The sequence below is a fragment of the Bifidobacterium sp. MSTE12 genome, assembly GCF_000513015.1.
Lineage (GTDB): Bacteria > Actinomycetota > Actinomycetes > Actinomycetales > Bifidobacteriaceae > Bifidobacterium > Bifidobacterium dentium.
On record NZ_AZYA01000007.1, the window covers coordinates 115,344 to 170,973 of the forward strand.

Genomic DNA, 55,630 nt, shown 5'->3' on the forward strand with positions numbered 1-55,630 from the left:
GATGACGGCTCCGCCCGAACGCATTTCGAGATACACGCATACGGCATCGGTGAGCGAATGGTCAAACCACAGTTCGGCCATGGCCGCGGCATCGGAATCGTGGATCATGATGCATGGAAACTTCACGTTTTGCGCGATGACGTCAAGCCGAAGTCCGGTATTGCCCATGATATTGCCGAAGGTGATGGTCTGTCCGTCCGCGGAGACGATGCCTTGGATGCTGAAAGCCACACCGAGAACGTTGTCGTCGTTCCTCTCGACGCCTGCGGCGAAAGCGTTGATGATGACGCCCATCTGTTGGTAGTAGATGTCGGTGTTGTGGTAGGGCAGGAGCTTGAACTTGCGCGAGATGACGTTGCCGCCAAGGTCGACCGCGCACAGAGTCAACCCGTTGGCACGCATGGTCACGCCGATTGCGATCTTCGCCCTGCAGACGAAGGCGAAGGTCTGTGCCTTGCGTCCGCCGGTGGATTCGAGTTGCTCGCCTTTACGGATGAGGCCTTCGACTTCCAGCGTGCGTAGATTCTGTGTGATGGTGGGCAAACTCAGGTTCAGTTCGCGTTCCAGCATCTGCTTTGTGGCAGGGCCTTTGGAATACAGGTACGCCGTGATGGCGCGTTTGTTGAGTTCCTTGACGGATGCGGGAGGCGTCGTCTTCATCATTGAGCTCCATTCGTATTCCATGATGCAAAGTCTGGGAATTATTCTACTTTAGAAAAGTGTTTTCAAGAAGTTGTGGTGTTTTGTATAAAAAAATAAATAGCTTTTCAAAAAGTTACTTGGAAAAACATTGTTCGCGTGTGTGTAATAGATGGATATTCCGAACAAAACATAACAAAATAGTTGATTTTAACGTTGGTATGTGCATTTCAAGCGACAAAATAAACATAGATAGCAAAGAATTGAACATTAAGCGCACGACACGACGCGTACTATACAAGCGCGGATAACTTAGGTAGATTGTGACTCAGGTCACAACGGTGCCCGGTAATATCCATCCGATGCGGATGGATGAGGAATAAACGAATACCGCTTTGCAAACCCAAGAATCGAGGAGGACTTCAAGTGGCAGACGCAAAGAAGAAGGAAGAGCCGACCAAGCCGACTCCGGAGGAGAAGCTCGCCGCAGCTCAGGCCGAGGTCGATGAGCTGGTGAATAAGGGCCTGAAGGCGCTCGACGAATTCGAGAAACTCGATCAGAAGCAGGTCGACCGCATCGTCGCCAAGGCCTCCGTCGCCGCCTTGAACAAGCATCTGGTGCTCGCCAAGATGGCCGTTGAGGAAACCGGCCGTGGCCTGGTCGAAGACAAGGCCACCAAGAACATCTTCGCGTGCGAGCATGTCACCAACTATCTGGCTGGCCAGCGCACCGTCGGCATCATCCGCGAAGACGACGTGATGGGCATCGACGAGATCGCCGAACCGGTCGGCGTCGTCGCCGGCGTGACTCCGGTCACCAATCCGACCTCCACCGCCATCTTCAAGTCCCTGATCGCGCTCAAGACCCGTTGTCCGATTGTCTTCGGCTTCCACCCGGGCGCGCAGAACTGCTCCGTGGCCGCCGCGAAGATCGTGCGCGACGCCGCCATCGAGGCTGGTGCTCCGGAGAACTGTATCCAGTGGATCGAGCATCCGTCCATCGAGGCCACCGGCGCCCTGATGAAGCATGACGGCATCGCAACCATCCTCGCCACCGGCGGTCCGGGCATGGTCAAGGCCGCTTATTCCTCCGGCAAGCCGGCCCTTGGCGTCGGTGCCGGCAACGCTCCGGCCTACATCGACAGGAACGTGGACGTGGTGCGTGCCGCCAACGACCTGATTCTGTCCAAGCATTTCGACTATGGCATGATCTGCGCCACCGAGCAGGCCATCATCGCCGACAAGGAGATCTACGCTCCGCTCATCAAGGAGATGAAGCGTCGCAAGGCCTACTTCGTGAACGATGAGGAGAAGGCCAAGCTCGAGCAGTACATGTTCGGCTGCACCTCCTATTCCGGCCAGACCCCGAAGCTCAACTCCGTGGTACCGGGCAAGTCTCCGCAGTACATCGCCAAGGCCGCAGGCTTCGACATTCCGGAAGACGTCACCATCCTCGCCGCCGAGTGCAAGGAGGTCGGCGAGAACGAACCGCTCACCATGGAGAAGCTCGCTCCGGTGCAGGCGGTGCTGAAGTCCGAAAACAAGGAACAGGGCTTCGAGATGTGCGAAGCCATGCTCAAGCATGGCGCAGGCCACACCGCGGCCATCCACACCAACGATCAGGCCCTGGTACGCGAATACGGCCAGCGCATGCACGCATGCCGCATCATCTGGAACTCCCCGAGCTCCCTTGGCGGCGTGGGCGACATCTACAACGCCATCGCACCGTCCCTGACCTTGGGTTGCGGCTCCTACGGCGGCAACTCCGTGTCCGGCAACGTTCAGGCAGTCAATCTTCTCAACATCAAGCGCATCGCTCGGAGGAACAACAACATGCAGTGGTTCAAGATTCCGGCCAAGACCTACTTCGAGCCGAACGCCATCAAGTATCTGCGCGACATGTACGGCATCGAAAAGGCCGTCATCGTGTGCGACAAGGTCATGGAGCAGCTTGGCGTGGTCGACAAGATCATCGACCAGCTGCGCGCACGTTCCAACCGCGTGACCTTCCGCATCATCGATTACGTCGAGCCGGAGCCGAGCGTCGAAACCGTCGAACGCGGTGCCGCCATGATGCGCGAGGAGTTCGAACCGGACACCATCATCGCCGTCGGCGGTGGTTCCCCGATGGACGCCTCCAAGATCATGTGGCTGCTGTACGAGCACCCGGAGATCTCCTTCTCCGACGTGCGCGAGAAGTTCTTCGACATCCGTAAGCGCGCCTTCAAGATTCCGCCGCTGGGCAAGAAGGCCAAGCTCGTGTGCATCCCGACCTCGTCCGGCACCGGTTCCGAAGTCACGCCGTTCGCCGTGATTACCGACCACAAGACCGGCTACAAGTACCCGATCACCGATTATGCGCTGACCCCGTCCGTTGCCATCGTCGATCCGGTGCTGGCCCGCACCCAGCCGCGCAAGCTGGCTTCCGACGCTGGCTTCGACGCGCTGACCCACTCCTTCGAGGCCTTCGTGTCCGTCTATGCCAACGATTTCACTGATGGCATGGCACTGCATGCAGCCAAGCTGATCTGGGACAATCTGGCCGAATCCGTCAACGGCGAGCCGGGCGAAGACAAGATCAAGGCTCAGGAGAAGATGCACAACGCCGCCACCATGGCGGGCATGGCCTTCGGCTCCGCCTTCCTCGGCATGTGCCATGGCATGGCCCACACCATCGGCGCCCTGTGCCACGTGGCCCACGGCCGTACCAACTCCATCCTCCTGCCGTATGTGATCCGTTACAACGGTTCCATTCCGGAGGAGCCGACCAGCTGGCCGAAGTACAACAAGTACATCGCTCCGGAACGCTACCAGGAAATCGCCAAGAACCTTGGTATCAATCCGGGCAAGACCCCGGCCGAAGGTGTCGAGAACCTGGCCAAGGCCGTCGAGGACTACCGCGACAACAAGCTCGGTATGAACAAGAGCTTCCAGGAATGCGGCGTGGACGAGGATTACTTCTGGTCCGTTCTCGATCAGATCGGCATGCGCGCCTACGAAGACCAGTGCGCTCCGGCGAACCCGCGTATCCCGCAGATCGAGGATATGAAGGACATCGCCATCGCCGCCTACTACGGCGTCAGCCAGGAGGAGGGCCACAAGCTGCGCGTCCAGCGTCAGGGCGAGGCTGCCACGGAGGAAGCCTCCGAGCGCGTGTGAGGTCCGCGTGAAGCGCACCGTATATATGGACCACAGCACGTCCATGCATATATAAGGAGTAATCCGTAAGGAGCCCGGTCGGGAACGGTCCCGCCGGGCTCCTTGGCATTGCCACGGTCTTCCGTGATGATGGGTATCCGCCGACAGCATGGATTCCCGGCGAGAGTGATATGGCGTGGCTTTGAGCGTAATGGGGCTGGATTTCACTGTTGTTTTTTCGTAGCGTAGTGGAATGACCGATATTTCGAATCAACGACCTGCGCAATCACGAAGACGCGGAGGATTGCGCTTATGGCTCCCCGGGCAGCCGGGTGCGCTCATGATGGTGCTTTCCCCGGCCGTTGCGGGAATCGTGGCCGCATGGGCGTACCGTGGATTCGCGTGGACGCCTTGGTGGTTGCTCATCTGCTGGCTGTTGTGCTACTGCGTGCAGTTTTCCGCCGCGCGTTGGTTCAAATCGCATGGTGCCCACCGCTGGATGCTGCAGCCATTGGTGTACTGCATCGTGCTTTGCGCGGTCGGTCTGCCGTTTGTGGTGCTGCATCCGGGGATTCTCGCTTGGGCTCCGCCGTTTGCGGTGCTTGCCGCGATTTCGTTCCGTGCCTCGTGGGTGCGCAAGGAGCGTTCGCTATGGTCGAACGCCGCGGCGGTGTCGGCCTCCTGCCTGATGCCGATGCTGACGTTCTGCTATGGCGTCGATACGCCTGACATTCCGTATCTCAGCATACCCGGGATATCGTTGTTCCTTACGTTTTTCATGGTGCAGTTCGGCTCGGTGCTGTTTGTCAAGACGATGATTCGCGAGCGGGGGAGAAGGTCGTACATCGTGGCCTCCTGGATTTGGCATGCCGTCATGCTGGCATGGTGGACCTTCGTCGGTAACGGATATCTGATTGCATTGGCGGCGATGCTGCTCATACGGGCCGTCGCCCTGCCGATGATTGCACGTCGGCGTACGGTCAGGCCGTTGGCCGTCGGCATCACCGAATTCGTGACGAGCACGGCCTCGCTGATACTCAACATCTGCGCATTGCTTTGATGGCATTCGGCGACACGCCAGAATTTCTTAAGGCCACCCCTGATGCTTAAATAAAGAAGTTGCCTGATTTTAGGGCTCGCAAATTGGAATTAAAAAAGCGAGCGTGGCACAGAGATTCACGTAAGTGAGCATCTGCATGGCTACGCACTGATGTGGTATGACCACGGGGCTGTATGGCTCTGTGGGTCTTCTGCGCCGGTGCCCTTTGAGAAGCAGGCTGGTAAACAGTAACTAACGAATCGCTAGAAAGGGCGGAAGGCAATGGCGGGACAGAAAATCCGCATCAGGCTTAAGTCCTATGACCATGAGGTCATCGACCAATCGGCGAAGAAGATCGTCGAAACGGTGACGAACGCGGGCGCAACTGTGGTTGGCCCGGTTCCGCTCCCGACCGAGAAGAACGTGTTCGTCGTTATCCGTTCTCCTCACAAGTACAAGGATTCTCGCGAGCACTTCGAGATGCGCACTCATAAGCGTCTCATCGACATTGTGGACCCGACCCCGAAGGCCGTGGACTCCCTTATGCACATTGATCTGCCCGCAGATGTGAACATCGAGATCAAGCTGTAAGGGAGGAGGAAACCATTATGTCTAATCGCACTGCACTGCTGGGTAAGAAGCTCGGTATGTCTCAGGTATGGGACGAGAACGGTTTCTTCGTTCCCGTGACCCTCGTTGACGTGTCCACCAACGTGGTGACCGCCGTCAAGTCCGAGGAATCCGATGGCTACAAGGCCGTTCAGCTTGGCTACGGCCAGGTTGATCCGACCAAGGTGACCAAGCCGCTCGCCGGCCACTTCGCCAAGGCCGGTGTCACCCCGCGTCGTCACCTCGCCGAGGTCCGCACCGATAACGCCGAAGAGTTCGAGCCGGGTCAGGAGCTGACCGCCGAGCTGTTCCCGGAGGGTGCTCTGGTCGACGTGACCGGTACCACCAAGGGCAAGGGCTTCGCCGGCACCATCAAGCGTTGGGGCTTCAAGTCCTATCGTCGTACCCACGGCTCTCACAAGAACGAGCGTCGTCCTGGTTCGGTCGGCGCATGCGCCACTCCGAGCCGTATCCTCAAGGGCAAGCGTATGGCCGGTCGCATGGGTCATGTGACCAACACCGCGCAGAACCTCACCATCGTCTCGTCGGATGTTGAGAACGGCGTTCTCGCCATCAAGGGCGCCATTCCGGGCCCGAAGGGTGGCATCGTTCTCGTCCGTTCGGCAGTGAAGGGAGCCTGATAAATCATGGCAAACGTTACTCTGAACGTCACCGATAAGCAGGGCAAGGCCGCCGGCACCGTTGAGGCACCGGCCGAAATCTTCGGCTTCTCCGCCGAAGAGGTCCAGTCCCGCATTCCGCTGATCCACCAGGTCGTCGTGGCTCAGCTCGCCGCCGCCCGTCAGGGCACCCACGCCACCAAGACTCGTGGCATGGTTTCCGGCGGTGGCCGCAAGCCGTGGAAGCAGAAGGGCACCGGTCGTGCTCGTCAGGGCTCCATCCGTGCACCGCAGTGGTACCACGGCGGCACCGTGTTCGGTCCGCAGCCGCGCGACTACTCCCAGCGCACCCCCAAGAAGATGAAGGCCGCTGCTCTCAAGTACGTGCTTTCCGATCGTGCCAATGCAGGTCACGTGGCAGTCGTGGATTTCGGTGTCGCCGAAGCCCCGTCCACCAAGGCCGCCATTGCCGCTCTTACCCCGGTGACCGAGAACAAGTTCACCACCGTGGTGCTCTCTCGCGAGAATGTGAACGAATGGCTCTCCGTTCGTAACATCCCGACCGTTCACCCGATCTTCGCCGATCAGCTCAATACGTACGATGTGGTCACCGCTCAGTACGTTGTCTTCAGCAAGGAAGGCTTCGACGCCTTCATTGCCGCGAAGACCGAGCCGGCTGCAAAGGAGGCCTGATTTTCATGGTCGCTATTCACAAGCCCGCACACGACATCATCCTCAAGCCTGTCGTTTCCGAGAAGAGCTATGCTCTGTCCGATCGCGGTCAGTACACCTTCGTGGTGGCTCCGAACGCGAACAAGGTGCAGATCAAGCAGGCAATCGAAGAGATCTTCAATGTCAAGGTGACGAACGTCAACACCCTCAACCGCGCCGGCAAGCGTCAGCGCACCCGCAACGGTTTCGGCCAGCGCGTCAATCAGAAGCGCGCCATCGTGACCGTCGCCGAGGGCCAGACCATCGACATCTTTGGTAACTGAAGGCTAGCCGAGAAAAGTTAAAGGAAGAACTAGATTATGGCTATCCGCGTTTATAAGCCGACGTCTGCAGGCCGCCGTAACGCGTCCGTCTCGGATTTCTCCGAGCTCACGCGTTCCACGCCTGAGAAGTCGCTGGTTCGCAAGCTCAGCAAGACCGGCGGTCGTAACTCTTACGGCCGTATGACCTCCCGTCATCGTGGCGGCGGTCACAAGCGCCAGTACCGTCTCATCGACTTCAAGCGTTGGGACAAGGACGGCGTGCCGGCAAAGGTCGCTCACATCGAGTACGACCCGAACCGTTCCGCCCGCATCGCACTGCTGCACTATGCAGATGGTGAGAAGCGCTACATCATTGCTCCGGAAGGCATCAAGCAGGGCGACGTCATCGAGACCGGCGCCCAGGCCGACATCAAGCCGGGCAACAACCTGCCGCTGCGCAACATCCCGACCGGTACCGTGGTGCACGCCATTGAGCTCCGCCCGCTGGGTGGCGCCAAGATCGCCCGCTCCGCAGGTGCCGCGGTGCAGCTCGTCGCCAAGGATGGCGCTTACGCCCAGCTGCGTATGCCGTCCGGCGAAATCCGCAACGTGGACGCTCGCTGCCGCGCCACCGTTGGTGAGGTCGGCAACTCCGACCACGCCAACATCCAGCTCGGTAAGGCCGGTCGTGCACGTTGGATGGGCAAGCGCCCGATCACCCGTGGTGAGTCCATGAACCCTGTCGATCACCCGCACGGCGGTCGTACCCGCGGTGGTAAGCCGCCGGTCTCTCCGTGGGGCAAGGGCGAGGTTCGTACCCGCCGTCCGAAGAAGGCTTCGAACAAGATGATTGTTCGTCGTCGCCCGAATGGTAAGAACCGTAAGTAAGGGAGTGTCGAGTAGATGACTCGTAGCATCAAGAAGGGCCCCTTCGTCGACGCCCACCTGCAGAAGAAAGTCGACGAGCAGAACGAGAAGGGCACGCACAACGTCATCAAGACGTGGTCCCGCCGTTCGATGATCACCCCTGATTTCATCGGACATACCTTCGCCGTTCACGATGGTCGCAAGCATGTTCCGGTGTTCGTCACCGAATCCATGGTTGGCCACAAGCTCGGTGAGTTCGCCCCGACCAAGACCTTCAAGGGTCATGTGAAGGACGACAAGAAGGCACGCCGCTAAAGGAGAGTAAGGACACATGGAAGCTAAAGCAATCGCTCGTCACGTCCGCGTGACGCCGCGCAAGGCTCGCCGTATGGTCGACCTCATCCGAGGCAAGAAGGCGACCGAAGCCATCACCATTCTGAAGTTCGCTCCGCAGGACGCATCTCTTCCGGTGCGTAAGGTCCTGGAGAGCGCCATCGCGAACGCTCGCGTGAAGGCCGATAAGGCCGGCGAGCCGTTCCGTGAGAACGACCTGGTCGTGAAGGAGACCTATGTGGACGAAGGCGTGACGCTCAAGCGTTTCCGCGCTCGTGCACAGGGCCGTGCCGCTCGTATCAACAAGCGCACCAGCCACATCACGGTCGTCGTCGCTAGCAAGGAAGGAAACCGCTAAAGATGGGTCAGAAGATCAATCCATTTGGCTATCGCCTGGGCATCACTGAGAACCATCGTTCCAAGTGGTTCTCCGATTCCAACAAGGCCGGCGAACGCTACCGCGACTTCGTTCTCGAAGATGACGCCATCCGCAAGGCCATGAGCAAGGATCTCGAGCGTGCGGGCGTGTCCCGTATCGTCATCGAGCGTACCCGTGACCGCGTGCGTGTGGACATCCACACCGCTCGTCCGGGCATCGTCATCGGCCGCCGTGGCGCCGAGGCTGAGCGCGTTCGCGCCAAGCTCGAGAAGCTCACCGGCAAGCAGGTCCAGCTCAACATCTTCGAAGTGAAGAACGCCGCACTGGACGCCCAGCTCGTCGCTCAGGGCATCGCCGAGCAGCTGACCAACCGCGTGACCTTCCGTCGCGCGATGCGTAAGGCTCAGCAGGATGCCATGCGCGCAGGCGCCAAGGGTATCCGCATCAAGCTCTCCGGTCGTCTTGGTGGCGCCGAAATGAGCCGTTCCGAGTTCTATCGCGAGGGTCGCGTTCCGCTGCAGACCCTGCGCGCCCTGATTGATTACGGCTTCTTCGAGGCCAAGACCACCTACGGCCGCATCGGCGTGAAGGTGTGGATCTACAAGGGCGATATGACCGAGCGTGAGTTCGAAGAGCAGCAGGCACAGCAGGGCAACAACCGCCCGGGCCGTCGCGGCGATCGCCGTCCGCGTCGTGGCCAGCGCAATGCCGCCCCGCAGCAGAACGCCGCAGCCGAGGCTCCGGCCGCCGCTGAGGCTCCTGCCGCAACGGAAACGAAGGAGTGAGCTGAGAAATGCTTATCCCAAAGAGAACCAAGTATCGTAAGCAGCACCGTCCGGTCCGCCGTGGCATGTCCAAGGGCGGCAACGAAATCGCTTTCGGCGATTTCGGTATCCAGGCTCTGGCTCCGGCTTATGTGACCAACCGCCAGATCGAGGCCGCTCGTATCGCCATGACCCGCTACATCAAGCGTGGTGGCCGCGTGTGGATCACGATCTTCCCGGATCGTCCGCTGACCAAGAAGCCGCTGGGCACCCGAATGGGTTCCGGTAAGGGTACTCCGGAATTCTGGATCGCCAACGTCCGCCCGGGTCGCGTTATGTTCGAAATCGGCGGCGTGTCCGAGGAAGTCGCTCGCGAGGCTCTGCGCCGCGCAATCGACAAGCTCCCCATGAAGTGCCGTGTTATTGCTCGTGAAGGCGGTGACATCTGATGGCAGTCGGAACTGCAGACTACACCATGAAGAATCTGAACGAGAAGACCAACGAGGAGATTGAGGGCTTCCTCAAGAAGTCCAAGGAAGAGCTGTTCAACCTGCGCTTCCAGTCCGCCACTGGTCAGCTCGAAAACACCGCCCGCCTCAAGGCGGTCAAGCACGACATCGCCAGGATGTACACCATCCTGCGCGAACGTGAGCTCGGCATCAGCCAGGCCCCCGAGGCGACCGAAACGAAAGCTGAGGAGAAGTAATGGCTGAAGAGCGTAACTTCCGCAAGGTTCGTCGCGGTTACGTCGTGTCCGATAAGATGGACAAGACGATTTCCGTCGAGCTCGAGCAGCGTTCGACCCACCCGCTGTATGGCAAGGTCGTTCGTTCTACTCGTACGGTCAAGGTCCATGATGAACACAACGACGCGCATATTGGCGACCTCGTGAGTATTATGGAGACTCGGCCCCTGAGCAAGACCAAGCGTTGGCGTCTCGAGAGCATTATCGAGCGCGCTAAGTAAATAAGTTCGGCAAGGCTCCGTGAGTCACCCCGCCTGCTTCAAGCAGGCAGGCGGGGTGCTTGGGGAGAACCAGCTCGGCTAAGGAGAATCAATGATTCAGCAGGAAACGCGGCTTCATGTCGCCGACAACACGGGTGCGAAGGAAATCCTCGCCATCCGAGTGCTCGGCGGATCGAAGCGACGCTATGCCGGCATCGGCGACGTGATCGTCGCCTCCGTCAAGGACGCCATTCCTGGCGGGTCGGTCAAGAAGGGCGACGTCGTCAAGGCTGTCGTCGTCCGTACTGTCAAGGAGCACCGTCGTGTGGACGGCTCCTACATCAAGTTCGACGAGAACGCCGCCGTCATTCTCGGCTCCGGCCGTGAACCGAAGGGCACTCGTATCTTCGGACCGGTCGGTCGTGAACTGCGCGACAAGCGCTTCATGAAGATCGTGTCCCTCGCCCCGGAGGTGATCTGACATGGTAGCCAAGATCAAGAGCGGCGACCTGGTCAAGGTCATCCGCGGCAAGGACCGCGGCAAGGAAGGCACCGTCAAGCAGGTGCTCAAGGACGACCGTCTGATCGTCGAAGGCGTGCAGATCGTCAAGAAGCACGTGCGCGCCACGCAGCAGGGCCAGCAGGCCGGCATCGTGGCTGTCGAGGCTCCGATTCATCGCTCCAATGTGATGGTCATCGATCCGGAGACCAAGCAGCCGACCCGCGTGGGCGTCATCGTGAAGGAAGAGGCTCGTGACGGCAAGGTGAAGACCGTGCGCGTGCGTGTCGCCAAGAAGTCCGGAAAGGAGCTGGCATGACCGATACCACTGTCGAAGCGCCGGCAACTCCGCGCTTGAAGCAGAAGTACATCGAGCAGATCGTGCCGGAGCTGGAGAAGGAATTCAACTACTCCAACCCGATGCAGGTTGCTCGTGTCCAGAAGGTCGTCGTCTCCATGGGCGTCGGTGCCGCGGCTCGCGACTCCAAGCTCATCGAAGGCGCCGTCAAGGATCTCACCCTGATCACCGGCCAGAAGCCGAAGATCACCAAGGCCAAGAAGTCCGTCGCACAGTTCCACCTGCGCGAAGGCCAGGCCATCGGCGCCTATGTCACCCTGCGTGGCGAGCGCATGTGGGAGTTCCTGGATCGCCTGCTGACCCTCGCTCTGCCGCGTATCCGCGATTTCCGTGGCATCAACGGCAACCAGTTCGATGGTCAGGGCAACTACAACTTTGGCCTCACCGAGCAGTCCATGTTCCATGAGATCGATCCGGATTCGATCGACCACCAGCGTGGCATGGACATCACCGTGGTGACCAGCACCAAGGACGACAAGGAAGCAAGCGCGCTGCTCAAGCACCTCGGCTTCCCCTTCAAGGAGAACTGATATGGCAAAAACCGCTCTTAAGAACAAGGCGGCCGCTAAGCCGAAGTTCAAGGTGCGCGCGTACACGCGCTGCCAGGTCTGCGGTCGTCCCCACTCCGTCTACCGCAAGTTCGGCCTGTGCCGCATCTGCCTTCGTGAGAAGGCCCACCGCGGCGAGCTGCCCGGCGTTACGAAGTCCAGTTGGTAAATATCGACGCTGAAGGTCCGCGGCCCGATCGCCATTAAGGCGTGAGGGCGGCGGAAACCATGGCGAGAAAGGGCGTTAGCCCAAATGACAATGACAGATCCGATCGCAGACATGCTTACGCGTCTGCGTAATGCGAGCGCGGCAAAGCACGAGACCGTGGATATGCCGTACTCCAAGTTCAAGGCGAACATCGCCGAGATCCTGAAGCGTGAAGGCTACATCAAGGACTTCACCGCCAAGGAAGCCAAGGTCGGCCAGACTCTCGAGGTCACCCTCAAGTATGGCCCGAACGGCGAGCGTTCCATTCAGGGCATCAAGCGTATCTCCAAGCCGGGCCTGCGTCGTTACGCAAAGTCCGATGCTCTGCCGATGCCGCTCGGTGGCCTTGGCATCGCAATCATCTCGACTAGCTCGGGACTGCTGACCCAGAAGGAATGCCTCGACCGAGGCATCGGCGGCGAAATCGTCGCTTTCGTTTGGTGAGAAAGGAGAGCTGAAACATGGCATCGCATATTGGTAAGCTCCCCGTCGCCATTCCTGCTGGCGTGGAAGTCAAGATTGACGGTCAGTCCTTCAGCGCCAAGGGCGCCAAGGGCTCCGATTCCTACGAGATTCCGGAAGGCATCACCGCGAACGTCGAAGGCAACGAGATTGTTCTCGTCCCGGTCGACGATCTGCGTCCGACCCGTGCAAAGCACGGTCTGGCCCGCTCCATCATCGCGAGCATGGTCAAGGGCGTGCACGAAGGCTATGCCAAGACTCTGGAAATCGTCGGTACCGGTTACCGTGCCCAGATGAAGGGCAAGGGCATCGAGTTCTCCCTCGGTTATTCCCACACCATCACTGTCGAGCCGCCGGCCGGCATCGAGTTCGAACTGCCGAACCCGAACCAGGTGATCGTCAAGGGCATCGACAAGCAGGCTGTCGGCCAGTGCGCCGCAAACATCCGCAAGCTTCGCGCTCCGGAACCGTACAAGGGCAAGGGCATCAAGTACTCGGATGAACACATCCTGCGCAAGGCTGGAAAGGCTGGTAAGTGATATGAGCGTCCAGATTTTCGGTAAGGGCAAGAAGGTCGCACTCCAGCGTCGTCACGCTCGTCTGCGCAAGCGCATCAGCGGTACCCCGGAGCGTCCGCGCCTGGTGGTCTCCCGTTCCAACCGTCACATGGTTGCCCAGATCATCGATGACACCAAGGGTGTCACTCTGGTGAGCGAATCCACTCTGATGAGCGACTTCGCTGGTTTCCAGGGCACCAAGACCGAAGCCGCCAAGAAGGTCGGCGAACTGATTGCCAAGAAGGCTCAGGACGCTGGCATCACCGCAGTGGTGTTCGACCGTGGTGGCAACAAGTATCATGGCCGCGTCGCAGCTGTCGCTGAAGGCGCCCGCGAGGGAGGTCTGGCACTGTGAGCGACAACGAAAAGGAAACCCAAGTGGCTGAAGAAACTCAGAACACTCAGGCTGCTGCCGAGACCAACAACGAGGACCGCAAGTCCCGTCGTGGTCAGCGCGGTGAGGGTCGTCGTGGCGAGCGTCGCAATCGTCGTGAGGAATCTCACGAGAACGAGATGCTCGATCGCGTGGTGACCATCAACCGTGTGTCCAAGACCCATAAGGGTGGCCGTACGTTCAGCTTCGCCGCCCTCGTGGTGGTCGGCGACGGCAACGGCACCGTGGGCGTCGGTTATGGCAAGTCCCGCGAGGTCCCGGCTGCAATCGCCAAGGGCCAGCTGGATGCCAAGAAGCACATGTTCACCGTTCCGCGCGTCAAGGGCACCGTCACCCATCCGGTGATCGGCCACGATGCCGCCGGTACCGTGCTGCTGCGCCCGGCTGCTCCGGGTACCGGCGTTATCGCCGGTGGCGCTGTCCGTGCAGTCATGGAATGCGCTGGCATCACCGACGTCCTCACCAAGTCGATGGGTTCCGCCACCGCCGTTAACGTGGTGCGTGCTACCGTCGATGCTCTCAAGAAGCTTGAAGAGCCGGAAGAGATCGCAGCCCGTCGTGGCATGTCCCTCGAAGAGGTGGCTCCGGACGCTCTGCTGCGTGCTCGCGCCGAAGGCATCGCCGAGGCTCGCAAGGCTCGCGAAGAGGCACAGGCCAAGGCCGCTGCCGCTCAGAAGGACGGTGAGTGATGACTAACCTGAACATCAAGCTGCACCACGGTCTGGTGAACTCCACTCCGAAGCAGCGTGCTGCGGCTCAGACTCTGGGCCTGAACAAGATTGGCAAGACCGTGACCCGCGAGGATACTCCGGCCCTTCGTGGCCAGCTGCTCGTGTTGCGTCACCTGATCACCGTTGAGGAGGCTGACTGATTATGGCAGATATTCTACAGATGCATGACCTGAAGCCGGCTCCGGGCGCCAAGAGGGATCGCATTCGCGTCGGCCGTGGTGAAGGCTCCAAGGGTAAGACCTCGGGCCGTGGCGACAAGGGCACCAAGAAGCGTTACCAGGTTCGCCCTGGCTTCGAAGGTGGCCAGCTGCCGCTGTACATGCGCCTTCCGAAGCTGCGTGGCTTCAAGAGCCCGTTCAAGAAGGAATATCAGGTCGTCAACGTTGCGGCTCTCGCGGAACTGTTCCCGCAGGGCGGCGAAATCACCGTTGCCGATCTGGTCGCCAAGGGTGCTGTCCGTAAGGGCCAGCCGGTCAAGGTCCTGGGCGATGGCGAGATTTCGGTTGCGTTCACCATCAAGGGTGTCAAGGCTTCCGCTTCCGCCAAGGCCAAGATCGAGGCCGCAGGCGGCTCCATTTCCGAGGACTGATTCCACGGAGTGAAGCTGACTTAGGTTTACATGAGTGAGGCTTCTCCCACATGATTGTGGGAGAAGCCTCACTCATTTCGTGGGCCGGTTCCGGGCCACGAAAAAAATAAAAAACAGACAAAGGGTGGAAAAATCCACATATCGGTAGACGCCGTACGCTAGACTCGTGCGGTAGAGTCTGTTTTGCATGGGTGCGCGGGCGCGCACGTCGTTGGAAGGAATCCCAGTTGAGGACGTTAATCCAGGCCTTCAAGACCAAGGAGTTGAGGAATAAGATCCTCTTCACCCTTGGCATCATCATCATCTATCGTGTTGGTTCATTCGTCCCGACCCCTGGTGTCGACTATACGGTCGTGCAGCAGTGCGTCGGCAAGATGAGCAGCACGTCCGAAAACTTCATCGGCCTGGTGAACCTCTTCTCCGGCGGTGCAATGTTGCAGCTGTCCATTTTCGCGCTGGGCGTCATGCCGTACATCACCGCATCCATCGTCATCCAGTTGCTGCGTGTGGTGATTCCCCGCTTCGAGGCCCTGCACAAGGAAGGTCAGTCCGGTGAGGCCAAGCTGACCCAGTACACCCGTTACCTGACCATCGGTCTGGCGGTGCTGCAGTCCACCACCATTCTGGTGACCGCACGCTCCGGCGCGTTGTTCAACTACCAGTGCTCCCAGGTCGTGCCCGACGGTTCCGTGTGGAACCTTCTGGTCATGGTGCTCATCATGACCGGCGGTACCGGTCTAATCATGTGGATGGCCGAGTTGATCACCGACAAGGGTCTTGGACAGGGCATGTCCATCCTTATCTTCATGTCCATCTGCTCCGGCTTCCTGCCGCAGCTATGGGAGATCGGCTGGGGCACCAAGGGCACCGACGGCAACTGGGGCAAGTTCGCCACCGTCGTAGGTGTGCTGCTCGTCATCATGATTCTTGTCGTGTACGTGGAACTTTCCCAGCGCCGTATCCCGGTGCAGTACACCCGCCGCATGATCGGACGTAAGATGTACGGTGGCTCCTCCACCTACCTGCCGCTGAAAATCAATATGTCCGGCGTCATTCCGCCGATTTTCGCATCCTCCATCCTGGCCATCCCGACCCTGATCGCGCAGTTCGGCAATTCGGACCAGTCCTGGGTCAAGTGGATCAACTCCAATCTGGCCAACACCACCTCCGTGTGGTACATCGCCTTGTACGCGCTGATGATCGTGTTCTTCTGCTTCTTCTATACGGAGATCACGTTCAATCCCGATGAGACCGCTGACAACATGAAGCAGTACGGTGGCTTCATCCCGGGCATCCGCGCCGGCAGTGCCACCAGCCGCTACCTCAACTACGTGATGAACCGACTGAATACCGTCGGCGCCGTCTACCTGCTGTTCGTGGCACTCATCCCGACGGTTCTCATCATGGCGCTGAATCTCAATACCAAGCTGCCGTTTGGCGGCACCACCATCCTAATCATCGCGGGTGTCGGCCTCGATACCCTGCGTCAGGCCAAGGCCCAGACCGAGCAGTTCCAGTATGCGGGCTTCCTGTTCGAGGGCACTGACCACCAAGAGGGCAAGTAAAGAAAGGGAATATCAACGATTATGCGACTGCTGATCATGGGCCCCCAGGGCGTCGGCAAGGGCACTCAGGCCGCACTGCTGAGCGAACACTATGGCATTCCGGCAATTTCCACGGGTGACATCTTCCGCTACAACATCAAGAACAAGACCGAGCTTGGTGTGGAAGCTCTGACGTATATCAACAAGGGCGAGCTGGTTCCGGACGAACTGACCAACAAGATCGTCAAGGATCGCCTGGCCATGGATGACGCCAAGAACGGCTGGATTCTTGACGGCTACCCGCGCAATGCCTCTCAGGTCGAAGCTCTTGACGCCATTCTCGCCGATCTGGGCACCCCGCTTGACGCCGTGGTCGCCCTTGACGCCGACCATGACGTGCTCATGGAACGCATGAAGAAGCGTGCCGAAATCGAAGGCCGTTCCGACGACACTCCGGAAGCCATCGCCAAGCGTCTCGACGTCTACGCCAAGGAGACCGCTCCGCTGCTGTCCACCTACGGCGAGCGTGGTCTACTCAAGACCTTCAACGGCGTCGGTTCCGTTGAAGACATCCAGGCCACCATCGTGGCCGAACTGGGCTGATACGGGCAGTACGGCAGTACCACATTCACAAGGAAACGGGGATTACGACACGCCGTGTGTGTCGTAATCCCCGTTTCCGTGTATTCTTGTAAGTTGGTGTGTCTTCGGGCACGCGTAGTAATCGCCAAGGAACGGAACGAGGCTCATGGCTAAAGACGGTGTGATTGAAGTCGAAGGACAGGTGGTGGAAGCACTGCCGAACGCGATGTTTCGTGTTGAACTCGAAAACAAGCATATCGTGCTCGCAACCATCTCCGGCAAGATGAGGAAGAACTACATCCGTATTCTGCCGCAGGATCGCGTTGTGCTGGAAATGAGTCCGTACGATCTGAACCGCGGTCGTATTACGTACCGTTACAAGTAAGGTACAAAAGCAAAGGAAAACCATGAAGGTCAGCCCTAGTGTGAAGAGGATCTGCGAGAACTGCCGCGTGATCCGTCGTCACGGCCGCGTCATGGTGATCTGCATCAACCCGCGCCACAAGCAGCGCCAGGGCTGAGAGTAGATCCAGCGGCACAATAAGTACAGGCGCTGAGTCACAGTTCGCGTCAGCGAGCTGAGCCCCGGGTACGCAGGCCCGGGCCGGGAAACCGGACGACTTGGTGCAAGACCTGCGGAACACAGAAGGAATCGCAATGGCACGTCTTGCCGGAGTCGACATCCCCAATGAGAAGCGCATCGAGATCGCCCTCACCTATATCTTTGGTGTAGGTCGCACTCGTGCCAAGGAAACGCTTGCCGCGACCGGTATCAACCCGGACATTCGCGTCAAGGATCTGACGGATGAGCAGCTGATCACGCTGCGTGACTACCTCGAGGGTAACTACAAGATCGAGGGCGATCTGCGTCGTGAAATCGATGCGGATATCCGTCGTAAGATCCAGATCAACTGCTATCAAGGCCAGCGTCACCGCAAGGGACTTCCTGTGCGCGGTCAGCGCACCAAGACCAACGCCCGTACCCGCAAGGGCCCGAAGCGTACGGTCGCCGGAAAGAAGAAGGCCACCAAGTAATTCGGTGGCGGTGAGTCTAAGCCACGAGACATACCGTCTCATCGCATAGACATCAAAGCAAATTCGTTATTAGGAAACGAGGGTCAATGGCAGCTCAAAAGCAAGCCGCGCGCAAGCCGCGTCGCCGCGACCGCAAGTCGGTCCCGGTTGGGCAGGCGCACATCAAGTCCACTTTCAACAACACCATTATTTCGATCACCGACCCGTCCGGCGCAGTCGTGTCCTGGGCGTCCGGTGGCGATGTCGGTTTCAAGGGCTCCCGTAAGTCCACGCCGTACGCCGCTGGTATGGCCGCCGAATCCGCAGCCCGCAAGGCTATGGAACACGGCGTCAAGAAGGTCGACGTGTTCGTGAAGGGCCCGGGTTCCGGTCGTGAAACCGCTATCCGTTCCCTGCAGTCCGCCGGACTCGAAGTCGGCTCCATCACCGACGTCACCCCGCAGGCACACAACGGCGTTCGTCCTCCGAAGCGCCGCCGCGTCTGAGCACTAGAAGAAATCATCGATCCAAAGCCGCTTATGGCCGGTGAGTGCACCACCGGTCCGAAGCTGAAAGGATAACCACAGTGCTTATCGCACAGCGTCCGACACTTACCGAGGAATCTCTCAACCCTCAGCGTTCCCGCTTCACCATCGAGCCTCTCGAGCCTGGTTTCGGCTACACGCTTGGCAACTCGCTGCGCCGTACCCTCCTGAGCTCCATTCCTGGAGCGGCTGTGACTTCGGTGCGTATCTCCGGCGTCCCGCATGAGTTCACCACTCTGCCGGGTGTTGAAGAGGACGTTACCGAGATCCTGCTGAACATCAAGGGCATCGTGCTCACCAGCGAATACGATGAGCCGGTTGTCATGTATCTGCGCAAGAGCGGCAAGGGCGAAGCCACCGCGGGTGATATCACCCCGCCGGCCGGCGTCACCATCGCCAACCCGGATATGCATATCGCGTCCCTCGCCGATGATGGCGAACTCGAGATCGAGTTCACCGTCGAGCGTGGCCGCGGTTACGTTCCCGCTCAGATGAACAAGCAGGACAACGCCGAGATCGGCCGTATCCCGGTTGATTCGATTTACTCCCCGGTGCTCAAGGTGAGCTATCGCGTGGAAGCCACCCGCGTTGAACAGCGCACTGACTTCGACAAGCTCATCCTGGACGTGGAGACCAAGCCGGCAATCTCCCCGCGTGATGCAGTCGCATCCGCTGGTTCCACCTTGGTGGAGCTCTTCGGCCTGTGCCGTGAGCTCAACACCCAGGCTGAAGGCGTCGAGGTCGGCCCTGCCCCGGTGGCAGAGGAGACCAACCCGGAGATGGCCGTTCCGATCGAGGACCTCAACCTCACTCAGCGTAGCTACAACTGCCTGAAGCGCGAGGGCATCCACACGATCGGTGAGCTGGTCGCCCACACCGAGCAGGATCTGCTCGACATCCGCAATTTCGGCATGAAATCCATCGACGAAGTCAAGGAAAAGTTGCAGGCTCTTGGCCTGGCTCTCAAAGCTTCGCCGCTCGGTTTCGATGCCAACAACCTCGAAGGCGGCACCTTCTTCTCGCCGGAAGACGAGTGATTTACCGCTTTTGACCTAACCGCTTCGTCGAATTCGGATGTTCGGGCGATTGCCCACCTGAATTCGACGGGGCTTTTCAAGGAGAAACAATGCCTACACCAAAGAAGGGTCCGCGTCTGGCCTCCAGCCCGGCTCATGAGCGCCTGATGCTCGCGAACATGGCCACCAGCCTGTTCCAGCATGGTCGCATCACCACCACCCTGCCGAAGGCCAAGCGCCTTCGTCCGCTGGCCGAGCGCCTGATCACCCTGGCCAAGCGTGGTGACCTGCACAACCGTCGTCGCGTGATGCGCGTCATCCGCAACAAGTCCGTTGTGCACAAGCTGTTCACCGAAATCGCCGAGCAGATGGAGCAGCGCGAAGGCGGCTACACCCGCATCGTGAAGATCGCCCCGCGTCGTGGCGATGCCGCTCCGGCAGCCATCATCGAGCTCGTCACCGAGCCGGTGAGCCCGAAGCAGGCTGTGGTGAAGGAAGCTGAAGCCGCGACCAAGGTTGCCGCTGAAGAGGCTCCGGTTGCTGAGGCACCGGTCGCCGAGGCTCCGGAAGCCGCCGTTGAGGAAGCTCCGGCCGAGAACGCCGAGTGATTGCTTTCCAGCTGATCGTAAGGGCCGGGAATCGAAAGGTTCCCGGCCCTTTGCTATGCCCGCCCTTTGATAAGCTCAATGCGTGAGATTACGAATCGACTTGGCATACGATGGTGGCGGCTTCTTCGGTTGGGCGAAGCAGCCTGATCGGCGTACCGTGCAGGGGGAGATCGAGCGCATACTGCACACCGTGTTGCGCGTGCCCGTCGATGATGCGGGGGAACCTCTCCGTCTGACCGTTGCGGGACGTACCGATACCGGTGTGCACGCCTCGCATCAGGTATGCCATCTGGACATCTCTGAAACCATACTCGCCCGTTGCGTTGGGCACATGAATGTGCCGCCAGTGGTCGCGTTGACGCGCCGGTTGCAGCGTATGCTGCCGAACGACATCACGATTCATGGGATCAACGAGGCTCCCCAAGGCTTTGATGCCCGTTTTTCCGCGCTGGAACGCACCTACGTATACCGCATTGCCGATCGGAGCAGCGAAATTGATCCGAGGATGCGCGGTTTCGTCCTGCACGTCGACGACGATCTGGATCTGGAAACCATGAACCAGGCCGCGGCCATGACCATCGGCCTGCATGACTTCGGTTCGTTCGCCACGCCAAACCCCGGCGGCACCACCATACGTGAGGTCAAAACCGCCTACTGGAGGCGCATACCGCAACGTCCACTCATTGACGGCGAGATGACGATGGGGGAGCGTTACCGTACGCCGTCAATGGAATCCGGTCTCGCCTGCTTCACCATCGTGGCCGACGCATTCGCCCGCAACATGGTGCGATCGCTGGTCAACGGCTGCGTACAGGTCGGCATCGGCAAACGATCCCTCGATTGGTTTGCGGACAAGATGGCCACACCGCTGCGCGAAGGCTCGACGGGACCGATCGCACCGCAGGGGCTGACATTGGAGCATATCGAATATCCCGATGACGATCAGTTGGCGATTCGTGCCGAAACGATTCGCGCGAAACGTACCTTATGACGAAGGAGCCGTTCCGGCCGATGGATAGGGGGTCGTTGTGACGATTGTGTTACGGGGATTTAACCTGTCCGTTGCTGAGATGTGGATGTAACAATTCCTCGTGGTTTTCGGTAACCGACAGCCGTTACCGTCGCTTCTACTACGGCATGGTCCTGAAGATTGGCATGCGTTATTAGGGGTATGAAGGAGCGTGGAAAGATGATCGAATCGGCTGCACGTAAATTGGCGACGGAACTGGTCAATCGCAGGGAATCCATCAATCGCGAGCTGAGCCGTAACGGCGTACGCTTCGGCATCTATAAAAACGGTGAATACCACGACCGGCTGTTCCCGTACGATCCGGTGCCGCGCATCATCGAATCCGACGAATTCGACGAAATGGAAGCGGGGCTCAAGCAGCGCGTCAACGCGCTCAACGCCTACCTGCGTGACATCTATTCCGACAAACATGCCATCAAGGACGGCGTCGTGCCGGAGGAATACGTCTACACCTCAGCGGGCTATTTTCCGCAGGTCAATGGCGTGACCCCTCCCGGCGGTGTGTTCGCGCATATCGCCGGCGAGGATCTGGTGCAGGGGCAGGACGGCAAATGGTGGGTGCTCGAAGACAATCTGCGCATCCCATCCGGAGCCAGCTATCCGCTGTTTGCGCGTGACATCGAACGCAGAATCACCCCAAGGCTCTTCCGCGACGTGCATGTACGTGACAACCGTGACTATCCGCGACTGTTGCGCAAATCCATGGACTTCGTTTCCACGGAAGGCATCGCCGTCGTGCTCACTCCGGGCCGCTACAATTCCGCGTTCTTCGAGCATGCGTATCTGGCCGAGAAAACGGGCGCCGCACTTGCATTCCCGGAAGATCTCGAGGTCGTCGACAACAAGTTGTTCTTCCTCGACTATTCCGGCAAGCGCCACCGTGTAGGCGTGGTCTATCGCCGTCTGTCCGACGAATATCTTGACCCGTTCGCCTTTAACCCCGATTCCGTGATCGGTGTGCCGGGAATCCTGTCGGCATACCGTGCCGGCAACGTCGCCATCGTGAACGCCCCCGGCAATGGTGCGGCCGACGACAAGGCCATCTACTATTTCGTACCGGCCATGATTCGTTACTATTTGGGTGAAGAGCCGATTCTGCAGAACGCGCCGACCTATATGCCGATGTTCGAGCAGGATCGCAAGGAAGTGCTTGACCGGCTGGGAGAGCTCGTCATCAAGGACGTTGCTGAGGCCGGAGGCTACGGCGTGATCTTCGGATCGTCGCTCGACAAGGCGCAACGTGAGGAGATGGCCGATCGCATCAAGGCCGAACCGCGCCGTTTCATCGCGCAGGAGGTCATCCAGTTCAAGGACATCGATGTGGTCGATCCCGAAACCGGTGAGATGAGCCCGCGCAAGTGCGACCTGCGCGCCTTCGTGGTGACCGGCAAGAACACGCACGTGTGGTATTCGGGCCTGACCCGATATTCGTCGGTGCCCGGACAGATGATCGTGAACTCCTCGCAAGGCGGCGGCTTCAAGGATACGTGGGTACTTGCCAAGGATACCGGCGTGGAGCACGATTCCGCACCGGGCTCCGAAAGCATCAACCTGCTGGCACAATCCCGCAAGCATTCGCTGGCGCTCGTGACCGCTTCCAAGGCCGACAATCTGTACTGGCTGGGACGGTACACGGAACGCGTGTTCACCACCTTGAACCAGTTCTTCCCCTTCTACGACCGCGTGATGGACACCGATGTGGACGCTTTCCGCCCGTTCGCCCGCGCACTCGACCTGCCGGAGGACTTCCAGGATTTCGACGCCTTCATCCACAGCTTCCTATACGACGAGAAGAATCCGGATTCCGTGCGCAGTGCCATCGTCTACGCCTTCAACAACGCCGTAATCCTGCGTCCGGAACTCAGCTCCCGTCTGTTGCAGTATGTGGAACTCGCCATGAGTTCCATCGTGGAAGCGGCCGATCGCGCCGCCTTCGACGAAGATATCTACAAGCATCGTGACATCGCCGACAACATGCTCGCCTTCTGGGGCGGCGTGGAGAACTCGCCGGTCGATCCGACGCTGAAATCCTTCATCTTCGTGGGCAAGTACCTGGAGCGTGTGGACCTGTATACGCGGTTCGGCTACTCCATGGAGGAGCTCAAGGCGCCATTGGGCAAGCTTGCATCCTATATCATGCCGTTGAACGGCCTGCCGGTGCCGCAGTGCTTCGCCGACGGCCTGCGCTGGTTGGTCGGGCAGCTTCCGTCCCGCGGGTATGCCGATCTTGCCGACACGCTCGGCACGTTGCTCGACGATTTCGATGAACGCATATGCACGAATGATCTCAAGGATTTGGGAATGCTGAACGCCATGAATATGGACGCCAAACGCGTGTAGTGAACAAGGGTTTGCCATGGACCGCTCAAGTCGTGTATAACGGCTTGAGCGGTTTCGCTGTGGTAGGGTGGTACAAGGATTTTTTCGCTGGGGAGACGATGTGAAGAAACTGGTGTTTGACTATGAGATGAAGCTCTCATTCAGCTCGCCCGTAACCGATCATCGGTTCCAATTGCGATGCATTCCGACTACGGGACCGCGTCAACAGGTTGTGGACGTGGAGGTCCGGATCGAGCCCGAAGTGGAGCTCGACACCACTGTAGATTCCTTCGATTCCGTGGTGATGACCGGTTTTATTCCCGAACCGCATACCATGTTCAACTATTCGGTGACGGGCATCGCCTTCGTGGACAACGAGCATATCAAGCCTGAGATTCACAAGCCGTTGTATCGTTTCAACTCCGCACTGACCATTCCAGGGCCCGCCGTCAACGCGCTTATCGACGTGTGCAAGGCGCGCATCGCCGCATTGCCGGCCGGCGGTTCGCCGATCGATCAGGCCCGCGAAGTGATGGATGAGGTGTTCAAGTCCTTCGTGTATACGCCTGCATCCACTACGATCCGCACCACCGCGGAGGAGGCGCTCGCCCAACACAAGGGCGTATGCCAGGATTACGCCCATGTCATGCTGTCGGTCTGCCGTCATGTCGGATTGACGGCGCGCTATATCGCAGGCCTGCTGGGCGGCGAGGGTGCCACGCATGCTTGGGTGGAAATCTATCATGGAAACCGCTGGATCGGTTTCGACCCGACGCACAACCGCATGGTCGACGACAATTACATCACCATCGCGCATGGTCGTGACTACCGCGACTGCATGCTCGACATCGGCATCTTCTCCGGTTGCAATGTGGAACAAAGCCAGTGGGTGAACGCTTCCGTGCACGAGCAGGAACTGTAGCGTCTTTCGCCGGGACATGGCTGCAAAGGCAAACAAAAAAGGTTGAAACACCATTGTTTCAACCTTATCTGTTGGCGGATGAAGCGAGATTCGAACTCGCGGAGGGGTTCGCCCTCACACGCTTTCGAGGCGTGCTCCTTAGACCGCTCGGACATTCATCCATATGCTGCTTGCACGCAAGCAACTTGTCCATTGTGCCACAGCATCGAGGATTGTCAAATTCCATTGGCGGGTCTTGCGTGTGGGCGCGTTCGTCGGCGTGCCGTCAGTCGAATAGGGCCTCATCGAAGGCGGGATACCCCCAATACAGCGCCAGCTCCGCGCGGTCGGCAATGAGAGCGGCCAGCGTACCAAGCGATGCCTTGCGGGATGCGTTGGATGACGTTCCTTCGCCCGTAGCGTTGGAGCTTGCGGCAACGGCGCTGATTTCGCTGCGCGCACAGTTCATTTCGATGACGGCGCCGGTCGGGGCTTTGAGTCCTGTCGCCCCGTCGACCATGGTGTCGGGATTGGCGAGCAGCGTCGCGGCATCGTACACTTTGTCGCGATGGTCGTCATCGTTGCCGGCGAGGGAGATCAGGCGTTGCGAAGTCGTCTTATGACGGTCGCTGAGGTCGAGGGAGACGTTGTCATCGGAGCGTGCGGCGAGAATTTCGGTCGCGAATCCCGCGGCATCCTCGGCCTCGGCCATCGTCGACAGCGAATCGTCGTCGAGGTCCAGCGAGGAGACGTCATCGAGACGTGACGGCGTCACCGGATCGACGGCTATGCCGAGGCGGGTCGCCAGCGTCCGGACGATATGACGGGCTTGCGCGCCGCGCATCGTGCCTTCGCCGAATCGTGCGGAACACTGCGTGGCGGTTTCGATCCAATCGTATGAGGCCTGCCGCGCCGACAGATACCGTTCGACGATGTGCGTTGACGTATCGTTCATGCGGTCGCTGTTGCTCGAAGCCGACAGATAGGCGCTTTCGCAGGCGCTGAGCCTACGCTCTGACTCGGCCCTTCCGGCGACGCGCGGCGTTGAGCATGCGGACGCCCCCATAGCGAGGGCGAGGATCGTGGCTATGGCACAGGCACGTCTGGTAAGCGGTGAAGCCGAACGATGAAACGGGTGACGTGTCTGCATGAATCATTACACTAATAGTTGACTGTGACCATTGGGCCAAGCGCTCGGAATAACTTCATATAGGAGGTCTTGAAGATGGAACTGGACCTGGCAGGAATGCACCAGCTCGCAGCTGGTCAGGGAATCGATCCCGAGACGCTGGACGCCGCTCTTTCGGAAGCATTGCGACTGGCATATCTGAAAACCCCGCATGCGGCGAAGCATGCTCGTATCGAGCTTGATCCGCGTGCCGGAAGCTTTACCGTATGGGCCCAGGATGAGATTCCGGGCGAACCGACCGAGGAAGATCCGCACCCCGCGCCCACATTGGGCGAGGAGTACGATGACACCCCGCACGATTTCGGCCGTCTGGCCGCCGCGACCGCGCGTCAGGTAATCAGCCAGCTGTTCCGCAAGGCCGAGGATGACAAGGTGTTCGGCGCGTTCTCCGGTCAGAAAGGCAAGCTGATCACCGGTATCGTGCAGCAGGATGCCAAGGATACCGCCAACGTGCATGTTGCCGTCGGCGATGTCGAAGCCTTGCTTCCGCGCCGTGAGCAGGTGCCGGGCGAACGCTATCGCCATGGCGAGCGTATCCGTGTGTATGTGGTGAATGTGGCCCGCGGCCTGAAGGGACCGGAGATCGTGGTTTCCCGTTCCCATCCGGAGCTGGTGCGCCGCCTGTTCGAACGCGAGGTGCCGGAGCTGGTCTCCGGTGCCGTGTCGATCATGGCCATCGCCCGCGAGGCCGGTGCCCGTACGAAGATCGCCGTGCGCGCCAATACCGAAGGCGTCAATCCGAAGGGTGCCCTGATCGGCCCCGGCGGTGCCCGTGTGCGTGCCGTGATGGAGAATCTCGGTCCGGAAAAGATCGATATCGTCGATTGGTCGGCCGATCCGGCGAAATTCGTCGCCGCCGCGCTGTCGCCGGCCGTGGCGACCGGCGTGCAGGTGATCAGCGAGAAGAACAATACCGCGATCGCCTTCATTCATGATGACCAGTTGTCGTTGGCCATCGGCAAGGAAGGCCAGAACGCTCGTCTGGCCGCCAAGCTGACCGGCTGGAAGATCGGCATCGAATCCGCTGAGGCGCACGCCAGGAAGATGCAGGAATCGGCCGGGGAAAGCGCCGAATAATCATCATTTGAGCATGCTTTGAGCCTGTGGGTGTACAATCCACAGGCTCGAGTATGCTGGACTCGATAGTCCAAAGCATGGGGGTGGAACGCCCTTATGCCGGGAAAAGACGAGGTATCACGAACATGGTTGCACGATGAGACGGAGCAAGCTCGCCGTGAATCAGTAGCGGTCGCGCTGGTATGCGCGGCCCGGGATAGGAGAAATTGAGTGCCGAAAGCACGCGTATATGAACTTGCCAAGGAATTTGGCGTAGACAGCAAAACCGTTTTAAGCAAACTTGAGGCGATGGGCGAATTCGTGAAGTCCGCTTCGTCGACCGTGGAGCCGCCAGTCGCCCGCAAGCTGAGGAGCGCGTTCTCGAACAATGCGTCGGGCAATGCGTCCGAATCCAAGAAACCCGCAGCACCGGCCAAGAAGCCGGCGTCGCCGACCCATGCGGCGCCATCCGAGGCCAGGCCGGCCGCGCCGAAGCCCGTTCCGGCGGCCAGGCAGACTCCGAGGGCGGAAGCCCCGAAGCCAGGCAGCCCCTCCGCCCCGAAGCCGGGCCAGCGTTCCGCGCATGCCGGTCGTCCGGGCGATCAGCGTCAGCATGGCAATCGCCAGCAGGGCGGCAATGCGCCGCGTCCGCAATCTTCCGCAGGCATGCGTGGCGGCAAGTCCGCTCCGGTGCCGGGTCCGCACGCACCGCGCAGCAACAATCAGCAGCAGGGCGGTGGCAACAACGCCAAGCCGCATACTCCGGGACCGCGTCCGGGCAACAATCCGTTCAGCCGCAAGCAGGGCATGCATACGCCGACGCCGGGTGACATTCCGCGTCCGCACCCGATGGCGCGTCCGAATGCCAATGGCAACGAAGGTCGTCGTGGCGGTCGCCCCGGTCAGGGCGGCGGCCAGCGCGGTGGCTTCCGCGGTCGTCCAGGACAGGGCACCGGTGCCAAGCCGGGGCAGTGGGGCCAGCATCGTCCGGGTCAGGGCGGCGGCCAGCGTCCGGCAGGTGGCGGCAACCGCTTCGGTGGTAGTGGCAATACCGGCGGCTATCAGGGCAACAGCGCTCCGAGCAGCAGCCCGGCACGCGGCGGCGGCCGCGGTCGCGGAGGCGCCGCAGGCGCATTCGGGCGTCAGGGCGGCAAATCCTCGAAGGCACGTAAGAACCGTCTGGCGAAGCGTCAGGAATTCCAGGAGATGAAGGCCCCGGTCATCGGCGGCGTTCGCATTCCGACCGGTAACGGACAGACCGTCCGTCTGCGTCAGGGCTCGTCCCTGGCCGATCTGGCCGAGAAGATCAACGTCAATCCGGCGGCCCTTGTCACCGTGCTGTTCCATCTCGGCGAAATGGCCACGGCAACGCAGTCCTTGGATGAGTCCACCTTCCAGATCCTCGGCGAGGAAATCGGCTGGGACATCAAGATCGTGTCCGCCGAAGAGGAGGATAAGGAGCTGCTGCAGCAGTTCGACATCGATTTGGATGAAGAGGAACTGCAGGAGGATGAGGATCTGCGGCCTCGCCCGCCGGTCGTCACCGTCATGGGCCACGTCGATCATGGTAAGACCCGACTGCTCGACACCATCCGCAGCACCAACGTCATCGCACGCGAAGCCGGCGGCATCACGCAGCGTATCGGTGCATACCAGGTCACCGTGGATCTTGAGGGTGAACCCCGCAAGATCACGTTCCTCGATACCCCGGGCCACGAAGCCTTCACCGCAATGCGTGCCCGCGGCGCCGAACTGACCGATGTCGCGATTCTCGTGGTCGCGGCCGATGATGGCGTGATGCCGCAGACCGTGGAGGCCATCAACCACGCTCAGGCCGCACATGTGCCGATCGTGGTCGCCGTGAACAAGATCGATAAGCAGGGCGCCAACCCCGACAAGGTGCGCGGCCAGCTCACCGAATACGGTCTGGTGCCGGAGGAGTATGGCGGCAACACCATGTTCGTCGACATCTCCGCCAAGCAGGGCACCAATGTCGACAAGCTGCTCGAAGCCGTGCTACTCACCGCGGATGCCGAACTCGACCTGCGCGCCAACCCGGATATGGATGCTCGTGGCGCCACCGTGGAAGCCCGACTCGACAAGGGTCGCGGTGCCGTGGCCACCGTGCTGGTACAGTCCGGTACGCTGCATATCGGCGACGCCATCGTGGCGGGAACCTCCTATGGCCGCGTGCGCGCCATGCTTGACGAGAACGGCACCGCCATGAAGGAAGCCACTCCGTCCACTCCGGTGCAGGTGCTTGGTCTGACCTCCGTGCCGACCGCAGGAGACCTGTTCCTGGTCGCCAGCGACGACCGCACCGCACGTCAGATCGCCGAGAAGCGTCAGGCTACCGAGCGTGCCGCTCAGCTGGCCAAGCGCCGTAAGGTCGTTTCGCTCGAGAGCCTCAAGGAGCAGTTCGCCAAGTCCGAGGTCGACATGCTCAACATCGTCATCAAGGGCGATTCCTCCGGTTCCGTCGAGGCGCTGGAAGATTCCTTGATGAAGATCGAGGTCTCCGACGAGGTCGGCATCCAGGTGATCCATCGCGGCGTCGGTGCCATCACCCAGAACGACGTCAACTTGGCTACGGTCGACAAGGCCGTCATCATCGGCTTCAACGTGCGTCCGAACCGTCAGGTGGCGGATCTGGCCGAGCGTGAAGGCGTGGAAATCAAGTACTACTCGATCATCTACAAGGCGATCGAAGACATCGAAGCGTCCCTCAAGGGCATGCTCAAGCCGGAATTCGAAGAGGTCGTCACCTCCCACTCCGAAATCCGCGAGATCTTCCGTTCCTCCAAGTTCGGCAACATCGCCGGCGTCATGGTGCAGGACGGCGAGGTCAAGCGCGGTACGAAGTGCCGTATTCTGCGCAATGGCATCGCCACCGTCAACGACCTCGAGATCTCCTCGCTGCGTCGTTTCAAGGATGACGTCACCTCCGTCAAGGAAGGCTATGAGGCAGGTATCAACCTCGGCTCCTTCAACGACATCGAGATCGGCGACATCATCGAGACCTTCGAAATGCAGGAAGTCGAGCGCAAGTAGTCGAGTCCTTTCGACAGCTTGCCTGACAGGATGAAGGAAACGCCCACAGTCGGATTTCGGCTGCGGGCGTTCCGCAATAAAAATACGAACTTATAAGGAAACCCATGGCAGGAACCAATCCCCGCGCCGCACGCATTGCGGCGCTGATTCAGCGCGTGATCGCGTCTTCGATGGAGGCGCAGCTGCACGACAAGCGACTGTCCAACGTGACCATCACCGAAGTGCGCGTGACCAACGATCTGCAGATCGCCAAGATCTACTGGACCCAGCTCGGCCATGAAGGCCATGAGCAGGGCGAACGCCGCCGTGCACAGCAGGCCCTGAACCAGGCCAAGGGACGTCTGCGTTCGCTCGTAGGCTCCAAGGCCGGTCTGCGCCTGACCCCGCAACTTGAGTTCATCTTCGATGAGGTGCCGGGAGAGGCCCATGAGATCGAAGACATCCTCGCCATCGCGCGCAAGCGTGACGAAGAGCTTGCCAAGGCCCGTGAGACTGCGCAGTATGCAGGCGACGCCGACCCGTACAAGCATGATGAGCCGAACGATGACGACGATTTCGATGAAGATGACGACATCGAAGTCGAAGATTGGGACGATGACGACGAAAAAGCCTGAGATTTCCGGCCTGCTCGTCGTGGATAAACCGCAGGGTGTGACCAGTCACGACGTGGTCGCGGCGATACGTGGCGCCCTGCATATGAAGCGTGTCGGGCATGCCGGCACGCTTGACCCGATGGCCACCGGCGTGCTGGTGATCGGCTTCGGCAACGCCACCCGACTGCTCAACTATATCGTGGACCATAGCAAGACCTATCTGGCTACGATTCGACTCGGACAGCGCACCGCCACGGATGACGCCGATGGCGAACTGCTGGAACCGTCGGCACCGATTGCAGAAGCCTTTCCATCCCGCGAGACTGTGGAACGGGTCATTGCGGAACGGTTCACCGGGCGTATCGAACAGGTCCCGAACTCCTATTCGGCCATTAAGATCAACGGCCAGCGCGCCTACGATCTGGCCCGTGAAGGCAAGCAGGTCGAACTGAAGGCCCGGCCGGTAACCGTTGAGGAATTCCGCGTTGACGCCGTGCGGTACGGTTATGCGTCAACGAGACTTGCGGATGCGCCGTTGACCGATGCGCAGGACATCGGTGCGGGGGAGCGGTGGCATTCCATCTCGGCCGCTCCGGATGTGCGGCCGGTCATGGAACTGGACGTTGCGGTGAGTTGCTCCGCAGGTACCTATATCCGTGCGTTGGGGCGCGATTTGGGTGAGGCGCTTGGCCTTGGCGGATACCTGACCATGCTGCGCCGCATTCGCATCGGCGACTTTACCGAAACCATGCCGAACATCGTCACCGCGCACACCGAATCCAAAACCTTCACCAATCGGGAAGGCGTGGAAGTCACACGTAATCGTGCCGTAATCGACGATGCCGAGCATCTGACCGACCGTGCACTCGGCATGGTCGACAGCGCCAAAGCGTCCATGCCCATGCTGCGAATCAGCGATCAGGAGGCGACTGACCTGCGCTTCGGCCGCAGAATCGCCCATGACATCCGTGAGACTACGGCCGCATACGTGCCCGAAACCGGCGATTTGGTGGCCATCATCGAGCGCGCCAAACGAGGCGAAGCCAAGCCGGTGGCCGTATTCGTACAACAACAAGAAGGACAACGATGAAGATAATCACGCTGACGCCAGACGAAAGTGGCATGGTCGACTGGCCCACCTTAAGCAACGACAAGAAGTCCGTACTGACCATCGGCTCCTTCGACGGCATGCATCAGGGCCATCAGGCGGTGATCCGCCGTGTGGTGGAACTGGCCCGGAAGGAACGTTCCTTCTCCGTGGTGGTGTTGTTCGAGCCGCGTCCCGCCATGGTGCATGGCTATGCGGCCAAGCATGACGGTCAGGAACCGCCGGTCGGCATGCTTGACACCCAAGCGCTGACCAGTGTCGATGAGCGGTTGCGCAGCATCAACGCACTCGGCGTGGATTACACGATCATCGTGCACTATACGCTAGAATTCGCGGCGAAATCCTACCGGTTCTTCCTTGGCCAGATGGTCGGCAAGCTCGGCATGCGCGCGCTCGTACTCGGTGCCGACGCGGCTTTGGGAGCCAATCGTGCCGGCGACGTGAAGGCCATCGAGAATCTGGCATTGGCAACCGGCGTATTCCAGCTCGACGTGGTCGACGATCATGGCCCGGGAGAGACACGGGTGCCGGCCAATGCCGAGCCGGTCATGCCGGCCGACCATGGCGAGCCAGCCGACCCGTTGGAAGGCGCCACCAAGGCGGAACGGCGTGCATGGAGCAAGAAGCATCAGGCCAAGGCCGTGCGCGTGTGGAGCTCCACCAACGTGCGGTACCTGCTCGGTCAGGGCCGTATCAAGGATGCAGACGCCATTTTGGGGCATATGCATGCTGTGGAAGGTACCGTGGTGCATGGCGAGGAACGCGGACGCACCATCGGCTTCCCGACTGCGAACCTGAGTCAGGATGTGTTCGGCTATCTGCCGGTTGACGGCGTCTATGCCGGATGGCTGGTCGATTTGGGCAAGGCGGGAGACGAGCCCGGGAAACCTGCGGACGGCATCGCCACCGCATACGATTCCAGCTCCATGGATGCGCGTCTGGCACCGCATTCGCCATATCGTTGGCCAGCCGCAATCTCCATCGGCACCAAGCCGACGTTCAACGAAGCCACCGGTATGCATGAGCGCGTGGTCGAAGCCTACGCCATCACCGACGACTGGCTTGATCTGTATGGTCATCAGGTGCGTGTGGAATTCGCCGGATTCCTGCGTCCGCAGATCAGGTTTGCATCGGCGGACGATCTGGCCGCTGAGCTCAGGCGCAACGTTGAGGAGACGAAGCGCCTCACGGCGTGACGAACGTTAACCATGTCCACGGTCGAACAGGGGCGGACACCCTACGGATGGGTGTCCGCCCTTACGTTCTTTCGACTGGACGGTAACGCCGTCAGCTCCTGAAATGAGAGAAGAACTCTCGGGTTTCGGGATCCTGGGATTCATCCATGACCTGTTGCGGCGTGCCGTTTTCGGCGATGACGCCGTGGCGTAGCAGTACGATGCGGTCGGCAGCATCGTGTGCGAAACTCATCTCGTGCGTGGCCATGAGAATCGTGGTGACCTGTTCCTTGAGTTCGGCCACCATGTCAAGCACCTCGCCGACCAGCATCGGATCGAGTGCCGAGGTGATTTCATCGAGCAGCAACAGTTCGGGATTCGTCATCAGCGCACGGGCGATGGCCACACGTTGCTGCTGGCCGCCGGACAGCTGATCGGGATAAGCTCCCGCCTTGGCGCGCATGCCGATGCGGTCGAGCAACTCCAGCGCGCGTGCCTCGGCCTTGGCCTTGCTCCAATGATGGACCTTGGTCGCAGCCAATGTGACGTTGTTCATCACCGACATGTGCGGGAATAGGTTGAACTGTTGGAAGACCACGCCGATGCGTGAACGGATCTCATCCTGGCGCACGCGCGGATCGGTGATGTCGGTGTCCGCCAACCAGATCTGGCCGTCATCGACACGCTCCAGCAGATTCACGCATTTCATCAGCGTCGACTTGCCCGAACCGGAAGGACCGAGCACGGCCACGACCTCATGCTGATTGACATCGAAGGAAATGCCCCTGAGCACTTCGTTGCCATTGAAGGATTTGCGGATGCCGTCAAGACGCAGCACCGGGGTGTTGGCATTGCTCATACTGTGCCTCCGCTCAATTCGCGCTTGCGCAGACGTGCCGCATACCAGTCGTTCAGCAGGATGAACGGCACGCTCATCAGAATGAACAGCAGGCTCGCCACCACATACGGCGTGAAATTGTAGGTGCTGGCCACTTCGATCTGTGCGGCGCGTACTGCGTCGACGGCACCCAGTACGGAAATCAATCCGACATCCTTCTGCATGGAGATGAAATCGTTCATCAATGCGGGAGCCACCTTGCGCAACGCCTGGGGAATCACGATCATGCGCGTCGTCTGCCCGGCAGTCAAGCCCAGGGAACGGGCCGAAGCGCGTTGCGACGGGTGTACGTCGTTGAAACCGGCGCGCAGCACTTCGGCCACGTATGCGGAATAGCCCATGACCACGGCGATGGTGCCCAGCAGTGACGGATCGATGCGTCCGAAGATGCCCAGGCCGGGAATGCCGAATCCGATGAGGTACAGTACGACGATCATCGGTACGCCGCGCATGATCGTCGTATACAGTGCGGCAAGCACCCGCAGCGGGAACAACACTGGATTGTTGCTGGTGCGCACCAGGGCGATCAGCGTGGCGAAGATGGCTACGCCGATCAGGGCCACGACCAGCACCTTGACGTTCAGCCACAGGCCAGCCAGTACTTCAGGCAATGATGCTGCGAAGTATTCAGGGGAGAAGAACGTCTCCTTGACCCGCGGCCAGCCGGGGGACATCTCCAGTCCGACCACGATGATGGCAGCCAGCACGATGGTGCTGATCAGACTGGTGATGACCGATTTCAGCTGTTGCCGTTTGCGGTATGCGCGTCGGGAAAGCTCAACCTCGCTGGTCTGGTGGCCAGCGAGGTCGTCCGGACGGTTATCCGAAATACTCATGAACGGGATCCTCGTGACGGGGGATTACTTGAGTTCCGTCAGATCGGTGGTGTATTCGGCAAGCCACTCGTCCTGCAGCTTCTGCAGGGTACCGTCCGACTGCAGTTCGTCCACGGCCTTGGAAGCGGCGGAGGTGAGCTTGGAATCCTTCGGCAGCACGATGCCCATGCCGTTCGGATCGGTGGAGCCGGCGATGCGGCCGACGACCTTGGCGTCCTTGACTTGCTCGGACTGCACCATGTACACGCATTCCACGGTGCTGGTCACCAGGGCGTCGATCTGGTTGGCGTCGAGTGCCTGGGCTACGGCCGCGTCATCGTTGAAGGTCTGCACGTCACTCTTGATCTTCTTGGCATACTTGTAACCTTCAGTGCCCACCATCGCGCCGATGGTGGCGTCCTTCAGATCGTCCAGGCTCTTGGCGTCGGCGTATTTGCCGTTCTTCTTGACGATGATGGCCTGCGAGTCGTTGTAGTAGCTGCTGGTGAAGTCCACGGCCTTCTTACGCTCATCGGTGACGCCGAACTGCTGGATGTTCATGTCCCAGTCCTTGGCGCCCGGTGCGATGGCGGTGTCGAAAGTGGTGCGGGTCCATACCACGTCGGACTTCTTGAAGCCCATCTTCTCGGCCACGGCGTAGGCCACGGCAGCCTCATAGCCTTCGCCGGATTCCGGCTTGTCATTCATGACCCACGGCTCATAGGCCGGGTCGCCGGTGGCGATGGTCAGCTTGCCCGGATTCACCGTCTGCTGGGTGATGTCGGAGCTGTCGGAACTTGCGGAGGCCGAGCCGGAACCGTTGCCCGAACCGCATGCCGCGGACAGTGCCAATGCTGCGACGGAAACGATCGCCGCCGCGGCACGCATGAGATGCTTACCCGAAAATGCCATGTTCTTCTCTTTCTTCTTGTGGATCGTGGTGTATTGCTTCTCTATGGATGATGCTTGTGATGCCGGGATACGTCATGGTGATGCGCCCACACTATAACGTATCGTGATTTTCGAAACGCGTCGATCGGTATCACGGTATTCGATAACGGATTATTCGAGGGTGAAGCCTTCGAACACGAAACCCGGACTCACCACGCAGGAGACCAGTGCGTCGCCGGAGCCGGGCACGGTGCGTTGCCAGACTCCGGCCGGCACCACCGCGTGTCCGCATACCGCGGCATCATGCCGATCGGAGGCGAGGTCGGAACCCAGCACGATGGTTTCGAGCCGGTCGTCTGCGGCAGGCCCGTCGCCATCGCCGCCCAGCTGAAGCGTCACCGGGGCGGGACCGTGCCACAACCAGATCTCGTCGGCATCGACCTTATGCCAGGCGCTGGCGTCGCTCTGCGGCAACAGGAAATAGATCAACGACGCCAACGGGCGTGCGCTGCCGCCATCGATGTGCGGCGATTGCCAGTCCCGTATGTACCAGCCTCCTTCCGGATGCGCTTCGAGACCAAGTCGTGACACCACCGATCGCGCGTATTCGCTCATATCCTCCAACGCGACGCTCATAGCCGCTCCTTTCCGCCATTCCTGATGATGTTGCCCGTGTTCGTTCGTGACCGGTGTGCGCCTGTGGCCTACCGTTCTTGCCGTATATCGAATATGCCGTCGTTATGCACGACGTTGCCCGAGATGATGGTTGCGCGGTTCGTGCCGGCTCCGTGCCGGACGAAATCCTCCAGCGTCCGTTCGATGGCGTATGGAGAATCGATGCCTACGGGAATGTCGAAGAACGCCAGATCGGCCGTGGCTCCCGCATTGATCTGGCCGATGCGTCCCGCTCCCACATGCATGCCCATCTCTTCGGCACCGCCGATGGTAATCATGCGGATGATGCGGTGGGTCAGATCGTCACGCGTATAGCCCTGTTCGCGTGCCAGATCGTAGATCATGGCCGCATCGTCGAGCACGTCCAGACTTGGCGAGCTTGACAGCGAATCCGTGCCGACGGCCAGCAGGTTGCCTTCTTCCAGATATTCGCGGATCGGAGCGTCCCGGCCGGTCACGGTGATGCGGTTCGAACGTGGGCACAGTGCCACGCCGACGCCACGCTGCCGTAGGATGCGCCGATCTTCCGCATCGGCCCACACGCCATGCGCGATATGCACGTCGGGACCAAGCGAACCCAGCTGGTCGACGAATTGGATGGCGGAGGCGCCTTTGCCGGCGGCCCTGAGCTGCTTGTAGCTGGCCCATTGGCCGTCGCGCCAGTCGGCTGCCGAATACGTGGTGAGCGTGGTGTCGCGCTCGCCGGCCTCCATCGGCGTTTCGGCCAGGTGGATGTGCAGGCGCATGTCCAGTTGCCGGGCGATGTCGGGCAGATCCACGAACGGTCCGGATTCCAAGGTGTATGGTGCATGCGGGCTGATACCGATGCTGGGCAGGCCTTCCTGATGCATGTGCCCGAGGTTGTCGATGAGTTCCGGAATGCCCTCGGACTTCCAGTCGCCGTTATGCCACCCCATGACCTCCCAGTAGGCGATGCCATGCATGCCTTGCGAGGCGAGGGCACCCACGGCCTCGGGGTCGGTCACGATGTCGGCCGCCGCCGTGGTGCCGGATTGGACCATCATGCGTGCGCCCCGATAGGCGGATTCCTTCCATGGGCGAGTTTCCTGCAGTTTGGCATACACCGTGTTGAAACCGATCTCCCAAGCGCGGAAGCGGTCATAGGTGCCACGGCCCACTTCCGCCATGTCGGTGTACTGCAGGTGGGTATGCGCGTTGATCAGGCCGGGGGTGATGATGCCGTTCCAGTGGTGTTCGACGACACGTCCGTTGGTGGCCATGTCGTGTTTCAGCTCGTTGAACACCCATCGGCGGGTGCCCACATGCACCACGCGGCTTCCGGCCACGGCCACGGCACCATCCAACACCACCGGTCCGGTGACGGGAATGACCATCGGTGAACTGTAGACGGTCACCGAGTCGAGCGGTTGCGGATGCGCCGCCAGATGCAGCGGACTGTCGAGGGACATGCCGTTACTCCTTCTCATTCTCCGCGAAGCGGGTGAGCGTCCAATCATACCCGTTGTCGGCTACGGCATGGCTTGCCCGATAGCCTCGCGTACGTAACGCGATATCGGCGATGTGACGGTCGATGTCGCGTCCGAGGCGTTGCAGTCCGGGCTGCAACGTGCCGCGATGCCTGAGCAGATGGGCCACGGCCGATGCCTGCACCGCGAAGCTCAGATCCATGATTTCGATTGGATTGCCGCCTCCGACGGTGTAGTTGACGCCGTCGCCTTCCGAAATCAGACGAATCACCGGGCCATCGGGCACCGCCAGATCGCGGAGCTCTCGCTTGTTCTCGGCATGGAATCCGTCAATCTGATCCAATGCGATTTCATTGGCGATGCCGCCGATCACCGACAGCACGGCGTCCGGCTTCATCCGCCGCATATGCTGCAGGGTGATGGTATGGCGCACGCCGGTCGCGGAGACGACGATGTCCGACTCGCCGATCGCCTGATCGATGTCATAGGCGCGGAATCCGTCGAATACGGCCTGCAGGGCGACCACGGGATCGGTGTCGCAGATGGTGACGTTGGCTCCGAGCGCACGCACACGATGGGCGAAGCCCCGTCCGACCGGACCATAGCCGACCACGCTCACATTGCTGCCGGCGAAGCAATCGGATCCGAGTATGCGCTGCAACGTGGTGATGCAGGTTTCGCCGGTGCCATGAGCGTTGTCGAAACCGGTTTTCAGCATGCTGTCGTTGACGGCGATGACGGGAAAGGTGAGCGCCCCGGCATCCTGCATGGCCTGGAATGCGCGGATGCCGCTGGTCGTCTCTTCCGCCACGCCGATGATATGCCCCATGAGTTCCGGCCGTTCCATTGCGGCAAGACGGGCGAAGCTCGCACCGTCATCGATGATGATGTTCGGCTGAATCTCATCCAATAAGTCAAGCGCACCCTGATGCGCCTGAGCCGGCGTCCAATCAGGATCGTATGCGACTGGAATGCCTTCCGTGCGTAGCTGTGCCGCCACACGCTCGTCGTTGGCTTCGGAACCGCAGTAGGCGCCCACGATGGCGCCGGCGGCCTTCAGCTGTCGTAGCAGCACGGCGGTCTTCGGTTCAAGAATCAGACAGACCGCGATACGGATGCCGGTGAAATCGACGTCCTTGCGCATCTGACGCATCAATGCGTCAAGTACGAGCATGTGTTCCTGTGCGAATCGCATCGCTTCGGCACCGGTCAGTTCACGCGCGTCGACCACGTCGCCGAGCGGCATGGTCGCGTCGATGGCGTGACCCGTCTGCATTTCGGCGGAATCACGGGAGGGAACCATGCCCCAATCCTGCGCCTGTGCGAGGTCGGCTTGGTCGATGCCGCATGACGCTCCGCCATCATGCCCGATGTAAAGCCGTGTGCCGGCCAATGAACGGTTGGTCTTCTGCGAATATGCTTCAGCCCATGCGCTGAAACGGAACGGTTCCATGGGGTCTCGTTACTCCTTAATCCTTCTGATGGCCGGTATGCAAGGCATGTCTATTTCAGCAGGACGCCGAGCGCGTCCTTAAGCGTATCGGCTTGGACGATGGTGAGTCCGGGGACGGTGACGCGCTTGCGCAACGTCGGCACTACGGCGGTGGTGAAGCCCAGTCGTGCGGCCTCGCGCAACCGGTATTCCAGACGGGGAACCGGACGAACCTGGCCGGTCAGCGAGATTTCGCCGATGGCACAGGTCGTGCGTGCGATCGCCTTGGATTTCGCGGCGCTCGCCAACGCCGCCACAATGGCCAGATCACAGCCCGGCTCCTTGGCGAGACCGCCTGCGATGGTGGAGATGTACAGGTCGTTCGCCAACAGATTGATGCCGCCATGCCGGTACAGTACGGCGACCAACATGGCGATACGGTTGGAATCCACGCCGTTCGCCGCGCGTCGGGGTGTCGGCAGCACGGATTTCGTGACCAATGACTGCACTTCGATCGGCAGACTTCTGTGACCGTCCAGCGTAAACGTCACACAGGTGCCTTCCACCGGAACGGAACCATTCGAGGACAGAAACAGTCCGGAGGGGTCGCTCACCTCTTCGATGCCCTCGCCGCTCATGTCGAAGCAGCCGACCTCGTCGGTAGGGCCGAAGCGGTTCTTCACGGCGCGCAGCATGCGCAGCGCCGTCTGGGCGTCACCTTCGAACTGGCACACCACGTCGACCAGATGTTCCAAGGTACGCGGTCCGGCGATCGAACCGTCCTTCGTGACATGGCCGACCAGCAGTACCGGAACGTCAAGCGTCTTCGCGGCGTCGATCAATGCGCTCGCCACTTCGCGCACTTGGGTGGAGCCGCCGGAGATGCCGTCGACGTCCTGCGAAACGATGGTCTGTGCGGAATCCACGATCGCCAGCGCCGGCCTGACCTGTTCGATCAGGCCCAATACCGTAGCCAGATCGGTGGTGGCGGCCAGCAACATGTTTGGTTCGATCGCATTGATGCGGGAGGCGCGCATGCGCACCTGTGCCTGCGATTCCTCGCCGGAAACATACAGGACGACGTTGCGGTCACGATGATTGGCGACCTCGCGCGCCACATTGCCCGCCGTTTCCAGCAACAGCGTCGATTTGCCGATGCCGGGCTCGCCTGCGATCAGCGTCACCGATCCGGGAACGATGCCGGAGCCCAGCACACGGTCGAATTCCGAAAAGCCGGTGGGGATTCTGGACATGTTTTCCGTGCCGATTTCGGTGATCGGCCTGGCGGCGGAGGAGGGTACCGCGCCCGATTGCGTGCGCGACGTGCGCCCAGGGGCGGCGGTGCGGGAAGCGGCGGAAGGCCGTGCCTCATGAAACTCCTCGATGGTGCCCCACTGGCCGCATTCCGGGCAACGGCCGTACCACTTCGGTCCACTCCAGCCGCATTCTGAGCACAAAAACTGCACGGAAGTCTTCGCCATAACGTTGACATTACGGAGGTTTTAGGACATTGCGCGTCTTATGGCTGTGAAAGAATTAAGCGTATGTCTAATACGCAAACCTCTTCCTCCCATGGCAAGCTGATCGCCGCCGTCGTGGCGGCCGCCGTGGTCGTGGTGCTCGCTCTGGTCTCCGCGTTCGTCTGGCCGGGCTGGGCGTTGAACAAGAACGATGCGGCGACGTCTTCGCAGTCGTCTTCGCAGAATGCCGAATCGAATGCCAAGCCGACCATCGACGCAGTGGCACTTCCGGACGGCTCGAGCGAACTGCTCAAGGCCATGCCGGACACGGTATTGAATTTCGCCCGCACCAAGGCCGACGCCAGCAATACTTGGAGCGGTGCCTCCCCGGTCGAGGAATACACGTTGACCTATTCGACCGGTGACGCCTCCAAGGACGTCACGCTCGTCGTGGCGCAGTGGACGCAGCAGGATGCCGCGAAAACGCAGTATGACGCCCTTGCCAGCGCCATGACCGGCAAGGAGTTGGGTAGCGGCAACGTGAAGGTCAGCGGCGAGCAGACCGGCAGCTATTCCTTCAAGTCCGATCCGGATGATGAGAACAAGGCAGTGGCGCTATGGCAGAACGACACCGTGGTGTTCCAGGCGACGGGTTCCAAGGAGTCGGTGCAGCGTTTCTATCAGCAGTTCCCGCTGTAGATTCCGGCATGATTCCAGTATGCGAGTGTGCCTGTGCGCATTCGTCCCCGAAGCAGTGTAGTATTGGGCAAGTTGCAAACTTTTACCCTTTGACCAAGGAACGGAGGCTGAGATGGGCTCGGTCATCAAGAAGCGCCGCAAGCGTATGAGCAAGAAGAAGCATCGTAAACTGCTTCGCAAGACTCGCCACCAGCGCAAGTAGTCTTCAGGCGCGTACGAAGCGTTCGCAAAACAAAATCCCGCGACTCCTTTCGGAGTGCGGGATTTTTGCTATGCAAAGACTCACTTGTTGGAGTTGGTCATGACGCGCGGGCCGTTCGGATCGCCGACGATGACCTGATCGACCATGTGCAGGAACAGGCCGTGCTCCACCACACCGACGGTGGTGATGAGGTCTTCGGCCAGATCCTCCGGATGGTCGATGCGCTCGAGATGCAGATCGACCACATAGTTGTTCTCGTCGGTGCGCACCGGCTGGCCTTCGGCGTCAAGGCGCAGCACCGGCTTGTAACCACGGGATTCGAACTTCTTGATGACCTGGCCTGCGCCGAACGGAATCACCTCGACCGGCAGCGGGAACTTGCCGATGGTGTCGACGACCTTGGACTCGTCGACGATCCATACGATCTTGTTGGAGTTGGTGGCCACGATCTTCTCCCACAGCAGGGCGGCGCCGCCGCCCTTGATGCCGTTGAAGTCCTTGTCGACCTCGTCGGCGCCGTCGATGGTCACGTCGATATGGTCGACGTCATCGATGTCAACGATCTTGATGCCGTAGCCTTCGGCCTGCTCCTGGGTGCGGCGGGAGGTGGTGACGCCCGTGAACTCGAGACCCTCCTCCTTGACGCGACGACCGAGCTCGTCGACCAGGAAACGTACGGTCGAGCCGGTGCCCAGGCCTGCGATCATGCCGCTCTGAATCAACTTGGCGGCCTCGATGCCGGCCGCCTTCTTCAGTGCATCCTGCTGTGCCTTGTCCATAATGCTCCTTCGATATGGGATTAAGACCGGTTCCATACTATCGGATGCGCTGATTTTTGGCGGCTTGAGCCATGTCATGGGCGCCACGTTCGGCGTGCGGACGGCAACGAAAAAGTTTTCACATAGTGTTTCACGGTGTATTAGGCGTGCTTCACCGCGAACGGGGCCTCATCCAGTACCAGCGTGCCATCACCCATCACATAGCCTTCCACGGCGATATAGCCACGAATCAGGCGTGGCTTGCCGTCAAACGTCGGACTGGACTCCGGCGGGGGAGTGAACCGTACCGTACCCGACACCGCAAGTCCTGACGGGCTGGGCCGATGTGGCAGTTTCGGCAGATTCCGATCCGCCGGGCCGCTGGAGGTATCCGCATCGTCCGCCTTCGGTGACTGCGACACGGTTTGCGTGCCATCGTCCGCCGTGCCACCGTCCGTCATGCCGTCGGCGGTATGCTGCAAAACCGTTGTCGCCGCGATGTCATCATCCTTCGCAGCGGGGGTCTCATCGTCGTCCTTGGGGAAACAATCCGGCCTGACCAGCAACTCGGCAAGCGATTTGCGGGGTGCATCGGTGGCCTCCGTGGTCTTGAGCGGCCGTGTCGGTTCCTCGATCGCCAGTGTTTCGGTGGGTTCCTCAACCGGTTCGGGGGCCGGATAGCCTTCCGGTTCGACCAGCATGTCGGCAATCGATTTCGCGGATTTGCGAGGAAGGGGCGTCGTGCCGCTTTCGCCCCGGCCGAGGTGATACTCCTTCGTGCCGATTGCGCCGTCAAGCAGCATCCTGGCATCCTCCGGAACATCGGTGCCTTGCGAATACTCGGAGGCCAGCAATGACTGCCAACCCTCCAATGGCAGGTATCCTTCACGAACCTTCGAACGGCAATCATCCGCGTAGGTGCGTGCCAGCTCATCGACCTTCTCGTTGCCGGCGTTGCCGGCATGACCTTTGACCCACACGAACTTCACCGGGCCGGGACGTTGGGAAATCTCCGCGTCGATCGCCTTGATCAGCGCCGCGTTCTTCACCGGCTTCTTCTGCGAATTCTTCCAACCGTTCTTCTTCCAGCCGTGCACCCACTTGGTGGAACAGTTGATGGCATACTGCGAATCCGTTTCGATCACCAACGGTTCGGAACCCGGATGCGCGCGCAACGCCTCCAGTACGGCGCACAGTTCACCAATCTGGTTGGTGCCGTTCGTGGCGCCGCCGGCATCGCAGTCACCGGCATGGTCATGGCCGGGAGTGCCGCCCGCATTCAGGTCGTGATCGGCCCAGCCCCAACCCATCGGGCCGTTCGGGTTGCCAAGTGCGGAACCGTCAGTAGAAACCGTAATCGTCATGCCTCTACCCTACGGAGGCCGCGCGACTCGTATCGGTTCAGACCTTGTCGAGGCACAACATGACCGACGCCTTGAACATCTCGCCATCGTATTCGAATGCCGCCGTGCCGCCGTACCGTTCGGCCGTCTCCCTCACCGTCATGGTGCCCAGGCCGTTGCCGCCATGCTTGCTCGAGGCGAAGTCGCCATCGACCTGCGTGACGGAGGAATCGTATGAATTGTCGACGACGATGAACAGCGAGGCCGGAGGTCCGTCGTTGTAACGAATGCGTACGCGCAGCTTCTTATCGCCGTCGCTCTGGATCATGATCGCCTCGACGGCATTCTCCAGAAGGTTGCCGACCAGCGAGCACAGTTCCGCGTTGTTGATGCTGATGTATGACGGCACCGCGGCCTTGACGTCGACGTCGGCGCCTTTGTGACGGGCCCAATCGCAGTAGTAGACCAGCACCGCATTCAACGAGGCGTGCTCGCAGTACTGCATGGGATGTTCGGGGGCAAGCAGCCGGTGTTTGGCCATTTGCTCAAGGTAGTCGCGGATGCCGTCCACGTCGTTGGCCGCGGCGAGCGTCTGCAGGGTCTGAATATGGTGTCTTGTATTGTGCCGGATCTGTCTCGCTTCGCGGATGCGTTCGTTCATATGCTGCAGCTGTAGGGTCTGCATCGCCGCATAATGCTCCCGCTTGGTCGCCTCGAGCAACCGTTCGGACTGCCTGATCATATACCAGATCAGCAGATAGGCCAATGCCATGAAGCAGGAGTAGGCGATGGCGATGGTGAAGGCAAGTGCCCGTACGTGCTCATTCATGACCGAATCGTTGTCGGCGGGCAGGCACCAGACCACGATTGCCGTTGAAATGAACGGGAACAGCCAGATGAGCTGCCAGAAGGACGGACTGATGGCGGGACTGTTGAGCGTGGATGGGATGGAGTCGCGCAATGGATGCCATAGGCACAGCGGCGCGAGGATGTCGAGTATGAGCTGATTGATGAATCCCGGCCAGCCGACGCGCAGGTTCACCGACTGCTCGCCAAGCACGGCCACGTCCATGACCAGCGACAGATAATAGATGATCGCCACCACGTAGGCGGCGGTGCTGCATAGGAGCATCACCTTGGAGACGGTCAGGTTCGTCACCTTGCTGAACACCAGTACCGCGACGATGCCGGTCGGAAACACCGTCCATAGCGTTGGAATCCGGAACATGCCGCATATGAAACCGGACAGTATGAACCATATCGTGCCAGCCGCCAGAATGATGCCGCCGGTGAGTTTCGGATTCTCCATGCGGTTCCACATGGCCATCAGGCACAGTATGAGGCCCATCAGTGCGTTGATCTGTTCGCCGATGGCGAAGAACATATCGGAAGGTGCCGTGGCGGCGACCAGTTCGATCAGATTCATCACTGCTCCGATCTCATGCGGGTGAACGTGTATTCCGCGTATTTGCGGCAGGTGGTGGTCACCGCGGTTTTGGTGATGGGAATGCGCTTGCCGCCCTTCATCACGAATTCGGCGTTGCTGATGCCGGTCACGTAGTCGAAGTTCACCAATACCCCGCGTGCGGTGCGGTAGAAGTTGTCGAAGACGGTGAGACGCCGCTCCACGTCGGAGAAGTTCGTGCGGATCTTGCTGCAGGTGCCATCGGCGAACGTGAACTCCACATAATGCGCGTTGGACAGGCAGTAGACGATGAGACGGCGATCCATGTTGATTGCGGGATTGCCGAATGCCACCTGCCAGGCCGCATCGGCGGCATGCGACGGTTTGTCCGTCGACAGATGCGTGACGCGTGGTCTTTCGCTCAGGGTTTCGTAGGCGCGATCCATGGTCGCGTCGAAATTGGCGCGGCTGATCGGTTTCAATATATAGCCGGTCGCCTGCACCTCATAGCCGAGCACGGCGAAGTCACTGCTGGATGTGATGAAGACGATGGGGCAGTCATCGCGTTGCCGTCGCAGGAAGCGTGCGATGTCCAGGCCGGTCGGTGCCGTCGCGTCGGTTTCGTCGTCGGTCAGGTAACAGTCGAGCAGCACCAGGTCGAAACGGTTGGATTTCCAGCTCTCGATGAAATCGTCGGTGCCGGTGAAGGTGCCGCAGTCAATGTCAAGATCGTGCTTGTCCCGAAAATAGGCGGTGCACATGGTCTTTACCAGCTGTCGTTCGGCAGGATGGTCCTCGACGATTGCGACGCGCATCATGTACCTCCCTTGGCAATGAGACCGAATCCCGGGTTTGTGTTCAAGCGTAACCGTCTCGGGTGATGTTAGGGGACCGCTTCGGGTGTGTGTCATGCCAGAAGACGGTGTTTCGTGCCAGAGGTTCCACGCATGAACAAGCCCGTCGGAGGATTTCCGGCGGGCTTGTTCGCAGTGTGGATCCCTATGATTACTTGGATCTATCGGTTAATCAATCGGCCAGTGCCTTGTCGACGACCTCGGTGGCCTCGGCGAGCACCTTGTCGAGCGCCTCGGGGGATTCGAAGGATTCGGCGTACACCTTGTAGATGTTCTCGGTGCCGGACGGGCGAGCGGCGAACCAATTGTTCTTGGTGGTGACCTTCAGGCCGCCGATCTTGGCATGGTTGCCCGGAGCTTCGGTGAGCTTGGCGGTGATGTCTTCACCGGCCAGCTGGGTGGCTTCGACGTCGTCGCCGGAAAGCTTGCCGAACTTGATCTTCTGCTCAAGGGTGGTCGGCGTGTCGACGCGCTTGTACCAGCTTTCGCCGAAGCGCTCGACCTGCTCCTGATGCAGCTGTGCCGGGTTCTTGCCGGTCTTGGCGGTGATCTCCGCGGCCAGCAGGTCCGGAATCAGGCCGTCCTTGTCGGTGGTCCACACACGGCCGTCCTTGCGCAGGAAGGACATGCCGGAGCTTTCCTCGCCGCCGAAAGCGACCTCGCCCTTGAACAGCGGATCCACGAACCACTTGAAGCCGACCGGAACCTCAACGAGCTTGGCGTTGATGGAAGCGGCGACGCGGTCGATCAGGGAGGAGGAGACCAGGGTCTTGCCGATGCCGGCGCCCTCCGGCCAACCCGGGCGGTTGCCGCCGAACAGGTACTCCACGCATACGGCGATGTAGTGGTTCGGGTTCATGACGCCCCAATTCGGGCACACGATGCCATGGCGGTCGGCGTCCGGATCGGTGCCGCCGACCAGATCGTACTTGTCCCATGCGCCGTTGTTCAGCGAATCGACCAAGCCCTTCATGGCATATGGCGAGCTCGGATCCATGCGGATCTTGCCGTCGTGATCGATGGTCATGAAGCTCCAGGTCGGATCGACCTGCGGGCGCACCACGTCGATGGTCAGGTTGAACTTCTCATTCATCAGCGGCCAATAGTTGACCGAGGCGCCGCCAAGCGGGTCGATGCCCAGGCGCACGCCGGAGGAACGAATCACGTCGAAGTCGATGACGTTCTCCAGATCGGAGACATAGTGGTCGCGATAGTCGAAACGCTCGACCAGATCGGACTTGACGGCCTGATCGAACGGCACGCGCTTGACGTTGCGGAAATCGCCGAGCAGCTCGTTGGCACGATCGGCGATGGCATTGGTCACGTCGGACGGAGCCGGGCCGCCGGTGACCGGATCATACTTGAAACCGCCGTCGGTCGGCGGATTGTGGGACGGGGTCACGACGATGCCGTCGGCCAGGCCCTCGCCGGTGAAGCGCTGGGTGCCGTCGGCGGCGCGGTTGTGCGTCAGGATGGCCTGGGACACGACCGGGGTCGGCGTGAAGTCGTCGCGTGAATCGATGCGCACGGTCACGCCATTGGCGACGAGCACTTCGATGGCGGTCTTCCAGGCAGGCTCGGACAGGGCGTGGGTGTCGCGGCCGATGTACAGCGGACCGGTGACGCCGGCCTTCTTGCGGTATTCGGCGATGGCCTGCGTGATGGCGACGATGTGGGCCTCGTTGAACGAGGTCTTCAGAGACGAACCGCGGTGACCGGAGGTGCCGAAGGAGACACGCTGTTCCGGAACGCTGGGATCGGGGACGACGTCATAGTACTTGCCGATGACCTCGTCGACGTTGATCAGATCTTCTGGGGTGGCGGGCATTCCCGCATTATTTGCAACCATAGCCCCATTCTGCCACGCTTTGGGGCGATGCGCGCGTAAGCGCCATATTGTGTTCAACGGATTATGGCGAAGGATTCACGTTGCAGGCTTCGCTGCGGGATGATTTGCATGCGATGGGGGAATGGTGTATCGTGCTTAGCGATTCGACTAATGCAGGGTTGCTAGTCAACTGAGAGACGCAAGACCTGAGGTATGGCATGCTTTGCTGTATCTCGGGTCTTTTTTGTTGCTTTCGAGCAGCGTTGCATGAGTCGGGACGGTTGTATCCGGGAAGGAAAGGAAAGCAATCAGGATGGCTGACTCACTCGCATCGCAGATCATCGCCGCCATCGGTGGTCCTGAAAACATCCGCAGTCTGACGCACTGCGCCACGCGACTGCGTTTCGAACTGGTCGACGCAGGCAAGGTCGACCAGAACGCCCTTGAACACATGAAGGGCGTGCTGGGTGCGGTTCCGCAGAGCGGCGACCGCTTCCAAGTGGTGATCGGCGGCGCCGTGGCCACTGTATACGAAGACATCATGCATCTGCCTGAAATGGCCAATGCAGGCGGTGCCGTGGCTTCCGGCAATGCCGCAGGTGATGGCGGCAAGCCGATGAGCAACGCCGAGGTGAAAGCGGCGGCCCGTTCCAAGGCGCGCGGCAAGGTGGCATGGCTCGATTCCTTCTTCGAATACCTGTCAGACTCCTTCCGCCCGATTCTGGGCGTGCTGCTCGGCGCCTCCATCATCATCGCGCTGGTGAACCTGCTGATCTCCCTCGGCGTGATCCCGAACGATGAAGCATCCGCAGGCTGGGTGTTCGTCAAGGCCATCTGGAAGGGCGTGTTCTACTTCCTGCCAATCATGGTCGCCTACAACGCCTCCAAAAAGCTCAAGGTCGACCCGTGGCTGGGCGGCTCCATCATGGCGATGCTCATGACCCCGCAGTTCATAAGCCTGATGAACACCAAGACCTTCGGCTCCACCGTGTGCGTGGAGAATTCGGCTCTCGGCACCACCTCCTGCACCGCCAACATCTTCGGCCTGCCGATGCAGCTGAGTGACTACAGTGGCAACGTATTTGTGCCGTTGCTCATGGCCGCGGTGCTCGCCCTCGTGTACCACGGACTGAAGAGGATCATTCCGGACAGCGTACAGCTCGTGTTCGTGCCGTTCTTCTCCATGATCATCGTGGGTGCGCTCACCGCATTCATCATCGGTCCGATCGGCGTATGGGCCGGCAACGCCCTCGGCATCGGCCTGGCATGGCTCAACAACTACGCTCCGTTCGTCTTCGCCGTCCTGATTCCGCTGCTGTATCCGTTCCTGGTGCCGCTCGGCCTGCACTGGCCACTCAACGCCCTGATGCTCATGAACATTCAGACCCTCCGCTACGACTTCATCCAAGGCCCGATGGGCGTGTGGAACTTCGCCTGCTTCGGCGCCACCGCCGGCGTGCTGTTCCTGTCCATCCGCGACAAGGACAAGGACATGCGCGCAACTTCGCTGGGCGCTCTGGCGGCCGGCCTGCTCGGCGGCGTTTCCGAACCGTCCCTGTATGGCATCCATCTGCGTTACAAGCTGGTCTACAAGCGTATGCTGATCGGCTGCGGTCTCGGCGGCATCGTCATCGCCGTGCTCAGCTGGTTCTTCCCGTCCGTCACCGCCTCCGGCCAAGTCGTGCATGGCGTGACCACCACCGCGTTCGCCTTCACCTCCCTGCTGACCATCCCGGTCTTCAACCAGATGTGGGTGTATGCGGTTTCCATCGCCGTGGCCTTCCTGACCTCCTTCATCCTGATCATCACCCTTGATTACCGCACCCCGGAGCAGAAGGCCGAAGTGCTGGCCCGAGCCGCCGCGGAATCCAAGGTCGAGTCCGCTCCGGCCGCAGCCGCGCCGAAGGGCACCCCGGCAGCCATCAAGGTGGCCGAGGCGACCGCCGACGCCGAAGCGGGTTCCGACGAAGCCGCCGCGGCGATCGCACAGGCTTCCGCCGACACGGTCAACGCGCCGATCGCGGGCCACGTCATCACGCTGGACGATACCGGCGATCCGGTGTTCGCCTCCCGTGCGCTCGGTGAAGGCGTCGGCATCGAGCCGACCGCCAGCACCGTGGTGGCCCCGGTCTCCGGCGTGCTGCAGACCGTTGCGGAAACCGGTCACGCCTTTGGCATCAAGACTGATGACGGCATCGAGGTGCTCGTGCACGTCGGCATCGATACCGTGAAGATGAACGGCGAAGGCTTTGCCGTGGCCGTCAAGGCGAACCAGCATGTGCATACCGGCGACCTGCTCGTCACCGTTGATTTTGATAAGGTTAAGGAAGCTGGGTACAGCACCACCACGCTGATGACGGTGCTCAACACCGTTGCATTCGCCTCCGTTACGCCGAAGACGGGCATCGACGTCGAAGCCGGCGATGCGGTGATCGACATCCAGCGCTGACCTTGCAGTCACTGTAGGAAAGGGTCGATGTGGACGTTCTTCGTGTATTCAACAACAATGTCGTGCTGGCCAAGGATGGCGACCGTGAGGTGATTCTCACCGGTCGTGGCATAGGGTTCCAAGCCAAACCGGGCCAACATGTCGACGATGCGAAGATCGTCCGCCGATTCGTTCCTGCGGACGGCCGGGATCCCGACCATATGGCCGAACTGTTGGCCGGGATCCCGCCGGAGATCATTCGACTGGTCACCGATGCCATGTCCCGTACCGGGCTTGCCGAGCAGATCGAGGCACAGCCCACACTGGTCATGGCACTGGCCGACCATATCTGCGGCGCGATCCAGCGGTCGCAGAAAGGGCAGACCATCGAATACCCGCTCGAGGCGGAAGTGCGTTCGCTGTATGCGGGCGAATACGCCAAAGGTGAGGCGCTGGTCAACGCCATGAACGATTATCTGGGTGGGGCGTTGCCAAAAGGCGAGGCCGTGGCGCTTGCCCTGCATTTGGTCAATGCCGGCTTCTCCACCGGAGATCTGTCGAACACCTACACCATGACCGGCGTGATCCAGCAGATGCTGTCGGTCATCGAAAACACCTACGACGTGACGCTCGACCAGCACAGCGTCAATGTAGGGCGCTTCATCACACATCTGCGGTATCTGTTCGTCCGTATCTACCAGCATCAGCAGCTCAGCGACGAGCCGCAGCCAATCGTCGATACCATCATGGCATCATATCCGCAGGCGACCGCCTGTGCGAGGCAACTCGCCATCGTGGTAGGCATGCGGTTGAACGCGACGCTGACGGAAGCGGAAATCGCCTATCTGGCGCTTCACATTTCCCGCGTCACAGCCGATGCGGCCAAGGAATCGTCATCCGAGGAGACGACTTCCGGCACGCGTACGCATAGTGCCTGACGTTCCACGCTGAACCGGATATGCTTCGTCTCAGGAAGCATATCGCCGTCGACCTGCGCCAAAACGGGCTTTTCCAATGTGATTTCGGCGCTTACGCCCTGAATCTGGTCCACCGTGGAATTCGTGGACAGCGGACTCTGCTGTGCCTTGCCGGTGATCGTCTGGTGCAGTACGTCGCCGAACAGGTTGGCCCAGCCCAGAATGCCGCCGGAGGTGTCGATGATCTCGTAATCGAGGATGCCATCGTCGTAGACGGCGTCCGGCATCAGCGAGAACATGGGAATCTGGCCGCAATTGCCCGCCATGAACGTGCGGAAGGACAGGCCGCGCGTGGTATGCGTGCTGCCGTCCTCGCTGGTGATGGTCACGTCGCCATGGTATTTCGGCGCGAACAGGTTCTTGACGCCCGACACGAAATACGCCAGCCAGCTGATGTTCTTCTTGAGTTCAGGATCGGTGTCGTCGATCATCAGGGCATCGAAGCCGATGCCCGCGATGATCAGGAACGCGTGGCCATGATCGGTGGTTTCGTCATCGAGCAGGGCGAGACGGCCGACGTCCACTTGGCGGGAGCCATGCGAGGTGGCCACGGTCAGGGCGGCGTCGATGTCATCCACGGGAATGCCCATATTGCGCGCGAACAGGTTGCCGGTACCGATCGGCACGATGCCCAATGCATGGCCGGTACCCGACAATGCACTCGCCACCGTACGCACCGTACCGTCGCCTCCGACGGCCACTACCACGTCGGCACCGCGATCCAAGGCCTCGAGTGCGCAGACACGGCCGTCCTTGTCGAGCTGCGTGTCGATGAAGTCCACCTGCGTAAGGCCTTTCGCCTCGCAGAATTCCCTGATATGCCGCTTGCGCTGGTCGGCCTGCGGCTTCGAAGGGTTGATGACGAATACGTAATGCACTTGGTCGTCGCTGCGCTGGTCAAGCTGACGCGCCAACTTGTGATGTCTGTACGCGCGCACGCCGAAGAAGGCGGCGACGCACACTGCGGCCACGCCGATGACGATGAGCAACGAGATGATAACGGGCATAGGCATGTCTCCCATTGTCACCGAAAATAGGTCGAAAATGTGAATTCGACGCGACAAAATCGACGAAAACTGCACGTTGCACGCAAAAACGGATGGTACATGTTCACTGTCGGCTTGCGGCACTAGTCTTAAAGGCATGCTTGATATCCAATTCATTCGTGAACATGCTGACGTTGTCAAGGAATCCCAGCGTAAGCGTGGCGAATCGGTCGAACTTGTCGACGAGGTGCTACGCTCCGACGAGGTTCGCCGCTCCTCTCTGAAGGAATTCGAAGCTGCCCGCGCGCAGCAGAAGGAGATCGGCAAGAAGGTCGCCGCGGCCCCGGCCGACGAGAAGGCCAAGCTGATCGCCGAAACCAAGGAACTGTCCCAGAAGGTCTCCGAGTACAAGGCCGCCGCCGATGCCGCAGCCGAAGAGTATACGACCGCCATGTGGAAGCTGTCCAACATCGTCGAGCCGGAGGCTCCGGAAGGCGGCGAGGACGACTACGTGGTCGTCAAGAAGGTCGGCCAGATCCGCGATTTCGCGGCGGAAGGCTTCGAACCGAAGGATCATCTGACCCTCGGCCGTGGCGTTGCCGGCATCGATATGGAGCGCGGCGTGAAGGTCGGTGGCTCCCGTTTCTACTTCCTGCGCGGCCAGGTGGCACGCATGCAGATCGCCATGCTGACCATGGCCGTCGACCAGGCCGAGGAGCACGGTTTCACCTTGGCCATCACCCCGACGCTGGTGCGCCCGGAAGTGATGCGCGGCACCGGCTTCCTCAACTCTCATGCGGACGAGATCTACCGTCTGCGCGAGCCCGACGAGCAGTATCTGGTCGGTACCTCCGAGGTGGCGCTCGCCGGCATGCATGAGAATGAGATCCTCGATCTGTCCGACGGCCCGCTGCGCTACTGCGGTTGGAGCTCCTGCTATCGCCGTGAAGCCGGTGCCGCTGGCAAGGACACCTCCGGCATCATCCGCGTGCACCAGTTCGACAAGGTCGAAATGTTCGTCTACACCAAGCAGGAAGACTCCTACAAAGAGCATGAACACCTGCTGGCCATGGAGCAGGAGATGCTCGGCAAGGTCGAGGTGCCGTACCGCATCATCGACACCGCCGCCGGCGACCTCGGCTCCTCCGCGGCCCGCAAGTTCGACTGTGAGGCCTGGGTGCCGACCCAAGGCCGCTACCGCGAGCTCACCTCCACCTCCAACTGCACCGAGTACCAGGCCCGTCGCCTGAATATCCGTGAGCGTATGGAGGACGGCAACACCCGTGCCGTCTCCACGCTGAACGGAACGCTTGCCACCACCCGCTGGCTGGTCGCCATTCTCGAGAATCACCAGCAGAAGGACGGCTCCATCGTCATTCCGCAGGCCATGCGTGCCTACATGGGCGGCAAGGAAGTCATCGAACCGACCAAGTGGGAGGCCTGATTTCAGGCATTGCTGAATTTGGCATGCGATTGAGATAAAAACGGCGTCAGCGTGGTGCTGGCGTCGTTTTTTGATTCACGATTCGGTGTTTCGCTACGGATCTTGGCTGGGAATCCTCTTTTTCCGTTTTTGGATGGACGAATCGAGATTGTCGTCTCACGACGCTGTTTATGTGTGTGCGATGCTGAAGATTTCCGAATGCTGTGCTATATTGACGTTTCGTGCATTGCACATTGGACAGATGTCTGAGCGGTCTAAAGAGACGGTCTTGAAAACCGTTGAAGGGCAACCTTCCGCGAGTTCGAATCTCGCTCTGTCCGCCTTTGGGCTTATTGGATTTTTCAGTAAGCCCTTTTTCTTTTTGAAGGTGGTTGATTGCATGTGTGTTGGAAACACTGTGCTGTTGGCGTAGTTTCATGGAAATCTCATAAGCGTTCGAAGGACTATGAAAATAATCGTAATAACGATTTCATAATGCTGCAATTCTCTTGAAATTTCAAGAAAAGAAATTCATGATAACGTTTTTACAGATATACTTGTGATACGGCTTTCAATGGTGATGGTCGTGTTCTGCTCAGGCGGGGTATTCAAAGGAGAAGAAAATGAGTTATTGGAGTCGTGTGGTGGCTTCGGTTTCCGTTGGCGCTACGCTGTTAATTTCCGGAGGTGCCGTTGTGGTTCAGTCCGCAATGGCTGCTGAGGGCAATAAGGCGGTGCAAATTCTTAATGTGGATTATGGGACCGAAACGGGTGATTTTCGTGGCGGTGCTTCGGGGACGCTCTATGGGCTTGGCGATGACGGTTCTCCAACAAATGCCATACTTGACGGTGCTCAGGTGGAGAATTCCTCCCAGAAGCCTCCAAGTGGCACACAGCATCCGAGCGGTGACGCGTTGTCTTTGGAGAATCAGTTCTTTTCCAACGGTGGTAATGAACTGGCAGTGTACATGCAGGATTACTACTCGGATTGGAGCTATAACGGCGGTAGCCGTCCGTCCGATGACCGAACCTATGTACTTGACGTACCGGTAAGCGATCCCACCTACGGAACCTATGCTTCCGGTGGCGATGGCGTATGGGATTATGCTCAAATAACCGAAATAGTGGTTAACAAAATTCTGGCCAACACCGAATATCCCGACCGGTACACGTTCATTCCTTTCAATGAGCCGGACGGTGGAAACTGGTACGCGTCAGGAGACAATGCGAAGGCAAAGATCTTCAAGACATTCCTCAGCGACTGGGACTCGGAGTACGAGTTGATTCAGAAAATATGGAACCAATACAAATCCGGGGAAAAGGTCGGCAAAACCGTCCCTACGGCGGACCACGCCCGTGTTGCGGGGCCTGGCGACTGTGAGTATCGGCAGAACAGGAGCAATGCCTTCCTTGCACATGCGAAGTCGAAAGGCACATTACCTGATGTGTTCGTATGGCATGAATTAGGCAAGGGAAGTCTGTCGTCTTTCCGTACGCATTATGAAAAGTATCGTGCGCTGGAAAAGAAGAACGGAATCAGTCCACTCGATGTGAACATCACCGAGTATGGTGAACTGCGGGATATGAGTGTACCGGGTCAGCTGATTCAATGGCAGTCGATGTTCGAAAGCGAAAAAGTGCAGGCGGAAACCGCGTACTGGAATTACGCCGGAAACCTTTCCGACAACATGGCCAAGGCCAATTCTGCCAATGCGGGCTGGTGGCAGTTCAAATGGTATGGAGACTTGCGTGGGACTCGGACCGTCAAAGTATCATCCGATTACCTGAACAAAGCGGACAGCCTGCAGGCAATTGCAGCCATAGATCAAACCAACAGAAAGGCCACGGTACTTTACGGCGGTGCCAATGACAATAACTCTGACCAAGTAAAGAACACTGGGGCGAATATTCCGGTCACTGTCCATTTTTCCGGTCTTAGTACAGAGAGATTCGGCACTTCAGTAGATGTGGAAGTTAGGGAGAATGCATTCACCGGACCTGACGGAGTTGCGGCCACGCCAAGAGTTGTGAATGTGGTCTCCGGAGCGGATATTTCTGATGGAACTCTGGACGTGACCACAATGAGTGTTGACCGATACGCATCATATCAACTGGTGGTCACTCCTCATAGTGATCGTGCTCTGAAAGTCGATGATGCTTCTACCGGACGGGCCCTACTTGTTGAAGAGGCTGAGAATGCCGTTCTGTCCGGTGGTGCGCAGACGTATGTTAAGACTCCATGGGGCGATGGATGGAACTATTTCATGACTTCAGGCAACGGCGATGTTGGCAGCTTCAAATCAGGTTCGACCGCTACTTGGACGGTGGATGTTCCTGCGGATGGAACATATCGTTTCCAGGTGATTAGCGGAAATACGGGATTCCCTGGAACGAACGGGGTCGCAGTGGACGGCATCAGTGCCGGGACACTGCGGCTCGGTGCTGAGCTTGCCATGAAATCGGCCGCAAAATGGTTGTATCGAGGTAGTAGCGAGATTGAATTGCAACTTAGTGAAGGCGTTCATCAAATTCAACTTCAGGGGTCTTCCATGGATAACACGCTTGATAAGTTCCTCCTGTATCAGGTGAGTGATTCTAATGGGAATATAGATAAGACCGAATATCCTGCTTCTCAATTCCGTCTGACAGACGGTGCGTCCCTTACCTATGACCAGAGCGGTGCCAAAGGCTTTGCCCAACTGAACTCTGGTGTTGCCAAGGTGT

The 55,630-nt window shown here is 60.0% G+C and carries 60 protein-coding genes and 2 tRNA genes (2 of these 62 only partly in view); 46 read left to right on the forward strand and 16 right to left on the reverse strand.

What is annotated here, in order from left to right:
• Positions 1 to 660, reverse strand: the 5' portion of a protein-coding gene (locus HMPREF1494_RS01285; protein ID WP_192917630.1) for an ROK family transcriptional regulator. It extends 477 nt beyond the left edge of the window; 660 of the gene's 1,137 nt are visible here — the first part of the coding sequence; it begins with the start codon at positions 658 to 660; its stop codon lies beyond the left edge, outside the window.
• 405 nt (positions 661 to 1,065) lie between these two features.
• On the opposite strand from HMPREF1494_RS01285, the gene adhE reads away from it, so the two are divergent.
• The 34 genes from adhE (at position 1,066) to HMPREF1494_RS01455 (ending at position 24,233) form a co-directional block, all read left to right on the forward strand.
• On the forward strand, positions 1,066 to 3,798 hold the full coding sequence (gene adhE, locus HMPREF1494_RS01290; RefSeq protein WP_003837375.1) for a bifunctional acetaldehyde-CoA/alcohol dehydrogenase: 2,733 nt from the start codon (positions 1,066 to 1,068) through the stop codon (positions 3,796 to 3,798).
• Positions 3,799 to 4,030: 232 nt separating this feature from the next.
• Positions 4,031 to 4,837, forward strand: a complete 807-nt coding sequence (locus HMPREF1494_RS01295) for a YwiC-like family protein (protein WP_081724082.1) — start codon at positions 4,031 to 4,033, stop codon at positions 4,835 to 4,837.
• Positions 4,838 to 5,098: 261 nt separating this feature from the next.
• Complete coding sequence (gene rpsJ, locus HMPREF1494_RS01300) at positions 5,099 to 5,407, forward strand: 30S ribosomal protein S10 (protein ID WP_003808013.1); 309 nt, start codon at positions 5,099 to 5,101, stop codon at positions 5,405 to 5,407.
• 17 nt (positions 5,408 to 5,424) lie between these two features.
• A complete protein-coding gene (gene rplC / locus HMPREF1494_RS01305; protein WP_034518687.1) occupies positions 5,425 to 6,066 on the forward strand; it encodes a 50S ribosomal protein L3 in 642 nt (213 codons plus the stop codon).
• A 6-nt stretch (positions 6,067 to 6,072) separates the two neighbouring features.
• The gene (gene rplD / locus HMPREF1494_RS01310; protein WP_003837370.1) at positions 6,073 to 6,738 is read left to right on the forward strand and encodes a 50S ribosomal protein L4; all 666 of its coding nucleotides are present in this window, start codon (positions 6,073 to 6,075) and stop codon (positions 6,736 to 6,738) included.
• A gap of 5 nt (positions 6,739 to 6,743) precedes the next feature.
• Complete coding sequence (rplW, locus tag HMPREF1494_RS01315) at positions 6,744 to 7,040, forward strand: 50S ribosomal protein L23 (protein WP_003808021.1); 297 nt, start codon at positions 6,744 to 6,746, stop codon at positions 7,038 to 7,040.
• A gap of 36 nt (positions 7,041 to 7,076) precedes the next feature.
• Complete coding sequence (gene rplB / locus HMPREF1494_RS01320) at positions 7,077 to 7,907, forward strand: 50S ribosomal protein L2 (RefSeq protein WP_003837368.1); 831 nt, start codon at positions 7,077 to 7,079, stop codon at positions 7,905 to 7,907.
• Between the two features lie 15 nt (positions 7,908 to 7,922).
• Positions 7,923 to 8,201, forward strand: a complete 279-nt coding sequence (gene rpsS, locus HMPREF1494_RS01325; protein WP_003808025.1) for a 30S ribosomal protein S19 — start codon at positions 7,923 to 7,925, stop codon at positions 8,199 to 8,201.
• 16 nt (positions 8,202 to 8,217) lie between these two features.
• Positions 8,218 to 8,577, forward strand: coding sequence for a 50S ribosomal protein L22 (gene rplV / locus HMPREF1494_RS01330; RefSeq protein WP_003837366.1), 360 nt, complete (start codon positions 8,218 to 8,220; stop codon positions 8,575 to 8,577).
• Positions 8,578 to 8,579: 2 nt separating this feature from the next.
• Complete coding sequence (gene rpsC, locus HMPREF1494_RS01335) at positions 8,580 to 9,383, forward strand: 30S ribosomal protein S3 (protein ID WP_003837365.1); 804 nt, start codon at positions 8,580 to 8,582, stop codon at positions 9,381 to 9,383.
• A gap of 8 nt (positions 9,384 to 9,391) precedes the next feature.
• Positions 9,392 to 9,811, forward strand: coding sequence for a 50S ribosomal protein L16 (rplP, locus tag HMPREF1494_RS01340; protein WP_003837363.1), 420 nt, complete (start codon positions 9,392 to 9,394; stop codon positions 9,809 to 9,811).
• Positions 9,811 to 10,068, forward strand: a complete 258-nt coding sequence (gene rpmC, locus HMPREF1494_RS01345; RefSeq protein ID WP_003808034.1) for a 50S ribosomal protein L29 — start codon at positions 9,811 to 9,813, stop codon at positions 10,066 to 10,068. Before rplP ends, rpmC begins: the two co-directional genes overlap by 1 nt.
• Positions 10,068 to 10,328, forward strand: a complete 261-nt coding sequence (rpsQ, locus tag HMPREF1494_RS01350) for a 30S ribosomal protein S17 (protein WP_003837360.1) — start codon at positions 10,068 to 10,070, stop codon at positions 10,326 to 10,328. Before rpmC ends, rpsQ begins: the two co-directional genes overlap by 1 nt.
• 91 nt (positions 10,329 to 10,419) lie before the next feature.
• Positions 10,420 to 10,788, forward strand: coding sequence for a 50S ribosomal protein L14 (rplN, locus tag HMPREF1494_RS01355; protein WP_003837358.1), 369 nt, complete (start codon positions 10,420 to 10,422; stop codon positions 10,786 to 10,788).
• Position 10,789: 1 nt separating this feature from the next.
• Complete coding sequence (gene rplX, locus HMPREF1494_RS01360) at positions 10,790 to 11,125, forward strand: 50S ribosomal protein L24 (RefSeq protein ID WP_003837356.1); 336 nt, start codon at positions 10,790 to 10,792, stop codon at positions 11,123 to 11,125.
• Complete coding sequence (rplE, locus tag HMPREF1494_RS01365) at positions 11,122 to 11,694, forward strand: 50S ribosomal protein L5 (protein ID WP_003837355.1); 573 nt, start codon at positions 11,122 to 11,124, stop codon at positions 11,692 to 11,694. The genes rplX and rplE overlap by 4 nt, the downstream gene beginning before the upstream one ends.
• A 1-nt stretch (position 11,695) precedes the next feature.
• The gene (locus tag HMPREF1494_RS01370; protein WP_003808046.1) at positions 11,696 to 11,881 is read left to right on the forward strand and encodes a type Z 30S ribosomal protein S14; all 186 of its coding nucleotides are present in this window, start codon (positions 11,696 to 11,698) and stop codon (positions 11,879 to 11,881) included.
• 84 nt (positions 11,882 to 11,965) lie between these two features.
• The gene (rpsH, locus tag HMPREF1494_RS01375; RefSeq protein ID WP_003808048.1) at positions 11,966 to 12,364 is read left to right on the forward strand and encodes a 30S ribosomal protein S8; all 399 of its coding nucleotides are present in this window, start codon (positions 11,966 to 11,968) and stop codon (positions 12,362 to 12,364) included.
• A gap of 17 nt (positions 12,365 to 12,381) precedes the next feature.
• Entirely contained in the window at positions 12,382 to 12,921 is a 540-nt protein-coding gene (gene rplF / locus HMPREF1494_RS01380; protein WP_003837353.1) for a 50S ribosomal protein L6, read from the forward strand.
• Between the two features lies 1 nt (position 12,922).
• The gene (gene rplR, locus HMPREF1494_RS01385; RefSeq protein WP_003837350.1) at positions 12,923 to 13,294 is read left to right on the forward strand and encodes a 50S ribosomal protein L18; all 372 of its coding nucleotides are present in this window, start codon (positions 12,923 to 12,925) and stop codon (positions 13,292 to 13,294) included.
• Positions 13,291 to 14,022: a 30S ribosomal protein S5 gene (gene rpsE / locus HMPREF1494_RS01390; RefSeq protein ID WP_003842638.1), complete on the forward strand. Its 732-nt coding sequence runs from the start codon at positions 13,291 to 13,293 to the stop codon at positions 14,020 to 14,022. The genes rplR and rpsE overlap by 4 nt, the downstream gene beginning before the upstream one ends.
• On the forward strand, positions 14,019 to 14,204 hold the full coding sequence (rpmD, locus tag HMPREF1494_RS01395; RefSeq protein WP_012901881.1) for a 50S ribosomal protein L30: 186 nt from the start codon (positions 14,019 to 14,021) through the stop codon (positions 14,202 to 14,204). Before rpsE ends, rpmD begins: the two co-directional genes overlap by 4 nt.
• Positions 14,205 to 14,206: 2 nt before the next feature.
• Positions 14,207 to 14,653 carry a 50S ribosomal protein L15 gene (rplO, locus tag HMPREF1494_RS01400; RefSeq protein WP_003837343.1) on the forward strand — a complete coding sequence of 149 codons (447 nt, stop codon included), beginning with the start codon at positions 14,207 to 14,209 and terminating at the stop codon, positions 14,651 to 14,653.
• 227 nt (positions 14,654 to 14,880) lie between these two features.
• Positions 14,881 to 16,218: a preprotein translocase subunit SecY gene (gene secY / locus HMPREF1494_RS01405; protein WP_003837341.1), complete on the forward strand. Its 1,338-nt coding sequence runs from the start codon at positions 14,881 to 14,883 to the stop codon at positions 16,216 to 16,218.
• Positions 16,219 to 16,239: 21 nt separating this feature from the next.
• Positions 16,240 to 16,800: an adenylate kinase gene (locus HMPREF1494_RS01410; protein ID WP_003837340.1), complete on the forward strand. Its 561-nt coding sequence runs from the start codon at positions 16,240 to 16,242 to the stop codon at positions 16,798 to 16,800.
• A 145-nt stretch (positions 16,801 to 16,945) separates the two neighbouring features.
• On the forward strand, positions 16,946 to 17,164 hold the full coding sequence (gene infA / locus HMPREF1494_RS01415) for a translation initiation factor IF-1 (RefSeq protein WP_003808114.1): 219 nt from the start codon (positions 16,946 to 16,948) through the stop codon (positions 17,162 to 17,164).
• 22 nt (positions 17,165 to 17,186) lie between these two features.
• Complete coding sequence (gene rpmJ / locus HMPREF1494_RS01420) at positions 17,187 to 17,300, forward strand: 50S ribosomal protein L36 (protein ID WP_003842636.1); 114 nt, start codon at positions 17,187 to 17,189, stop codon at positions 17,298 to 17,300.
• Between the two features lie 136 nt (positions 17,301 to 17,436).
• Positions 17,437 to 17,814 carry a 30S ribosomal protein S13 gene (gene rpsM / locus HMPREF1494_RS01425; RefSeq protein ID WP_003808138.1) on the forward strand — a complete coding sequence of 126 codons (378 nt, stop codon included), beginning with the start codon at positions 17,437 to 17,439 and terminating at the stop codon, positions 17,812 to 17,814.
• An 86-nt stretch (positions 17,815 to 17,900) separates the two neighbouring features.
• Positions 17,901 to 18,299, forward strand: a complete 399-nt coding sequence (gene rpsK, locus HMPREF1494_RS01430; RefSeq protein ID WP_003827267.1) for a 30S ribosomal protein S11 — start codon at positions 17,901 to 17,903, stop codon at positions 18,297 to 18,299.
• An 80-nt stretch (positions 18,300 to 18,379) separates the two neighbouring features.
• A complete protein-coding gene (locus HMPREF1494_RS01435) occupies positions 18,380 to 19,375 on the forward strand; it encodes a DNA-directed RNA polymerase subunit alpha (RefSeq protein WP_003837338.1) in 996 nt (331 codons plus the stop codon).
• Positions 19,376 to 19,464: 89 nt separating this feature from the next.
• A complete protein-coding gene (rplQ, locus tag HMPREF1494_RS01440) occupies positions 19,465 to 19,962 on the forward strand; it encodes a 50S ribosomal protein L17 (protein WP_003842633.1) in 498 nt (165 codons plus the stop codon).
• Between the two features lie 100 nt (positions 19,963 to 20,062).
• Positions 20,063 to 20,953, forward strand: a complete 891-nt coding sequence (locus HMPREF1494_RS01445; protein WP_034518704.1) for a tRNA pseudouridine synthase A — start codon at positions 20,063 to 20,065, stop codon at positions 20,951 to 20,953.
• Between the two features lie 198 nt (positions 20,954 to 21,151).
• A complete protein-coding gene (locus HMPREF1494_RS01450; protein WP_003845081.1) occupies positions 21,152 to 23,332 on the forward strand; it encodes a circularly permuted type 2 ATP-grasp protein in 2,181 nt (726 codons plus the stop codon).
• Positions 23,333 to 23,432: 100 nt separating this feature from the next.
• Positions 23,433 to 24,233, forward strand: a complete 801-nt coding sequence (locus HMPREF1494_RS01455; RefSeq protein WP_003837323.1) for a transglutaminase family protein — start codon at positions 23,433 to 23,435, stop codon at positions 24,231 to 24,233.
• 72 nt (positions 24,234 to 24,305) lie between these two features.
• On the opposite strand, the gene HMPREF1494_RS01460 is transcribed toward HMPREF1494_RS01455, so the two are convergent.
• Together HMPREF1494_RS01460 and HMPREF1494_RS01465 are read right to left on the reverse strand one after the other, a co-directional pair.
• Positions 24,306 to 24,394: transfer RNA gene (locus HMPREF1494_RS01460), tRNA-Ser, on the reverse strand.
• Positions 24,395 to 24,498: 104 nt separating this feature from the next.
• Entirely contained in the window at positions 24,499 to 25,167 is a 669-nt protein-coding gene (locus HMPREF1494_RS01465) for a hypothetical protein (RefSeq protein ID WP_034518712.1), read from the reverse strand.
• 270 nt (positions 25,168 to 25,437) lie between these two features.
• On the opposite strand from HMPREF1494_RS01465, the gene nusA reads away from it, so the two are divergent.
• The 5 genes from nusA to ribF all read left to right on the forward strand — a co-directional run bounded on the left by nusA (position 25,438) and on the right by ribF (position 32,405).
• Positions 25,438 to 26,478, forward strand: a complete 1,041-nt coding sequence (gene nusA, locus HMPREF1494_RS01470; protein WP_003842629.1) for a transcription termination factor NusA — start codon at positions 25,438 to 25,440, stop codon at positions 26,476 to 26,478.
• Between the two features lie 210 nt (positions 26,479 to 26,688).
• Positions 26,689 to 29,508, forward strand: coding sequence for a translation initiation factor IF-2 (gene infB / locus HMPREF1494_RS01475; RefSeq protein WP_034518719.1), 2,820 nt, complete (start codon positions 26,689 to 26,691; stop codon positions 29,506 to 29,508).
• 104 nt (positions 29,509 to 29,612) lie between these two features.
• On the forward strand, positions 29,613 to 30,122 hold the full coding sequence (gene rbfA, locus HMPREF1494_RS01480) for a 30S ribosome-binding factor RbfA (RefSeq protein WP_034518724.1): 510 nt from the start codon (positions 29,613 to 29,615) through the stop codon (positions 30,120 to 30,122).
• Positions 30,103 to 31,191: a tRNA pseudouridine(55) synthase TruB gene (truB, locus tag HMPREF1494_RS01485; RefSeq protein WP_034518729.1), complete on the forward strand. Its 1,089-nt coding sequence runs from the start codon at positions 30,103 to 30,105 to the stop codon at positions 31,189 to 31,191. Before rbfA ends, truB begins: the two co-directional genes overlap by 20 nt.
• The gene (gene ribF / locus HMPREF1494_RS01490) at positions 31,188 to 32,405 is read left to right on the forward strand and encodes a bifunctional riboflavin kinase/FMN adenylyltransferase (protein ID WP_034518732.1); all 1,218 of its coding nucleotides are present in this window, start codon (positions 31,188 to 31,190) and stop codon (positions 32,403 to 32,405) included. Before truB ends, ribF begins: the two co-directional genes overlap by 4 nt.
• A gap of 91 nt (positions 32,406 to 32,496) precedes the next feature.
• Here the strand turns inward: ribF and HMPREF1494_RS01495 are convergent, their stop codons facing one another.
• From HMPREF1494_RS01495 to radA, 7 genes are all read right to left on the reverse strand, one after another.
• The gene (locus tag HMPREF1494_RS01495; RefSeq protein WP_034518735.1) at positions 32,497 to 33,243 is read right to left on the reverse strand and encodes an amino acid ABC transporter ATP-binding protein; all 747 of its coding nucleotides are present in this window, start codon (positions 33,241 to 33,243) and stop codon (positions 32,497 to 32,499) included.
• Positions 33,240 to 34,118, reverse strand: a complete 879-nt coding sequence (locus tag HMPREF1494_RS01500) for an amino acid ABC transporter permease (protein ID WP_034518738.1) — start codon at positions 34,116 to 34,118, stop codon at positions 33,240 to 33,242. The genes HMPREF1494_RS01495 and HMPREF1494_RS01500 overlap by 4 nt, the downstream gene beginning before the upstream one ends.
• A 24-nt stretch (positions 34,119 to 34,142) precedes the next feature.
• Complete coding sequence (locus HMPREF1494_RS01505; RefSeq protein WP_034518742.1) at positions 34,143 to 35,009, reverse strand: ABC transporter substrate-binding protein; 867 nt, start codon at positions 35,007 to 35,009, stop codon at positions 34,143 to 34,145.
• Positions 35,010 to 35,159: 150 nt separating this feature from the next.
• The gene (locus HMPREF1494_RS01510) at positions 35,160 to 35,624 is read right to left on the reverse strand and encodes a cupin domain-containing protein (protein WP_034518745.1); all 465 of its coding nucleotides are present in this window, start codon (positions 35,622 to 35,624) and stop codon (positions 35,160 to 35,162) included.
• 68 nt (positions 35,625 to 35,692) lie between these two features.
• Positions 35,693 to 37,093 carry an amidohydrolase family protein gene (locus HMPREF1494_RS01515; RefSeq protein ID WP_003837303.1) on the reverse strand — a complete coding sequence of 467 codons (1,401 nt, stop codon included), beginning with the start codon at positions 37,091 to 37,093 and terminating at the stop codon, positions 35,693 to 35,695.
• 4 nt (positions 37,094 to 37,097) lie between these two features.
• A complete protein-coding gene (locus tag HMPREF1494_RS01520; RefSeq protein ID WP_003837302.1) occupies positions 37,098 to 38,564 on the reverse strand; it encodes an adenosylhomocysteinase in 1,467 nt (488 codons plus the stop codon).
• 50 nt (positions 38,565 to 38,614) lie between these two features.
• Positions 38,615 to 40,024 carry a DNA repair protein RadA gene (gene radA, locus HMPREF1494_RS01525; protein ID WP_034518750.1) on the reverse strand — a complete coding sequence of 470 codons (1,410 nt, stop codon included), beginning with the start codon at positions 40,022 to 40,024 and terminating at the stop codon, positions 38,615 to 38,617.
• Between the two features lie 63 nt (positions 40,025 to 40,087).
• Between radA and HMPREF1494_RS01530 the strand changes: the two genes are divergently transcribed.
• Together HMPREF1494_RS01530 and HMPREF1494_RS11080 are read left to right on the forward strand one after the other, a co-directional pair.
• Complete coding sequence (locus tag HMPREF1494_RS01530) at positions 40,088 to 40,702, forward strand: hypothetical protein (protein WP_003837298.1); 615 nt, start codon at positions 40,088 to 40,090, stop codon at positions 40,700 to 40,702.
• A gap of 112 nt (positions 40,703 to 40,814) precedes the next feature.
• Complete coding sequence (locus tag HMPREF1494_RS11080; RefSeq protein WP_004268639.1) at positions 40,815 to 40,904, forward strand: 30S ribosomal protein bS22; 90 nt, start codon at positions 40,815 to 40,817, stop codon at positions 40,902 to 40,904.
• Between the two features lie 80 nt (positions 40,905 to 40,984).
• On the opposite strand, the gene rpiA is transcribed toward HMPREF1494_RS11080, so the two are convergent.
• From rpiA to pgm, 5 genes are all read right to left on the reverse strand, one after another.
• A complete protein-coding gene (gene rpiA / locus HMPREF1494_RS01535; RefSeq protein ID WP_003845060.1) occupies positions 40,985 to 41,683 on the reverse strand; it encodes a ribose-5-phosphate isomerase RpiA in 699 nt (232 codons plus the stop codon).
• A 140-nt stretch (positions 41,684 to 41,823) separates the two neighbouring features.
• On the reverse strand, positions 41,824 to 43,026 hold the full coding sequence (locus HMPREF1494_RS01540; protein WP_034518754.1) for a ribonuclease H family protein: 1,203 nt from the start codon (positions 43,024 to 43,026) through the stop codon (positions 41,824 to 41,826).
• 37 nt (positions 43,027 to 43,063) lie between these two features.
• Positions 43,064 to 44,431, reverse strand: a complete 1,368-nt coding sequence (locus HMPREF1494_RS01545; protein ID WP_034518755.1) for a sensor histidine kinase — start codon at positions 44,429 to 44,431, stop codon at positions 43,064 to 43,066.
• The gene (locus tag HMPREF1494_RS01550) at positions 44,431 to 45,228 is read right to left on the reverse strand and encodes a LytR/AlgR family response regulator transcription factor (protein ID WP_003837290.1); all 798 of its coding nucleotides are present in this window, start codon (positions 45,226 to 45,228) and stop codon (positions 44,431 to 44,433) included. The genes HMPREF1494_RS01545 and HMPREF1494_RS01550 overlap by 1 nt, the downstream gene beginning before the upstream one ends.
• A 208-nt stretch (positions 45,229 to 45,436) precedes the next feature.
• Positions 45,437 to 47,113 (reverse strand): phosphoglucomutase (alpha-D-glucose-1,6-bisphosphate-dependent), encoded by a 1,677-nt coding sequence (gene pgm, locus HMPREF1494_RS01555; protein ID WP_003837289.1) that lies wholly within the window; start codon positions 47,111 to 47,113, stop codon positions 45,437 to 45,439.
• A 292-nt stretch (positions 47,114 to 47,405) separates the two neighbouring features.
• Here pgm and HMPREF1494_RS01560 point away from each other — a divergent pair, with 292 nt between their 5' ends.
• Together HMPREF1494_RS01560 and HMPREF1494_RS01565 are read left to right on the forward strand one after the other, a co-directional pair.
• Positions 47,406 to 49,541: a glucose PTS transporter subunit IIA gene (locus HMPREF1494_RS01560; RefSeq protein WP_034518762.1), complete on the forward strand. Its 2,136-nt coding sequence runs from the start codon at positions 47,406 to 47,408 to the stop codon at positions 49,539 to 49,541.
• A 29-nt stretch (positions 49,542 to 49,570) separates the two neighbouring features.
• The gene (locus tag HMPREF1494_RS01565) at positions 49,571 to 50,458 is read left to right on the forward strand and encodes a PRD domain-containing protein (protein WP_003842610.1); all 888 of its coding nucleotides are present in this window, start codon (positions 49,571 to 49,573) and stop codon (positions 50,456 to 50,458) included.
• Here the strand turns inward: HMPREF1494_RS01565 and HMPREF1494_RS01570 are convergent.
• Positions 50,374 to 51,510: a diacylglycerol/lipid kinase family protein gene (locus HMPREF1494_RS01570; RefSeq protein WP_192917627.1), complete on the reverse strand. Its 1,137-nt coding sequence runs from the start codon at positions 51,508 to 51,510 to the stop codon at positions 50,374 to 50,376. The genes HMPREF1494_RS01565 and HMPREF1494_RS01570 overlap by 85 nt on opposite strands.
• 130 nt (positions 51,511 to 51,640) lie before the next feature.
• Here HMPREF1494_RS01570 and serS point away from each other — a divergent pair, with 130 nt between their 5' ends.
• From serS to HMPREF1494_RS11635, 3 genes are all read left to right on the forward strand, one after another.
• A complete protein-coding gene (gene serS / locus HMPREF1494_RS01575; protein ID WP_003837283.1) occupies positions 51,641 to 52,927 on the forward strand; it encodes a serine--tRNA ligase in 1,287 nt (428 codons plus the stop codon).
• Positions 52,928 to 53,162: 235 nt separating this feature from the next.
• Positions 53,163 to 53,247: transfer RNA gene (locus HMPREF1494_RS01580), tRNA-Ser, on the forward strand.
• A gap of 282 nt (positions 53,248 to 53,529) precedes the next feature.
• A protein-coding gene (locus HMPREF1494_RS11635) for a hypothetical protein (RefSeq protein WP_051404693.1) crosses the window boundary here: on the forward strand, positions 53,530 to 55,630 show its 5' portion. 830 nt of this gene lie beyond the right edge of the window; the window shows 2,101 of its 2,931 coding nt (coding positions 1–2,101); its start codon is at positions 53,530 to 53,532; its stop codon lies beyond the right edge, outside the window.

Excerpts from the sequence above, each read along its gene's own strand:
- HMPREF1494_RS01295 (WP_081724082.1), top strand. The coding sequence starts at position 4,031 with ATGACCGATATTTCGAATCAACGACCTGCGCAATCACGAAGACGCGGA.
- rpsJ (WP_003808013.1), top strand. The coding sequence starts at position 5,099 with ATGGCGGGACAGAAAATCCGCATCAGGCTTAAGTCCTATGACCATGAG.
- rplC (WP_034518687.1), top strand. The coding sequence starts at position 5,425 with ATGTCTAATCGCACTGCACTGCTGGGTAAGAAGCTCGGTATGTCTCAG.
- rplD (WP_003837370.1), top strand. The coding sequence starts at position 6,073 with ATGGCAAACGTTACTCTGAACGTCACCGATAAGCAGGGCAAGGCCGCC.
- rplW (WP_003808021.1), top strand. The coding sequence starts at position 6,744 with ATGGTCGCTATTCACAAGCCCGCACACGACATCATCCTCAAGCCTGTC.
- rplB (WP_003837368.1), top strand. The coding sequence starts at position 7,077 with ATGGCTATCCGCGTTTATAAGCCGACGTCTGCAGGCCGCCGTAACGCG.
- rpsS (WP_003808025.1), top strand. The coding sequence starts at position 7,923 with ATGACTCGTAGCATCAAGAAGGGCCCCTTCGTCGACGCCCACCTGCAG.
- rplV (WP_003837366.1), top strand. The coding sequence starts at position 8,218 with ATGGAAGCTAAAGCAATCGCTCGTCACGTCCGCGTGACGCCGCGCAAG.
- rpsC (WP_003837365.1), top strand. The coding sequence starts at position 8,580 with ATGGGTCAGAAGATCAATCCATTTGGCTATCGCCTGGGCATCACTGAG.
- rplP (WP_003837363.1), top strand. The coding sequence starts at position 9,392 with ATGCTTATCCCAAAGAGAACCAAGTATCGTAAGCAGCACCGTCCGGTC.
- rpmC (WP_003808034.1), top strand. The coding sequence starts at position 9,811 with ATGGCAGTCGGAACTGCAGACTACACCATGAAGAATCTGAACGAGAAG.
- rpsQ (WP_003837360.1), top strand. The coding sequence starts at position 10,068 with ATGGCTGAAGAGCGTAACTTCCGCAAGGTTCGTCGCGGTTACGTCGTG.
- rplN (WP_003837358.1), top strand. The coding sequence starts at position 10,420 with ATGATTCAGCAGGAAACGCGGCTTCATGTCGCCGACAACACGGGTGCG.
- rplX (WP_003837356.1), top strand. The coding sequence starts at position 10,790 with ATGGTAGCCAAGATCAAGAGCGGCGACCTGGTCAAGGTCATCCGCGGC.
- rplE (WP_003837355.1), top strand. The coding sequence starts at position 11,122 with ATGACCGATACCACTGTCGAAGCGCCGGCAACTCCGCGCTTGAAGCAG.
- HMPREF1494_RS01370 (WP_003808046.1), top strand. The coding sequence starts at position 11,696 with ATGGCAAAAACCGCTCTTAAGAACAAGGCGGCCGCTAAGCCGAAGTTC.
- rpsH (WP_003808048.1), top strand. The coding sequence starts at position 11,966 with ATGACAATGACAGATCCGATCGCAGACATGCTTACGCGTCTGCGTAAT.
- rplF (WP_003837353.1), top strand. The coding sequence starts at position 12,382 with ATGGCATCGCATATTGGTAAGCTCCCCGTCGCCATTCCTGCTGGCGTG.
- rplR (WP_003837350.1), top strand. The coding sequence starts at position 12,923 with ATGAGCGTCCAGATTTTCGGTAAGGGCAAGAAGGTCGCACTCCAGCGT.
- rplO (WP_003837343.1), top strand. The coding sequence starts at position 14,207 with ATGGCAGATATTCTACAGATGCATGACCTGAAGCCGGCTCCGGGCGCC.
- HMPREF1494_RS01410 (WP_003837340.1), top strand. The coding sequence starts at position 16,240 with ATGCGACTGCTGATCATGGGCCCCCAGGGCGTCGGCAAGGGCACTCAG.
- infA (WP_003808114.1), top strand. The coding sequence starts at position 16,946 with ATGGCTAAAGACGGTGTGATTGAAGTCGAAGGACAGGTGGTGGAAGCA.
- rpmJ (WP_003842636.1), top strand. The coding sequence starts at position 17,187 with ATGAAGGTCAGCCCTAGTGTGAAGAGGATCTGCGAGAACTGCCGCGTG.
- rpsM (WP_003808138.1), top strand. The coding sequence starts at position 17,437 with ATGGCACGTCTTGCCGGAGTCGACATCCCCAATGAGAAGCGCATCGAG.
- rpsK (WP_003827267.1), top strand. The coding sequence starts at position 17,901 with ATGGCAGCTCAAAAGCAAGCCGCGCGCAAGCCGCGTCGCCGCGACCGC.
- rplQ (WP_003842633.1), top strand. The coding sequence starts at position 19,465 with ATGCCTACACCAAAGAAGGGTCCGCGTCTGGCCTCCAGCCCGGCTCAT.
- HMPREF1494_RS01450 (WP_003845081.1), top strand. The coding sequence starts at position 21,152 with ATGATCGAATCGGCTGCACGTAAATTGGCGACGGAACTGGTCAATCGC.
- HMPREF1494_RS01465 (WP_034518712.1), bottom strand. The coding sequence starts at position 25,167 with ATGAACGATACGTCAACGCACATCGTCGAACGGTATCTGTCGGCGCGG.
- nusA (WP_003842629.1), top strand. The coding sequence starts at position 25,438 with ATGGAACTGGACCTGGCAGGAATGCACCAGCTCGCAGCTGGTCAGGGA.
- rbfA (WP_034518724.1), top strand. The coding sequence starts at position 29,613 with ATGGCAGGAACCAATCCCCGCGCCGCACGCATTGCGGCGCTGATTCAG.
- truB (WP_034518729.1), top strand. The coding sequence starts at position 30,103 with ATGACGACGAAAAAGCCTGAGATTTCCGGCCTGCTCGTCGTGGATAAA.
- ribF (WP_034518732.1), top strand. The coding sequence starts at position 31,188 with ATGAAGATAATCACGCTGACGCCAGACGAAAGTGGCATGGTCGACTGG.
- HMPREF1494_RS01495 (WP_034518735.1), bottom strand. The coding sequence starts at position 33,243 with ATGAGCAATGCCAACACCCCGGTGCTGCGTCTTGACGGCATCCGCAAA.
- HMPREF1494_RS01500 (WP_034518738.1), bottom strand. The coding sequence starts at position 34,118 with ATGAGTATTTCGGATAACCGTCCGGACGACCTCGCTGGCCACCAGACC.
- HMPREF1494_RS01505 (WP_034518742.1), bottom strand. The coding sequence starts at position 35,009 with ATGGCATTTTCGGGTAAGCATCTCATGCGTGCCGCGGCGGCGATCGTT.
- HMPREF1494_RS01510 (WP_034518745.1), bottom strand. The coding sequence starts at position 35,624 with ATGAGCGTCGCGTTGGAGGATATGAGCGAATACGCGCGATCGGTGGTG.
- HMPREF1494_RS01515 (WP_003837303.1), bottom strand. The coding sequence starts at position 37,093 with ATGTCCCTCGACAGTCCGCTGCATCTGGCGGCGCATCCGCAACCGCTC.
- HMPREF1494_RS01520 (WP_003837302.1), bottom strand. The coding sequence starts at position 38,564 with ATGGAACCGTTCCGTTTCAGCGCATGGGCTGAAGCATATTCGCAGAAG.
- radA (WP_034518750.1), bottom strand. The coding sequence starts at position 40,024 with ATGGCGAAGACTTCCGTGCAGTTTTTGTGCTCAGAATGCGGCTGGAGT.
- HMPREF1494_RS01530 (WP_003837298.1), top strand. The coding sequence starts at position 40,088 with ATGTCTAATACGCAAACCTCTTCCTCCCATGGCAAGCTGATCGCCGCC.
- HMPREF1494_RS11080 (WP_004268639.1), top strand. The coding sequence starts at position 40,815 with ATGGGCTCGGTCATCAAGAAGCGCCGCAAGCGTATGAGCAAGAAGAAG.
- rpiA (WP_003845060.1), bottom strand. The coding sequence starts at position 41,683 with ATGGACAAGGCACAGCAGGATGCACTGAAGAAGGCGGCCGGCATCGAG.
- HMPREF1494_RS01540 (WP_034518754.1), bottom strand. The coding sequence starts at position 43,026 with ATGACGATTACGGTTTCTACTGACGGTTCCGCACTTGGCAACCCGAAC.
- HMPREF1494_RS01545 (WP_034518755.1), bottom strand. The coding sequence starts at position 44,431 with ATGAATCTGATCGAACTGGTCGCCGCCACGGCACCTTCCGATATGTTC.
- HMPREF1494_RS01550 (WP_003837290.1), bottom strand. The coding sequence starts at position 45,228 with ATGATGCGCGTCGCAATCGTCGAGGACCATCCTGCCGAACGACAGCTG.
- pgm (WP_003837289.1), bottom strand. The coding sequence starts at position 47,113 with ATGGTTGCAAATAATGCGGGAATGCCCGCCACCCCAGAAGATCTGATC.
- HMPREF1494_RS01560 (WP_034518762.1), top strand. The coding sequence starts at position 47,406 with ATGGCTGACTCACTCGCATCGCAGATCATCGCCGCCATCGGTGGTCCT.
- HMPREF1494_RS01570 (WP_192917627.1), bottom strand. The coding sequence starts at position 51,510 with ATGCCTATGCCCGTTATCATCTCGTTGCTCATCGTCATCGGCGTGGCC.
- serS (WP_003837283.1), top strand. The coding sequence starts at position 51,641 with ATGCTTGATATCCAATTCATTCGTGAACATGCTGACGTTGTCAAGGAA.